This is a genomic window from Ruminococcus sp. 1001136sp1_2201st1_G3_2201SCRN_220225 (assembly GCF_040924365.1).
Taxonomy (GTDB): domain Bacteria; phylum Bacillota; class Clostridia; order Lachnospirales; family Lachnospiraceae; genus Blautia_A; species Blautia_A faecis.
The window spans coordinates 1-57,671 of sequence record NZ_JBCOME010000022.1 but is presented as its reverse complement, the minus strand read 5'-3'; the positions used below and the strand labels follow the sequence as shown (position 1 = coordinate 57,671).

Genomic DNA, 57,671 nt, shown 5'->3' with positions numbered 1-57,671 from the left:
ACATAGACAGTCTCTTGATATTTCCACGGTCCGGGAATGTCTGGATTATCCGGAATTATTCCGTTTCAAAGATGGACTTACCTTAAATCAGGACGCTAAAAATAATTATGAAATTGTTTTGGAAAATGTTTCATTTCGCTATCCAGGAGCTGAAACAGATACTTTAAAAAATATAAATCTTACCTTACATCCAGGAGAAAATCTGGCAGTTGTAGGTCTTAATGGTGCTGGAAAAACTACGTTGATCAAAATAATCTGTGGGTTTCTTGATCCTACAAAAGGACAGGTAAAATTGAATGGAACAGATATCCGAAACTATAACAGAAAAGACTATTATAAGCTGTTCTCGGCAGTGTTTCAGGATTTTTCATTGTTAGCGGGAACCATTGCAGAAAATGTGGCGCAAACAGAAAATTTCGACCTGAAACAGGTGAAAAATTGTATCAAAAAAGCCGGCTTGCTTCCAAAAATAGAAGCTCTTCCAGATAAGTATCAAACCTTTCTGAATCGTGAGGTTTACAAAAATGCAATTATGTTTTCGGGTGGAGAAACACAGCGCCTTATGCTCGCCCGCGCATTATATAAAGATGCCCCTTTTATTATATTGGACGAACCAACTGCCGCACTCGATTCCATTGCTGAAGCAGACATTTATCAGAAATATGACGAAATGACAAAAGGAAAATCCTCAGTTTATATCTCCCATCGGCTCGCTTCTACCAGATTCTGCAGCAGAATCTTAATGCTGGAGCAGGGAGAAATACAGGAAGAAGGAACTCACGAAGAGCTGTTAAGGCAAAGTGGAAAATACGCTGCTCTCTATGAGGTTCAAAGCAAATATTACAGGGAAGGAGATGAGGAAAATGAAGACAAATGAGAAAAACATATCGTTAAAAGAAGCACTGCAGCTTAATCACAGAGCATATAAGCTTTTTTACCGATATTATCCAAAATTAATTCTTTCCCAAATCAGTCTGACCATCTGGAAAGCACTGACTCCCTATATAATCATATATTTATCTGCACTTGTTATTGAAGAACTTGCAGGCGACCGAAGCCCTGACCGCATTCGTTTTCTGGTAACGATTACTTTATTATCCGGAGCAGGAATCAGCTTGATATCTGCATTTCTTAAAAAATGGAAAAGGACTTGGAGCGCAGGTCTTGGAATGAAAATCAAGCAAATTTTGTGCGAAAAACTTTTTGATATGGATTACTGTGATTTAGATGATAGCAAAACTATGGAGTTATATTCTTCCATTATTCAAAATCTCAATGGACCTGGGTGGGGACTATACAATGTTCTGTTAAATTATGAAGCTCTGTGTTCAGAAGGATTTTCGATCATTTGTGGCTTATCCATGACCATTTCCCTTTTCACCAGCCAGATTCCAAAAACAGCAGAAAAACTTGTTATTCTTAACAATCCGGTATGTGTAACAGCCATAATTTCTGTTATGGTACTGATTACCTGGTTTTCGCCTGTACTCGCTGGAAAGGCAGGAAAATACTGGGTCAGAAGTGCAGATCTGCATACCTTTTCCAATCGTTTGTTTGCATATTACGGACGTCTGGGCTATGATAGCAAAAAGGCAGCGGATATGCGGATTTACCAACAGGAAAAAATATGCGAAAAGCATAATCTGAGCAAAGAAAATCCTTTCGGTTCCAAGGGATTATTTGCCAGATATGGAAAGGGACCTGTTGGATTTTACATGGCAGCGTCTTCCGCAGTATCTGTAATTTTCACAGGGATTGCCTATGTTTTTGTATGCTTAAAAGCCTGGACAGGTGCCTTTGGAATCGGAGCGGTTACAAAATATATTTCCTCTATTACGAAAATATATTCAAGTGTATCCGGCTGTATCTCCACCATTGAAGATATGCAAAACAATGCTGTTTTTCTGAAACAGACATTTGAATTTCTGGACATTCCCAATAACATGTATCAGGAAAGCCTGACTACTGAAAAACGCAGTGACCGAAAGTATGAAATAGAATTTCGAAATGTTTCTTTCCGATATCCGGGATGTGAACAATATGCCCTTCGAAATATTAATTTGAAATTTAAAATCGGTCAGAAGCTGGCTGTCGTTGGTATGAATGGAAGTGGAAAGACTACGTTTATCAAACTCCTATGTCGCCTTTACGATCCTACAGAAGGAAAAATTCTTCTTAACGGAATCGATATCCGAAAATATAATTACAAAGAATATATGATGATTTTTTCCGTGGTATTTCAGGACTTCAAACTTTTTTCCCTAACTCTTGGAGAAAATGTAGCCGCCAAAATCAATTATGACGAAGAAGAAGTAAAAAGTGCTCTGAAGAAATCCGGATTTTACAATCGCCTTTCCACAATGCCAGAAGGTCTGAATACTTATCTCTACAAGGATTTCAATAAAAAGGGAATTATCATTTCCGGCGGAGAGGCTCAGAAAATAGCTATTGCAAGAGCTATTTATAAGAATGCCCCTTTTATTATATTGGACGAACCGACTGCAGCTCTTGATCCCATTGCGGAAGCTGAAATATATGAAAAATTTAATGAAATAACAGGCGATAAAACTGCCATTTATATCAGTCATCGTCTGTCTTCCTGCAAATTTTGCGATAAAATAGTTGTATTTCATGAAGGATCTGTGATTCAGACTGGAACTCACCAGGAGCTTGCTGCCGATAAAAGTGGAAAATATTTCCAACTATGGACGGCGCAGGCGCAATATTATAGATAAACAGCTTTTCAATTTCCCTTAATCATGTTAAACTAAGGAAAAGTAATGCTACGGAGGTTTTTTCCATGGACGTACACAGTATCAGTACCAAATGCGCCCGCACTGAATTTGTGGGAACTGCTGTTCTGGATACCATCGGACTTGTAATTTCAGGAGTTGATGATACTCTTTTAAAGGAAATGAATATAGGGACACGCTATCATACCCTTGGACTTTTCAGTTCCCGTACAGGTGCAGCAGGTCAGATCACTGCTGTCGATGATGCGGTGAAAGCCACTGGCACAGAGGTTCTTTCCATTGAATTTCCACGGGATACCAAAGGCTGGGGTGGACACGGCAACTATATTGTGATTGGCGGAAATGATGTTTCAGATGTGCGCCACGCTATTTCGCTGGCGCTGAAACTAACTAATAAGTATGCAGGAGAATTATATATCAGCGAATCCGGTCATTTGGAGTTTGCTTTTTCAGCCAATGCAGGCGGTGCTCTTGCCATGGCCTTTCACGCAGTTCCAGGGGAAGCTTTCGGATTCATGGCAGGTTCTCCGGCAGCGATTGGACTTGTAATGGCAGACACTGCAATGAAGGCTTCTGCAGTTCATATTACACGCTATATGACACCGAGTATCGGTACAAGCCATTCCAATGAAGTTATCCTTGCCCTCTCCGGAGATGCCAGTGCTGTGAAAGAGGCTGTACTCCAGGCAAGACAGATCGGCCTGGAACTGCTGATCGGAATGGGAAGCTATCCGGAAATTCCGGGAGAACCGTATTTATAACAATCCCCCCTATATATTATTGCAGACAAATGCCCTGACAGGCAGAAGATTTTAATGATCTTAATCCTGTCAGGGCGTATTCTTTTTCCTTAATTCAGTCTGTAAACCTCCGCACTCTGAAGTCCAAATGCAAGTGCCTCTGAATGGCTGTTAAAATAAATATCCACATGTCCGTAAGGTGTTCCAAGATCCTCCACTGTATACACATTTCCATTGATCAGGAGCTGAGTTCCGAATGGCACACCAGCCATGGCAACGGTTCTTCCCGCTGTAGGAACAGTTCCGCTGGCTGTCAGGTTTCCTGCTGTTCCGCAGCACTGTGCACAGTTACAGTATGCGGTGAGAGTAAAGGTTCCAAGGTAGGTTCCCTGTGAAGATGAACTACTGCCCTCGGAAGAACTGTCGGAGCTTTCACTGCTGTCCGATGACTCGGTATAAGAATCATCATAGGCACTGCTGTCATCTGCGTCCTGATTGGAATCACTTTCAGACTCGCTGTAGTCATCGTAGGATTCCTCTGTGCCATAGTTTTCCCCGTCACTTGGTGACTGGGCGGCAGCCTCAGCTTCCTGGGCTACCTGCGCCTCCTGGGCTGCTTTCTCTGCCTCTGCAGCCTGCAAAAGGCTGTAAATACTGCTGTCTGCATTACTGATCTGTGTATTTAAAGCACTGATTTCATCCTGGCTGGCACTGATCTGATAAATATAGGACTGAATGTTCTCATTTGTGCTTGCAGTAAGTGCCTGTACCTCTTGCTGTTTGGCAGATTTCTCTGCCAGAAGTTCATTAATATTCTGAGCTTCCTCTTCTGCCTGCTCTTCCTGGGCCTTGATATCTGCCTGAAGGGCTTTATATTTAGCAAGCATGTCTCTGTCATACTGGGAAATCTGGGCTATATTTTCTGCACGGTTCAGAAACTGAGCCAGATCTTCTGAGGACAAAAGCAGCTCCAGCATGGAAGCACTTCCATTCTCATACATGTATACAATACGCTTCTTCATATCCTGATACTGCTTGTCCGCTGTGGCCTTGGCTTCCTCAAGCTGGGTATTCAGAGTTTTCAGCTGCTCTTCTTTCTCCGCTGCCTGAATTCCAAGCTCAGATACACTGTTGGTAAGGTCTGTATACTGAGCATTCAGCTCTTCCAGATAGCTTTCAAGCTCCTGCTTCTTGCTCTCCAGAGATGCCATGTTGGACTGCTGCTGTGCCAGTTCTGCCTGCGCAGCTTCTTTCTGTGCCTGTACATCAGCGATCTGTTCCTCCGTAGAAGAAGCAAATACTGCCCCGTGCATAGAAACAATCATGATTCCAGTTAACAACATTGAAAAAATCTTTTTAAATCTCATCTATGTAAACACCTCGTTATTTTTTTCGTATGTCAAGTATAACATATTTCGTAATTTTTTCAACACTTTTATTTAACTTTTGTAACATTTACGTAATATTTCACAATTATCCAGAATCTGGAAAGATAATGAAATACATGGTTATAGAACAAATTCAGGCACAATATACCGTGAAATAGTTTGGGCAAATCACAGGAATGTTTTTGCAAAAAATATCCCGCATTTCATGAATCTCTCCATAAAATGCGGGATGTAAAAACCTCTCTCCTTCTTATACCGCAGCTTCTTCCTCTGCTGCAGCTTCCTGGTATTTCTCGAGAATGATCGTCTGGATCTTGTCACGAGTGGAAGAATTGATTGGATGCGCGATATCCCGATATTCTCCATCGGTTGCTTTGCGGCTTGGCATTGCGATGAAAAGACCTTTCTCTCCTTCGATCACCTTGATGTCATGTACTACAAATTCTTCATCAATGGTAATGGAGACTACAGCTTTCATCTTCCCCTCCTTTGCAACCTTTCTCACCCGTACGTCTGTAATGTTCATTTTTGCTGCCCCTTTCCTCTTAATCGCATTTACTGCGCTTTAAGTCTTATTATATTACAAGCTATATCTATCATTATTCTCCACAACGATCTCTACTTCTCCATCACCGCTGTAGTACGAATTTGCCCGGATGGTTCCCCGGCTTTCAACGATACAATTCTCGATATGTGTATTATCCCCCAGATATACATCATTCAAAATTACGGAATTTTTAATTACGCAATTATTTCCAACATAAACATCTTTAAACAGGACAGAATTCTCAACCACTCCGTTTACAATACATCCACTGGAAATCAGAGAATTCTTAACATCTGCGCCAGGATTGTATTTAGCCGGTGGAAGATCATCAATCTTGGTCTTAACTGCTGGCTCCTGTTTGAAGAAGTAGTTACGGATCTCCGGTTTCAGGAAATCCATGTTGGTCTTATAGTAAGATTCAACAGTGGAAATATTGCTCCAGTAGCTGTCGATCTTATATCCATAGATTCTCTTCAGATTCTTATAACGGATCAGAATATCTTTTACAAAGTCATTTCGACCTTCCTGTGCAGCCTTCTCAATCAGTTCGATCAGCTGTCTTCTTCGGATCACATAAATACCTGTAGAAATAGTATTATATGGGGAAACCATTGGCTTCTCCTCAAATTCCTCAATCCTGCAGTCCTCATTCATGCGAAGGACACCGAAACGCTCAACCTCGGAAGGATCCGGACATGTAGTGCATACAACGGTAATGTCAGCGCGTTTCGCAATGTGATATTCCAGAACCTTGTTATAGTCCATCTTGTACACGCAGTCACCGGATGCGATGACAACATATGGCTCATGACTGTTCTTCAGGAAATTGAGATTCTGATAAATAGCATCTGCAGTTCCCTGATACCAGAAACCGTTTTCTTTGGTGATAGTAGGAGTAAATACGAAAAGACCGCCCTGCTTTCTTCCGAAATCCCACCATTTGGAGGAGCTTAAATGCTCATTCAGGGAACGTGCATTGTACTGAGTCAGTACAGCTACTTTCTGAATGCGGGAGTTCGCCATATTACTCAGGGCAAAATCTATGCTTCTGTAGCTTCCGGCAATAGGCATTGCTGCAATTGCCCTTTTGTCTGATAATTCTCTCATGCGGTTATTGTTACCGCCGGCTAAAATAATTCCGATTGCTCTCATGCTTTGTCACCGTCCTTTGTTGCAATTACCTGTCCGCTTTCCAGAATGCCATCCGGATAATCTGCCTGGGTGGTCACACCGGAAATCGCCGTGTTCTTTCCAATCTTAACATTATCCGGAATCACGGAGCCTTCTCCTATGGTCGCAATGCCAAATGCATATACCGCAGGTTTCTTTATATTAGGTGCTTCCTCGCCGCAGCCAAGAACCACATCATTTCCTATGGTTACGTCCTCTGCCACAATTGCCTTTTCCATGTTTACATTCTCACCGATGGTTGTATTCCGCATGATAATGGAATCCCGGATCACACTGCCCTTTCCGATCACAACATTCGATCCGATTACAGAATTATGTACTTCGCCATAGATTTCAGAGCCTTCACCGATAAGACATCTGTCCAGAACGGCCTCTTCTGAAATATACTGCGGCTGGATGATATCCCCCTTGGTGTAAATCTTCCAGAATTCCTCATAAAGATTAAACTCAGGAATAATATCAATCAGTTCCATATTTGCTTCCCAGTAGGAACCAAGAGTTCCAACATCTTTCCAGTAGCCATTGTATTCATAGGCGAAAAGGCGCTGTCCTTTATCCTTGCAATATGGAAGAATATGTTTACCAAAGTCACAACTCTGCTGATCCTTCAGTGCGTAAAGCGCTTCCTTCAGAACCGGCCAGCTGAAAATATAAATTCCCATAGATGCCAGATTGCTGCTTGGATGCTCTGGTTTCTCCTCAAATTCAGTTACACGGAAAGTCTCATCCGTTACCATGATGCCGAAACGGCTGGCTTCCTCAATAGGTACAGGCATACAGGCAATGGTCACATCCGCCTTATTTGCCTTGTGGAAGTCGAGCATAACCTCGTAATCCATCTTATATATATGATCTCCTGAAAGGATAAGCACATAATCGGGATTGTACTGCTCCATATACGCCATATTCTGGAAAATGGCATTGGCTGTTCCTGTGTACCACTCGCTGTTTGTGCTCTTCTCATAAGGTGGAAGTACGGTTACACCGCCTTCAGTTCTGTCCAGGTCCCACGGAACACCGATACCGATATGGGTATTCAGTCTCAGAGGCTGATACTGTGTCAGGACTCCAACTGTATCAATTCCTGAATTAATACAGTTACTTAACGGAAAATCAATGATACGGTACTTACCTCCAAAAGCTACTGCTGGTTTGGCCACTTTTTCTGTCAGTACCCCAAGTCTGCTGCCTTGGCCGCCGGCTAAGAGCATGGCAATCATTTCTTTTTTAATCATGCTATCACCTCTTGTTGTAGTTATGATTTATCATTATACCATACTTCCCATATTTAATAAACATATTTTACAATTTATTTGTTGATATTTTACTTTTTTTATCGTTATTGTACATGTTTTTTCGACACAACCGAATCTCTGATTGTTTTTTTTATTCATTTTGTACAGTAGTATTACTGTGTTTTGCGAAGCATACTGCTGTGAAAATCGTGAACAGCGACACTGTAGGAAAGGGAAATTATTGTATTGGTTACCGACTATCCAAAGAAATACTTTGCAATTTTCACAGTTCGGGGTATAATAAATGAAAGTAATTGTAAAAATTCATAACGATTCAGGAGGCTTTTCCTTCAATGAATATTGAATCGCTTCAAAAATGATTAGCATAAGGAGATTAACATGTATCAGATAGACTTCCATAAACCGCTTCATATCCATTTTATCGGTATTGGCGGAATCAGCATGAGCGGACTTGCTGAGATCCTTCTCGGCGAGGATTTCAAGGTTTCCGGCTCTGATTCCAAAGAAAGCCCGCTTACGGATTCCCTTACCAGGAAAGGTGCACGCATCTTTTACGGACAGCGCGCTTCCAATATTACAGACGATGTAGAACTTGTAGTTTACACTGCAGCCATTCATCCGGATAACCCGGAATATGCCAGTGCAGTGGAAAAAGGCATTCCAATGCTGACCAGAGCCCAGCTTCTTGGTCAGATCATGCGCAACTACGATACCCCAATCGCAGTTTCCGGAACCCATGGCAAGACCACCACTACTTCCATGATCTCCCAGATTCTTCTGGAAGCAGATGCGGATCCGACCATCAGTGTTGGCGGCATTCTTCCTTCTATCGGGGGAAATATCCGAGTAGGTCAGTCCGAAACATTTGTCACAGAAGCCTGTGAGTATACCAACAGCTTTTTAAGCTTTTTCCCGAAGATCAGTGTGATCCTGAACATTGATGCTGACCATCTGGACTTTTTTAAGGATATTGATGATATCCGTCATTCCTTCCGCAGATTTGCCCAGCTGCTTCCCGCAGACGGAGCCCTGATCATCAATGCGGATACGCTGCATTATCAGGATATTATCAAAGACCTTTCATGTAAAATTATTACATATGGTCTGGAGCATGAAGCTCAGTATCAGGCCACAGATATCACTTATGACAAATATGGACATGCATCCTTTACCGTTCTGAAGGATGGCAGAAAGGCCGGCAGTTTCTATCTGAAAGTTCCGGGCAGCCACAATGTTTCCAATGCCCTGGCAGCAATTGCTCTGGCTCGGCTTCTTCAGATTCCGAATGATGTCATTGTCAAAGGACTTGGCAGTTTCACAGGAACAGATCGCCGTTTCCAGTATAAAGGCGAAGTAGCAGGCGTTACCATTGTTGATGATTATGCGCATCATCCAACAGAAATCCAAGCTACTTTAAACGCTGCACACAATTATCCACACAAGAAGCTGTGGTGCGTATTCCAGCCTCATACTTACACACGTACCAAGGCTCTTCTTCCGGAATTTGCACAGGCTCTTAAGCTTGCCGATCATGTGGTTCTGGCAGACATTTATGCAGCAAGAGAAACAGATAATCTTGGAATCTCTTCCAAGGATCTGCAGGCACGGATCCAGGAGCTTGGTACTCCATGCGAATATTTCCCAACCTTTGATGAGATTGAGAATTTCCTGCTGAATAATTGTGAAGCCGGAGATCTGTTGATCACAATGGGTGCCGGAGATGTTGTTAAAATCGGAGAACAGTTACTTGGAAAATAATTGATTGCAATTTCAGCGGTTGTCATGTCCTTTTAAGACCTGGCATCCGCTGTTTTTGTTTTACCATTTTTATTGTCTCTGATCTGTTTTTCCTGGCAAAACGTGCATACCTTCTCATATCCACGGTCACAGACTGTTTTTGCCAAAAATAATTATCCACATTGAAAAAAGCTTGGAAATTCAAGCAATTTAATAGTTATCCACATTATCCACAGGCTTATGCACATTTTTGCACTGGCCTGCATGTGGATTCTTATGTGTATAAAGTGCTTAACATAATACTACGACATAACTCGACAAAAATCACAGTTTTTCTTTAATTTTCCGCATTTTTCGGGTTTCCCATAAACATTATGTGCAACTTGGTTTCCACATTATCCACATTATCCACATAGTAGTCCACACACATTTTGTAAAAATCCCGGCAAAAAATCTCCTATTCTCATTTAAAAAGGGGTGTGCTATAATGCAAACACAATGAACAGTGATGATTCATATTCCCAGATAAGGAGTGTTTCCATGATCAGGTTACATAGTACAGGGCTTAATGATGCCACCATTTTATCCAATATTTTTATCGACCGTTTTATGCCAAAGGCAAATGGAGAATTTGTAAAAGTCTATATTTATCTGCTCCGTATGCTTGGCCGCCCGGAGGAAGCTTTCGGGCTTTCCCAGATGGCAGATTCCCTGTTCTGTACAGAAGGAGATATCCTCCGTGCGCTGAAATACTGGGAGTCTGAGAAGCTGATTACCCTCTTATACGAGGAAGCTGAATTGACAGGAATTACCTTACAGGCACCGTGGAATGAAGCAGATATGCTGGCTACGGTGACTCCCGCAGGTATCTGTAACGCTGGTTCGCTCGGAGATGTGCCTGATGCTTATCACATTTCTGCCCCAGAACCCACAGCCGGCATTCCCAGTGTCCCCACTGATAAACCGTTGCAGACTGATCAGGTCTCCCGCCGCAGCACCGATCTGCCTGTCCCCCCTTCTTTCTCCAAACCACTTTCCGAAACGAAAGCGCTTACCCCGGATCGGGTGAAGGAGCTGAAACAGAATGAAGATATTATCCAGCTTCTTTACATTGCCGAGCAATACCTCGGCAAAACGCTCACCCCCACAGAGACACGCAAAATCCTGTTTTTCTACGACGAGCTGCACATGTCTGTAGATTTGATCGATTATCTGATCGAATACTGTGTAGGACGTGACCACCGCAGCATCCGTTATATCGAGACGGTTGCCATGGCATGGAAGGAGGAAGGAATTACCACAGTTGAAATGGCAAAGGATTCCACCTCCCGCTACAGCAAAGAATATTTTTCTGTTCTGAAAGCGATGGGAATTGCCAACCGCAATCCTTCAGACGCGGAAATTTCGCTGATCAATACCTGGACCAGGGACTATGGTTTTGCCATGGAATTGATTCAGGAAGCCTGCTCACGGACAATTCTGCAGACTGGACAGCCAAGTTTTCCATATGCAGACAAAATTCTGCAGCGCTGGAAGGATAAAAACATCCGAACTTTAGGGGATGTCCGTCTTCAGGATGCCCAGCACCAGAAGCGCAAGCTGGAAAAAGCAGTGTCGAAGGCAGACAAGCCGAAATCCGCAGCCCCAAACCGCTTTAACAATTTCCATCAGCGTGACTACGATTTTGCTGAATATGAGAAGAAACTGCTTAACAAACCAAATTAAATCCTGGAAACAGATTTTTATTTAAAACACATACTAGAGCATGTTTGAAAAAGGCTTTCTGCAAGATGTGCGTCACAATTTGTGGGAGATTTTGTCCGGATGAGGGCGCCGTAGCGGGCTACGGCAACTGAATTCGGGCAAAATATACCGCAAAGTGGGGCGTGCAGATTGCGGGAATGATTTTTCAAACAGGCTCTAACGTCTTATAACCTGGAAGGAGAATTTACATGCCCTTACAGAATTACCAATACGATACTATAATGCGGGAATACAACCGTCGCCAGGCCAGGAACCGCCGCATACAGGAAGAGCATCTTGCTGAAGCCTATGAGAAAATTCCCCGTCTGCGTGAAATCGACGAGGAAGTAGCTACTTTAAGTGCCAGGAAGGCCCGGGCCCTGATCAGCCGCCAGGAAGTCGGCATTGAAGATCTTCGCAATGATATTGCCCTGCTTTCCCAGGAACGCACTGCATTACTGCTTTCTTCCGGCTATCCTGCTGATTATTTGGAGATGAGCTACACCTGCCCTCTTTGCCAGGATACTGGCTATATCGGCAGCCAGAAATGCTCCTGTTTCAAGAAGGCAGAGATCGAACTTCTGTATACACAGTCAAATTTAAAAGAAATTCTTGAAAAAGAGAACTTTGACCACTTTTCTTTTGACTTTTATTCTGATACAATAACAAATGATTCAACGGGACTCACCGAACGTGAGACTGCACGTCGCGCGTATAAGATGGCGAAGGAATTTGTCGCTGACTTTGATAATTCTTTCCAGAACCTGTTTTTCTACGGCGACACAGGTGTGGGCAAGACCTTTCTTTCCCACTGCATCGCTCACGATCTTCTGGACAGTGCACACTGTGTACTTTATTTTTCTTCATTCGAGCTTTTTGATTTTCTTGCAGGCTCTGCTTTTTCCAGAGGCAGCGACGCTCCCGATGATGAACCGATTTTTGACTGTGACCTGCTGATTATTGATGACCTGGGTACAGAGCTTACCAACAGCTTTGTATCTTCACAGCTTTTCCTGTGCATCAATGAGCGGATCATGCGCAAGAAATCTACGATTATTTCCACAAACCTGAAGCTGGAAGATTTCTCAGCAACTTATTCTGAGAGAACCTTTTCCCGCATCGCCAGCAACTATCAGATGACCAAGCTTGTGGGAAAAGATATCCGCATTCAGAAAATTTTTTTAGGAGGAAAGTAAAGAATGGCACAAGAAGAATTGACTACACTTCCCGTTGGAAGACTGGGATTAGTTCCTTTGGAAAGCTGCAGGAGCCTTGGACAGAAAGTCGACGAATGGCTCGTTAAGTGGCGTAAGGAGCGTGAGCATTCAGAATCAGATTCTTTCGCCTTTGAAGGATACAAAAGAGATTCCTATACAATCAAAGTTCAGAACCCTCGTTTCGGTTCCGGAGAAGGTAAATGTGTGATCACCGAGTCCGTGCGAGGAGATGATGTTTATATTCTTGTAGATGTATGTAACTACAACATCTCATATCCAATTGGCAAATACACCAACCTGATGTCCCCAGATGATCATTATCAGGATCTGAAGCGTGTAATTGCAGCTATTGGAGGAAAGGCCCGCCGCGTGAATGTAATCATGCCATACCTTTATGAGGGTCGTCAGAGCAAGCGTATTGGAAGAGAGTCTCTTGACTGTGCTACTTCCCTTCATGAACTGATAAATATGGGAGTTGAAAATATTATCACTTTCGACGCACATGACCCACAGATTCAGAATGCCACCCCACTTCATGGATTTGAGACTGTTCAGCCTTCTTATCAGTTTATCAAGGCTCTTCTGAACCATGAACAGGGACTTCATATTGACAATGAGCATTTTATGATCATCAGCCCGGATGAGGGCAGCATGAGCCGTGCGATCTATCTTGCAAACATCCTGGGTGTTGATATGGGCATGTATTACAAACGCCTTGACTACTCCAAGAATATAGGAGGAAGACATCCGATTGCAGCCTATGAGTTCCTTGGTCCAAATGTAGCAGGCAAGGATATGATCCTGATTGATGACATGATCTCTTCTGGTGACACTATCCTGAAGATTGCTTCTCTTCTTAAGGACAGGGGTGCCGGCAGAATTTACCTTTGCTCCACGTTCGGTCTGTTTACAGACAACCTTAAGAAATTCGATGAAGCACATGCTGCTGGTGTATTTGACAAGCTTCTCACTACCAATATGGTATATCAGTCTGAGGAACTTCTTGCAAAACCATATTACATTTCCTGTGATATGAGCAAATACATTGCACTGATCATTGATACACTGAATCATGATATGTCTGTAAGCCATCTGCTGAATCCAGTTGACAGGATTAAACGCTGTGTAAACAAATATATGGCACAGTATGAGAAATAAATAAAATAATTTGAGGCTGACCCTTCCAGGTGTCAGCCTCTTGTTTTGTTATCATTTATTTGTAACTGTTCAGTACTTTCACAGTTACATGCTTCGCGATCACTTAACATTCACTGTAACAGTTTTCTAAAAAATGTCAGCCATATCCTTATTATTGGTAAAAAGCAGCACCTGTCTGGGCTGTTTTTTCAGCCACCTGAAAACTGCCATAAGCTTATCCTGATTCTTCCCATGGAAAATATCATCCAAAATAACTGGAAAAACAGTTTCATTCGTGAACAACTCAGCAGCAGCCATCTGAATAGAAAAATACAGCATTTCAAGGTTTTCCTTTTCCAGATTTTCTGCCAAAACAGTTCCCTCTTCCAGACACAGTTCCAAACTCTGTCCCTCATCTCCATAGAACTCTATATATTTTCCATCTGTAAGTTCCCTGAAAATTTGGGATGCTCGTATCCGAATCTTTCTGCCTTTCTCAAGATAAATACTGCGTGACAGCTCTTTAATGGTATCCATAGCCAGGTTCAAGGACTGTGTTTCCAGATCTTCAGAAGTAGGAAGTGACATTTCCAGCTCAAATTCCTGATATTCGCTCTGCAAATTCGTAAAAGCAGTCAGTTTCTCACCGTAAATTCCATCAATATCTTCTTTACTGGATTTCAGCTTTTCCTGCTGTGACTGCAAATACACTTTTTTCTTCTTTAGCTTTACAAACTCCATACGCAGCTTTCTTCGTGCAGTAAGTGTATAAACCATTGCCACAACAGCAGCAATGATGCACACATCCATTCCTATTTTAGACATCTCATCAGTTAACTGAAATTTTCCAACAATGCCAACAATTCCCACAATAACAGCCAGAATACCTGCTATCACCATTCCCAGATTCTTTTTCTCTATAGTCTGTAGCTGTTCTTCAATCACAGTGGCTTCTTCTTTCCCTGCTGCAGAATAAATTTTTGCCTGCGCCTGAACCACCTGCCCCTTCTGGTCCCGAAGTCCATCCAGGTCATTCTGCAGGCTTTCCAGTTTCTCGCCCAGTTTTTCCTGTTCTCTCTGAACTGCTTTCCTGCCACGTTCTTTCTGGGTGAGATATCCCTTGCGCCACATCTTTAGCATCTGCTCCGTTCTTCCAAGATCTACCAGACCATCTCCGCTTTTGCTGAGAACAGACAGTTTATTCTGTAGTTTCCTTGCCATTTCCCTGGAAGAACTACCGCTAAGTGATTCTACCATAACAGTATTGTCGAACAGATTCTCACTAAATCCCCCAAGGATCCTCTCGAGGGCTCCATTTTCTCCATTTAAAATTTCTCTGGTATCTTCACAGAACAACTCACAACTATGAATTCCTTCCCCTGTTTCCCGCGTCAGGCGGTAATCTTTTCCATTGTGCTGAAACCATATAATTCCACCATATTTTTCCTGAGAAGCTTCAGTACCTGCTTTTTCATAAATTCCGTTCTTCTCCTGCATTTTTTCAGGCATTCCAAAGAACATGTTCTTCACAAAAAGAAACACAATATTCTTTTCTGTTTCATTCATTCCATAGAGCACATTTACTCCGGATATCAATTCTATGTCTTTTTCCCGAAGCCCACCAAAATTATTTATTAATATGCGTTTAAAAATCATATAACCTTATTCCCTCGCACATACATCTCACTTTTACACTGCAATACATATTTTCTGTTACTATCTGCTCTATGTCAGCTGGAATGTCTTGTCTCCAGCAGTGCCTGCAAACCATAGTACAGGGCCTTATCTTCCACTGTATTTCTGTTTTTTTCCATAAAAAAGCAGATATAATCTCCTATCAAAGTTCCGGCATATTTTTTCTGCAGTTCTTCCAAATCATAAGCAGGTCTGGTCTCATCCAGTACTTCCGTAATATTTCCAAAGGATTTCAGTTTTTCCGGAATCAGAAAAAGCTCTGGTTTTCTTTTCCCCTGAAGAATTACACGATATATATTCAGTCCGCCTTTTTTATATATCTCATCCTTCAAAGCTTCTTCAATAGATAGCTGGGTGCTTTCTTCATTTACATTGAGAAGAAGCTGACTATAGGTTCGAATAGAAAACGGAACAAATCGGGTTTTCACTTTTCCATTTTCAATTCTTCCCTCAATATAGCCATGCGCTCCCAGATCATTACTTTCAATTGGCTCAGGAGCTCCGCTGTAAGCAGCCACATCTCTTATTACGCTCTGTGGAGTATGGAAATGCCCCAATGCAATATAATCAAAACCTGCTCCTACAAGTGCAGCTATATTTAACGGGCAATGGCTTTCATCACCTCCATGAGCCATAAGAATATGCACTCCATCATTTTTCACAGGGCGTACGCCATCATACAAGGGCTGTCTGATCTGTGAATGTTCATAGCTCATTCCATAAACATATACCCCGAATTGCGTATCTTTCACACAGGTTACCTTCTCTTCCGGAAAAAAAGTCACATTCGGTGCCCAGGTGAAAGTTCTGTAAAAAGAATTTTCTTTCAGATAATCCCTTTCTCCTGCCATTAAATATACCCTTGTTTCCGGTATTCTGGAAAATAAATCGTTTACTTCTTTCAATTCATATGGAAGTGGCTGACGATGGAACAAATCTCCGGCTATAAATAACAAATCCACCGGATTTTCGCGGATACCCGCAATAACCCGGCGGAATGTTTCCCAGATTTCATTCTCCCGCTTGTCACTCCATGGGCAGCCTCTGTCGGGCACTGCACCAAGATGTACATCTGCAAGATGAATAAATCTCATTCTTTTACCTCGTTTTATAAATCGCAGTTGTTAACTGTTCTCGGGAATGGAATTACGTCACGGATATTGCCCATTCCTGTGAGATACATTACACAGCGCTCAAATCCAAGACCAAATCCTGAATGACGTGTAGAACCATATTTACGCAAATCAAGATAGAAGTCATAGTCTTCTTCCTTCAGCCCAAGCTCTTCCATACGAGCTTTCAACTTACCATAGTCGTCCTCTCTCTGGCTTCCACCGATAATCTCACCAATTCCAGGAACCAGGCAGTCCATAGCTGCAACGGTCTTTCCATCCTCGTTCGCTTTCATATAGAATGCTTTAATTTCCTTTGGATAGTCTGTAACAAAAATAGGTTTCTTAAAAATCTGTTCTGTCAGATAACGCTCATGCTCTGTCTGCAGATCACATCCCCAGGATACTTTGTAATCAAACTTGTCATTATTTTTCTCGAGAAGCTCAATTGCTTCTGTATAAGTAACACGGCCAAACTCAGAGTTTGCCACATGGTTCAATCTGTCAAGAAGTCCTTTGTCCACAAAAGAATTGAAGAAGTTCATTTCCTCCGGAGCATTCTCAAGAACATATCCGATCACATATTTCAGCATCGCTTCTGCAAGATTCATGTTGTCTTCAAGATCAGCAAATGCACACTCAGGCTCGATCATCCAGAACTCAGCTGCATGACGTGTGGTGTTGGAGTTCTCAGCACGGAAAGTTGGTCCAAATGTATATACATTACGGAATGCCTGTGCAAATGTCTCACAGTTCAGCTGGCCACTTACAGTCAGATTTGTCTCCTTGCCAAAGAAATCCTGAGAGTAATCAATATTTCCCTTATCATCTGTAGGAATGTTATTCAGATCCATGGTTGTAACCTGGAACATCTCCCCTGCACCCTCGCAGTCACTTCCTGTGATCAGCGGAGTGTGTACATAAACAAATCCTCTCTCCTGAAAGAATTTGTGTATTGCATATGCACAGAGGGAACGTACACGGAAAACAGCCTGGAAGGTATTTGTTCTGGAACGAAGATGTATGATCGTTCTTAAATACTCAAGGCTGTGACGTTTCTTCTGAAGCGGATAATCTGGTGCGGATGTTCCCTCTACAGAAATCTCTGCAGCCTGGATCTCAAATGGCTGTTTCGCCTGTGGAGTCGCTACCAGAGTTCCCTTTACAATAATCGCTGCGCCTACATTCAGTTTGGAAATCTCAGCAAAATTGTCCATTGTATCATGGTAAACGATCTGAAGGGTCTCAAAATATGTTCCATCATGGAGAACAACAAATCCAAAGGTCTTGGAATCACGAACGCTTCGTACCCAGCCGCCTACAGTGATCTCCTGATCCAGGTATTTATCCCGTTCTCTGTAAATTTCTTTTACTGTTGTAAGTTTCATAATTAGTTCCTCTTTCTCCTCATTTTTCCAAACACTCATTTCTCTATAGTATAGACTATTCCTCTTATTCGCGCAAGGATATTTTTCCAGGGAATAAAAGAAGATCCTGTCCGTTAAGCTTCGACACTTTTGGACAAAGATCTTCTCTTCTGTAAGTACTTTCCTATTGCAAAGTTGCCTCATTCTCAGTATTTCTCTGAACGTTTAATGCAATATAAGATAATCCAGACAATACTTAAAAATTCGTTTGTAGGTCTTGGTGGTGTAATGAAGTCCATCATCGTCTGGCAGATCAACTCCAGTTCCACTAATATTGGTACCATATCCATTCTCCATCAGATAAGAATACGTGTCAATATATTCAAAAGTGCTGCCAAGAGCACTGCCCACAACAGAATTGAATTTGCGGATTACTTCTTCTTTTCGGATTGCATTTTTACCAAGATATTCGATTGTCTTACTGTTCACCGGATTCACCGACATAAAGAACAGCTTGCAGTTCTTTTTCTGTAAGCTCTCAGCAATCTCCTGATAATAAGAAATATAATCATACATATTTCCAGGATCGTTTACTCCCAGATTAAAAATAACCGCAGTCGGTTTCAACACAGAATAATTCTCTTCTGCAATAGAAAGAATAGAATTCAGCCCTTGAGACTTCAGCCATTCAAGGCCCTTTCCCTCTTCGTATACAAAATCAATATCACGCAGCAGATTCGACTCATAATACCCTGAATTTAAATTTTGCAGCGTTCTCTGCATACGATTGGTCCGGGAGTCTCCTACAAAAATAATGTGATTGTAACCCCGATTGCTTCCATTTCCAATTTTCCAGCTGCTTGCGGATTGCAGAAGCTCTGAAAGAGTCAGGTCTTCCTCAGCGGAACGGTTAAACACAACTGCATATAGCTTTATGTTGCTGTTTACTGTAATAGTATCACCGGCTTCATAACGCGGTGCTGTGCTTTTTCCTAACTGGATATCCCACCCCATAAAGGTGTATCCAGATGCATTTCTTACAGATGGCAATGTATAAGAACTTCCAGATGCTACATTCTCTGTCTTGTAAACAGTTCCATTATTCTTGCACAAAGCCACTGTAAATGTTGTATCTGACTCGTAAACAGCGTATAATTTTATATTTTTTTTGATTCGAATCTTCTGACCCTCTGTATAAGACGCTTGGGACGCATTCTTTTTGGCACTCCATCCAACTGCCTTATAGCCGCTTTTTTGTGGAAGCTCTGGCAAGGTAAGATATCCGTTTTTTGTAACAGCTTTGTTTAGTTTCTTAAATACTGTACTGGTGCTTCCGGTATTATCATAGAAATAAACTTTATATATACCAACTTTTTTACGCACCGCGTACAGATTTATATTCTTTTTCAGACGTATTTTTTTCCCCGCGGCATATACCGCTTTGGTATCGTTTTTCTGAGTGGACCAGCCAAGATTTTTGTATCCGGTAATTGCAGGAACTGCCGGAAGCTTAATTTTTTTCCCGGCACTTACCTTTATACGCAGCTTGGAATAGGATGTTTTTCCACTTTGATTCCAGAATCTGACAACTACGTTCTTAGTGGCCGCCTGTACAGACTGAACACCACTAATCCCAATTTTTCCATCATTTCTAAATGAAACTCCGAACAAAATCAACATTGTGGCCAACAGAACCCGGAAAATCCTATTTTTTCTTTTTGTTTTATTTTTCATAGGCACTCCTCTGCTTTTTAATGTCTCTCCTGCTTTCATCATCTGCACAGAAAATAAATAGTTCTTATTTCATCTTCTGTGCTGTCTTCAGTATAATCAAACGGACACATTCTTTCAACCCCAAAAGATTGTCTTTATGATTTGGTTACAAATTTTCAATAAAACGCATAAATGCAGCTCTGCCCTCTCCTGTACATTTGTAAACACCAGCATCTTCCAGCACGTGAACAAACACATTTCCAACTTCTTTATGAAGAACCTCTTCAATATTGTCTTTATCAAGATGATCGTACTTCGGAAGGAATTCTTTTACCCACTGCTCATGTTTTTCAATCTTCTCATTAGAAGCAACATCCTTGCCATCCAGAATATATTCTTCCAAAAGCTCCAGTTCTTCTTTTAGTCGCGCAGGGAGAACTGCCAAGCCCATAACCTCGATCAGACCGATATTCTCCTTCTTAATATGATGGTACTGTGCATGCGGATGATATACGCCAAGAGGATTTTCTTCTGTGGTAATATTGTTTCGTAGAGTCAGATCCAACTCATACATATCACCTTTTTTACGTGCGATCGGAGTGATCGTATTATGAGGTTCACCATCCGTTTCTGCAAAAATGAATGCAGCCTCATCTGTATAGCCTCTCCAAACCTCCAGCACATGAGTTGCCAGATCAATCAGGCGCTTCTCATCTTTATGACGGATACGAAGTACAGACAGCGGCCATTTTACAATACCAGCCTCCACATCCTCATAGCCCGGAATAGTTACATATTTCTCAATTTCAGCCTTTGCCATAGCAAACGTATAATGGCCGCCCTGGAAATGATCGTGACTGAGAATAGAACCTCCCACAATCGGTAAGTCTGCATTTGACCCCAGAAAATAATGTGGAAACAGCTTCACGAAATCAAACAGCTTGATAAATGTGTTTCTCTCGATTTTCATAGGTGTGTGCTGGAAATTAAATACAATACAATGCTCATTATAATAAACATAAGGAGAGTACTGCATTCCCCACGGACTGTCATTGATTGTGATCGGAATGATTCTGTGATTCTCTCTTGCAGGATGATTTGCGCGGCCTGCATATCCCTCATTTTCCGGACAAAGCAGACATTTGGGATAGCTGCTTGATTTGATAAGCTTTGCCGCAGCAATAGCTTTCGGATCTTTCTCTGGCTTAGAAAGGTTGATTGTAATATCAATTGCTCCATAAGGAGAATCCACAGTCCATTTCTGGTCTTTCTTTACACGATAACGACGAATATAATCACTGTCCTGGCTTAATTTATAGAAATAATCTGTTGCTTCTTCCGGAGATTTCTCATATTTTTCCCAGAAAGACTTCTGTACCTGAGCCGGGCGGGGCATAAGACAGTTCATTAATCTTGTATCAAACAGATCTCTGTAAACCACACTGTCCTGAATCAGACCACGTTCTACAGCTTCGTCTAACAGTTCTTTCAGAACTTCTTCCAGATTAATATCAGAATATTCCTCTGCCGGTTCTGTGTATTCATCTTCTTTAAAAACATCAAGAAGAAGATTTGTTGTATAGTTTTTCTCACAGGCAGGAGTCAGCCCTGTCTCAATTCCATACTGTACCAGTTTTTTAATACTTTCGCTTAGCATTTTTCTGTCCTTTCCTGTTGCTTTATTTTTAACAGTCTGTCCTCCACCACAGACAGACTGTTAACCACCACTTTGCTGCATCTTTCACATCTAGCATTTTTTGCATACATGTTCAATATCGGACTGTACCGGCTTTCCCAACAGCCACTTTAAAGCTTCAGTTTCTCAACATAACTTATAAAAATATTGCCGGCCTTTTCAAACAGCTCCGTACTGTCATTCATACCGTAAGGATAAGTTTCCCCTTTCTGCGGATCGTACAGATATGTGTTATATTCATCATATCCTATGATCACAACACTGGTATTATCCCCGGTCTTGGCAATTACCGGACGCTGGGCGCTGACCTCATATAAGACACTGTCTAATGTACAACCAGACAAATCAATGATAGTACCCTCATCCCCAAGAGCCTCCTGCAGTGCTGTAACATCCAGGGATGCACTCTTCATTGCTTCCGGCACATCCTCCAGATTAAGAGTCAGCTTTGTCTTCTTATTTCCACGCTCCCATACATACTGCTGAGCACGATTCAGCACAACACCAGTCTGATCATCTGCTCTTTGAAGCGCAAGTGCAGGATCTGTGAATGTACTGTCCAATCCTCCTTTTGCATAAACATAGTAAATATCTTCCTCAGGAATCTGCGTATCCAGAATAATACGGTCATCACCTATATTTTTCATTTTTGCATAAACGACTAACGGTTCCTGAATTTCAGGCGTTTCAGTGAGAGCCAGTCGTATCTGAGTTCCGGTTCTGGAATTTGTCACAAGTTCCACGGATACAGTATTGGTCGAGGCTTTGGAATTATTCAGAATATTATCCTTGCTTACTGCTTTGTATCCTTTTTTTGTCTTCTTGGACAACTGAAATTCCATCATAGTGTTTCCCATGGTAATATCAGTTACATACAATCCATCCTGATGATATTCTTTTTTCAAAGTTCCATCAAATCCTTCAATACGGACCGTATGAATCCCCGTAGTCTCATGACCATTATCGTCTGCGATCACATCTCCATCAACTACGATTCCATAAACAAGATCTTCATTCATAAATCCATTCAGCACTAAAGACTGTCCTGAAGATGGTGCAAGACTCCTGGTTTCTAATGTTTCAAAATCTATTTCTTTTATATTTCCGGCGCTTTCACCTTCCTGAATGATCCATGCAGCATGTGCACCTGTATCCGAAACAGCAAAGTCATCTTTTTTAATTCCTTCCTCAAGAACCTCACTGGTACCATCTGAAATGTTTATCTTATAAAGCTTATTTGCAAATAAAAGGTAAAGAGCATTTTCTGTACTGACATAGGATAATGTTCCAAGATCTTCTTTCAGGAATTCGTAGGATTCTGTAGACGGAATAAATACTTTTTCTTCCACCACATTCTGATCATTGCTGTAATGATATACACAAACGCCACAGTATCCTTCCCGAACGCCTCTGTTCATATATCCATAAAGAACAAAGTCCACATCTCCGTTATCTTCCACACGGATGATCTTTATATTATGCTGGTATCTGGAATCCCTGAAATCTCCATCCGTTTCTTTGCGGAAACTGAAAATTCTGGAAAATTTTCCATCATCAGGAGAATAAGACCATAAATCTCCTTCCTGAACAAACGCAAGCACTCCTGCTTTTTCATTCATCATGTATTCTACATTTTTGTCTCTGACACCAAGCAAAAGCCCCTTGTCGGAAATGCTGATGGAGCTTTCCTCAAACACCTGTGATGCGCTTCGTTTAAAATCCAGAAGCATGATTCTGGTTTCAGTATAACGCATCCGGTAAAATTCTGTCACATCATAGATTTCCTGGTTTCCATCTTCATCCAGTGCCGCAATCTGATATTCAACAGAAAGACTGGCTGTGGTTTCATTAATATCCTTCACTACAGGAATTCCCTTTCTGTAAATCTGAGGGTTCAGATTGCCCCAGCTGATCTGGGCAAATGTAGAATTGATATTAATGTCTGTATAGTTGGTAGATGTACTGGATGTGTCTGATTCCAGGTAAGCAGTCAGATCCTCGGCGGACGCTTTATCCAGACATTTTTCATAAAAGCTCGCAACAAACTTCACGTACTGAGCAGCATTCACATTGGATCTGGAAACTACTCTTGTATAGTAATAAGCTGTTCCCTTATTTGTCTCAAGAGATAATTGCAAAGAATACTCCTGGTTCATCAGAAGATCACTGCTCAGCTTAATCGTTGTTGTCAGATAGCTGTCCTGTTTATCCAAACTTTTAATCTTACGATTTTCCAGTACCTTACTGCCATCAGAGGTACGTATCTCATAGGAAAGGCTTTTCACCTTTGTATCATAGGCATTTATAACAAAGGACAGTTCCTTGGATGTATCAATAGGCGTCACACTGTCCCTGGTAAAATCAGACTGCATAGGCTGTGCATAACCATACATCCTGTTTGCATAATTTCCATCAAAATCAACCATTACCTCCGGAAAAACCGGATCATTCATATCAGAGCGGTCATCCGTAGTCTCACTATTCAGCAGGAACGAACTTCCTGCCACGCCGAGAACAAAAACAAACAGGAGAATCACTGCTCTGCGTAAAAATTTAATCATTCTTTCTCCTCTTAACTCTCTGATTGTACCTCCCCTTCACGGTACAGAAGTCTTTCCAGTGTAGGATTTATATGCAGTTCCTTCATAAGCTGCACTGTACTCTTCATATCTTTTGGTTTGCCTGTCTTTACAGCACGGATCAGCAAATTCTTGGGTGTATGCTCCATATCAATAAATTCCAGAATCTGAGTTTCGTACCCCATACTTTCCAGCAGATTGGCTCGAATTCCATCTGTCATCAAAGCAGCCATTCTCTCCTTAAGAATGCCATATTTCAGTACAGGCTCCAACACTTCATTTTTTATCTGTCTATTTACCTCATGCTGACAGCAGGGTACAGACAAAATAACTTTCGCTCCCCATTCCACAGCCTTCGCAAGAGCATAATCTGTAGCTGTGTCACAGGCATGCAAGGTTACTACCATATCAACAGAAGAAACACCTTCATAATCAGCAATATCTCCCTGATAAAAATGCAGTTTTTCATATCCATACTTTACTGCAAGATGATTACATTTTTCTATTACATCTGTTTTCAGATCCAGACCAATAATATTTACATCATAACCTTTCAGTTCTCTCAGATAGTAATACATGGCAAATGTAAGATAGGACTTTCCGCATCCAAAATCAAGAATGGTCACTTCCCGCTGTTGATCCAGTCTTGGAAGAATGTCCTGAATAAATTCCAGAAATCGATTGATCTGTCGGAACTTATCGTATTTTTGGGTAATAATCCTGCCTTCCTTATTCATAACACCAAGATCAACAAGAAAGGGGACTGGAATATTTTCCTTAAGTATGTACTGCTTTACACGATTGTGGGCCAATATCTGCGTGCCCTTGCTGAAGGTCTTGTCCTTTCCGAAAGCCAGACCTTTTCCATTTTCGGGATGACGTCTGGTCTTTATGGTCATCTTTCCTTTTTTGCTTACCAGAATAGTTCCATCCAGCGCCATCCCACTTGCCTGAAGCTGAGAAAAATCATGCTGCAGCCCCGCTTTTAAATATGAAATCAGTTCCTCTCTGGAATAATTTTTATGGAGCACCTTCGTCCCTACAGTTTCAGAAGCCTGATAAACCACCTTCCCCCGGATTTCTACCGGGCGTATTTTTACTTTGGATGGTCCGTCCCCTCTGCTGCCGCTTAGGATAGCTTGACACAGCTGTTCATTTATCTGTTCCTCTAAATATTCATCTATTGTTTTCATTTTTATTATAATTATTTTCTTTTATATTCTGTAATCGTTACTGTTCACTCCGCTCACAGCAACCTCTAATTGTCATTTTGATGCGTCTTATCTGTAAAAATCTCCCCTGCATCTTCTTCGTCGGCATCTTCTTCGTGATATTTCATGAAAAAGAAGCACTTCTACCAGATCACCAAGAAGTCCATCAGACATTGCTTCCATATCAGCCTCTGATTTTACTTCATCCACGATCTTCCTTCCAAGGTGATACAACATAAACCTGTCAGGATATTCATCGTAAAGCCGGCTGCCTTCATAATCCTGAAGATCACATTCTTCTTCCACTTTTTCCTGTATCTTTCTGGCAGTGTCCGGATAGTAGGATTTCATCAGAAAAAATTCCTCTTCTTGTTCCTTTTCTCCCCGGTAGAGCAAGGGATTTGCATAGCTTGTGTAAAATGGATAAAAATCTTTATATATCATATCAGCAATTTCGATTCCTTTTCCATTTCACTCTCATTATATGCAAGCTTCCGTTTTTCGGTCAATTGCACCATTTTTCAAATACGCGCCAAAGCGTGTTTGAAAAAGGCTTTCTGCAAGATGTACGTCACAATTTGTGGAAGATTTTGCCCGGATGATGGCGCCGTAGCGGGCTACGGCAACTGAATTCGGGAAAAATATACCGCAAAGTGGGGCGTGCAGATTGCGGGAATGATTTTTCAAATACGCGCCAGCATATTTAAAGTAAGCCTCACACTATGGTCAACAGCTGCTTTCTCAAATTCGCTGTAATCCATCTGCGCACTTCCATCAGCCTTATCAGAAATAGCACGGACAACCAGAAACGGAATTTCATTTAAGTATGCTGCCTGTCCAATGGCTGCACCTTCCATTTCAGTCGCATATGCTGAAAACTCTGATACAATTCGATTCTTAACATCCTGATCGCAGACAAACTGGTCTCCAGAAGCAATTCTTCCTTCAAATACCTGAATATCCGGATTTACTTCCTTACATACTTCTGCAGCAAGTCTGCGGAGATTATCATCTGCATTAAAGAAAAATACAGGCATTTGCGGAATCTGTCCCTTGCGGTATCCAAATCCGGTAGCATCCATATCATGCTGTACAACATCTGTGGAAAGAACAATATCACCGATATTAATATTTTTATTTAAGCTTCCTGCAATTCCTGTATTAATGATCGCATCTACTGAAAATACATCTGCCAGAATCTGAGCACAGATACCAGCATTTACCTTGCCAATTCCGGAACGCACTACAACAACCTTTTTCCCAGCAAGTATTCCCTCATAAAAATCCATGGAAGCTTTTTTTATAATTCGTACATCTTCCATTTTTTCTTTTAAAATCGCAACTTCAACTTCCATTGCGCCAATAATACCAATTGTTTTCATTTAGCATTCTCCTCTGTTTTTGAAAGTTAACTGCTTCTTCATCTGACATTATACCAAAACTTCTTGCTATATCCAACTTAAATTTGGCATGGAAACTTATAATATCTTCTGCTATAATGAGAGAAGGTGCAAAGCTATTGCTGTTCATAACCTGACCAGCGTTCCTGAGCTCCTGATTTTACATAACGATTGGAGGAAAAAACAATGGAATATAAAACAAAAGGTGTTTGTTCTATGGCAATTCAATATGATATTGATGATGAACAGAAAGTTCACAATGTGAAATTTATTGGTGGATGTTCTGGAAATACACAGGGAGTTGCCAAACTTGTAGAAGGTATGCCGGCGAAAGAAGTAATTGCACGCCTGGAGGGAATCCAGTGTGGACGCAGACCTACTTCATGCCCAGACCAGCTTGCCACTGCTTTAAAAGAAGCGATTTCATAATTACTTCCCCGGGATTTTTGTCCCGGGGATTTCTTTTCAGACTGTAACACTTACCCATCAGTTCTGTCCCATTTATCACATAAAGATTGGACATCCCTTGAAAACTTCTCCAGATCTTTGTTTGCACAGCCCTCGTTTTTGCGTATGACGGAAAGCAGTCTGTATCCAAGCGCAAGCAACTTTTCGTATACCTTTGCAGCCTTAGATGCTTTTTGTAACGCAGCAGGCTTCTGTATCTTAACGCCCTCTGCCTCGTACAGAAATTCGCCTTCAGCCAGATCAAATTCTGTTCCACTGAATGGCGCATATGCATCATAGTTCATCTCATCACGCAGTCTTGCAGCAAACAGTTCTGTCACAGTATCCTCGCCATGAGTAACAAACACTTTCTGAGGCTTTACTTCAAATGCTTTTATCCAGTCAACCAGACCATTTACATCTGCATGGCCACTGATTCCCGGCATACGGCAGATTTTTGCTGCAACGTGCACCGGTTCACCAAAGAGTTTTATTTCCTGAGTTCCTTCCAAAAGGGCGCGTCCCGGAGTTCCAACAGCCTGATAGCCCACAAAAAGAATGGTGCTGTCCTCCCGCCACAGATTATGTTTCAGGTGATGTTTAATTCTTCCTGCATCACACATTCCACTGGCAGAAATAATCACCTTACAGTCATCATCGAAATTGATTGCTTTTGAGTCTTCACTTGTTACGGATATCTTCAAACCAGGAAAGCTAAGAGGATTGATTCCTTTTCGAATAAGTTCCAGAGCCTCGTCATCAAAACAATCATATTTATGAATACCGAAAATATTTGTTGCTTCATTTGCAAGAGGGCTATCTACAAACACTTTAAAATTATCATGCCCGTGAATAAGGCCTTCTGCTTTTATCTGTCTGATAAAATACAGCATCTCCTGCGTTCTTCCCACTGCAAAAGAGGGAATTACCACATTACCGCCCCGGTCAAAGGTCTCCTGAATGACATCTGCCAGAAGGCGCACATAATCTGGTCTCTCTCCGTGGCTCCGGTCTCCGTATGTAGATTCCATTACCACGTAGTCTGCTTTTCTAAAATAGGCAGGGTCTTTTATAAGCGGCTGATTTTTGTTTCCTATATCTCCCGAAAATACAATTGTTTTTTCAACTCCAGCTTCACAGATATTCACCTCAATACTGCTTGATCCAAGAAGGTGACCTGCATCAATAAACTTTACTCTCAGCCCCTCGCCAAGAATTATTCCAGTCTCATATGGACAGCCTACAAAATTACGAATAACCCCTAATGCATCCTCCATGGTATAAGCTGGAACAAATTCAGGCTTCCCCTGACGTTTTGCCTTGCGGTTACGCCATTCTGCCTCAAACATCTGGATATGGGCACTGTCACGGAGCATAATATCGCAAAGATTACAGGTTGCCTCTGTGGCATATACAGGTCCTTTAAAGCCTTTTGCGTAAATAGCAGGAAGATTTCCGGAATGATCCATGTGTGCATGTGTTAAAAGCACAAAATCTAATTCTCCCGGAGGCACAGGAATATCTTTATTTTCATAATAATCAGGTCCCTGTTCCATTCCACAGTCTACAAGAAACTTTTTTCCTGCTGCTTCCAGATAATAGCAGCTCCCGGTAACTTCATGTGTTGCTCCAATAAAAGTGATCTTCATACAGATTCCCCCTTTTACCCGAACTCTTACTTATATTACATATATTTTTCTGTTTTTATGGCATAACATCTTCACTATTTATAATATGCTGAACAGAGCTGACAAATTTCGCTGAATCAGCCTGGCTTGCCATACTTCCGGCAAGAATACCGATTGCAGCAAGAACTGCAATCCCTGCTGCCTTTCCATATTTGTACCAGGGTTTATTTTCTTCTTTTTCAAACTGACGTAGCTTATCAGAAAATCCTGCAATAAAATCAATTTCCTCAGCTGAACTTTCTGTTGATTGAGCATCTTTTAAATTTTCCTCTTTGGACGCCTCGTTCCGGAATCCTGGAAACTTCACTATTTCAGCAGTCTTTGTATCATTATTCATAGCTTTTGCAGAATTGGCCTCATTTATTTTATCTTCATCCAGTTTGCCTTCTGCTTTCATTTTCTTTAAAAACTGCTGATACGCCTCATCCAGTTCCTCATCCGAAATCTCAAAATCATTTGCAGCATTTCCAAGAAGACTTTCTTCTATCATTTTTGCTTCTTTGATCATTTCAGCTTCTAACAGACTGTCGGTTTTCTCTCCTATCTTTTTTTTGTTCATTTTTTTCTCCCAGATTTTTTTCTTTTCTTGACAATTCCCTTTTAGGGGTTCATATTTATTAAATAGGTCGCTATTCACAAAGTGAACTGTAACTATTAAACACTTATTCAGGAGGATCCTATGAAGCATATTATCCTTACCGGCGGTGGTACTGCCGGACATGTTACCCCGAATATTGCTCTGATTCCCGCTTTACAGGAAAAAAGTTATAAAATTTCTTACATCGGCTCCTACAATGGTATTGAAAAACAGCTTATTGAGGAGCTTGGTATTCCTTACTATGGAATTGCTTCCGGTAAATTAAGACGATATTTTGATTTGAAAAACTTTTCAGATCCATTTCGCGTTATAAAAGGCTATTTTCAGGCTAAAAGTCTTATGAAAAAATTAAAGCCTGATGTAGTATTTTCCAAAGGTGGCTTCGTAACAGTACCAGTGGTAATTGCCGCAGGCAAACGCCACATTCCGGCAATCATTCATGAATCTGATATGACTCCGGGACTTGCTAATAAGCTTTGCCTTTCTTCCGCCACAAAAGTCTGCTGTAACTTTCCAGAAACTGTAAATAATCTTCCAAAAGATAAGGCAGTTCTTACAGGTACTCCTATTCGTCAGGAGCTTCTCCATGGTAATAAAGAACACGCTCGCGCATATTGTGGTTTTACTTCAGATAAACCAGTTCTTTTGGTAATTGGCGGCAGTCTGGGTGCTGCTTCTGTAAACGAAAATGTACGAAAAATTCTTCCTGAACTGCTGAAAGAATTCCAGGTTATTCATATTTGCGGCAAGGGAAAAACGGATGAAAGTATCCAGCTGACAGGTTATGTCCAATATGAATATGTTCAGGAACAGCTTCCTGACATGTTTGCATTGGCAGATGTAGTAATCTCCCGTGCAGGAGCTAATGCTATCTGTGAACTTGCCGCACTTTCAAAGCCAAATCTCTTAATTCCATTGTCCGCAAAGGCAAGCCGCGGTGATCAGATTCTCAATGCCCGCTCCTTCGAGCGCCAGGGTTACAGTATGGTACTGGAGGAGGAAGAGATTACAGAAGCGTCTCTCTTAGAGGCAATCCGCAAACTCTATCAGGAACGTAATAAATATATTGCGGCTATGTCTGCAGGCAAAAACTTAAATTCTATTCAGCATATTGTGAATCTCATTGAAGAATGTATTCATTCCTGATTTTACACTGCATACCTCTGTTATTTAACAGAGGTATGCTTTTTAATTTTACTCTTTTTCCAGTCTTAAAATTTCTGCTAAAAGCCATTTTCTGGCTCTAAGTACTCTGTTATTTACATTATTTCTTGTATAGCCAAATTCGCGCGCTACTTCTTCAGTAGATACACCTTCCATTACAACTCGCATAAAAATCATATAGTTAATTAAATTTTTCCGTCGCAGGCCTTCAAATGCCATTGATAAATATTTCTGTTTTTCCAGCCCCAGTAATGCCGCTTCTGCGCTTTCTGTAGTACGATACTGCAATTCAGCCACATCATTGTCAAACATTACTTCCCGCTTTACATATGATTTTCTCAGGTAGTCCCTTCCTTTATTGGTTGTTTTCCATACCACCAATGCGTGAAGCTTTTCTTCGCTGGAAGCATCCAGTCTCTCTTTTATTTCGTAAAAGTATGAAAATACCTCCTGTGTAACATCCTCGGCTGTAAAACGGCTTTGTACAATTCCATTTGCGATTTTAACAGAGACTTTATAATACCGTCTGTAAAATGTGTTAAATTCTTCGCTATTCATCTTGTGTACCCCGTTTTCTAGCAGCTTTTCAATTTCTCCAGGATTTCATTTTTCACCTCGTCTGTTAAAGTTCCAGGTTTCCAGGTAATTCCCACCTGATCTCCTTCATATCTCGGAATCAGATGCATATGAAAATGAAAAACAGTCTGTCCTGCCGGTTCGCCATTATTTTGTACAATGTTAAAACCATCGCACTTTAACGCCTCGGTCATTTTTGTGGCCATTTTCTTTGCCAGAATCATTGCTTTCGCAGCCATATCATCTGATATCTCATAGATATTAGCCGCATGCGCTTTCGGCAAGATCAAGGCATGTCCTTTACTTGCAGGACCCAGATCCAGAATTACTCTGAAGTCTTCATCTTCATACAATGTTGCTGATGGAATCTCTCCGTTTGCAATTTTGCAAAAAATACAATCACTCATAGTCTTATCCTCCCAAATAGAATATATAAATTATACGTCTGATAATAGCGAAAATCACATTTTTTTCCAAAATTTTTTAAAAAATTTTTGGAACAGTATTTTTTATTTCTGTCGAATAATCTCGATTTTTTAAGTACGATTTTATTTGTCATTTGTCCACTTCAATGATACACTTCACTTGAGGTGAGCTTATGAAAAATAATTTAATCTTAAACAAAAAACAGGATGAATTTCATCTGATACTATCACGATTTTCCCATGAGATACGCAATCCCATAGCACTTATTAACAGTGAGATTCAGATGATTGAAGACACACATCCTGAAGTTGTCTCATTTGATTACTGGAATGATATTACAGCTAATCTGGAGTATACCAAAGAATTGTTAAATAATCTTTCGGATTACAATAATGCCCATAAACTTGAACGGAAAAGAACTGCTTTTACTGCCTATCTTAAGGAAATTATTTCCAGTATCCAGCCCACTTACCAGTACCTGGGCATTACCTTAAAAACTGATATTTCGCCCTCACTGCCTGCCCTCTTTATTGATCCCGTTAAATTAAAGCAGGCTTTACTGAATCTGCTCAGAAATGCAGCAGAAGCAATTTCCAGTGCTGATGGAAAAGTAAAATTATGTGCTTTTTCCAGTGACCAAAGGGTACATATTGTCATAACTGACAATGGATGCGGCATACCGGAATCACAGCTGAATGAAATTTTTACTCCATTTGTAACATTCAAAGAGGGTGGAACCGGACTGGGGCTGGCAATCACCAGAGAGATCATCCAGGCTCACAGCGGAAACATTTATGCAGAAATTGAATCCGATGGGGAAACATCCTTCCACATTGTTCTGCCAGAAAAATTTCCCGGATGATAAAGAACTGCCGCCAGGATAAATCCACAAACCATGCCGCCAACATGGGCTGCATTATCTACACCAGTACTTGTAAAACCGAAATACAATGAGAATCCGGCCATGATCATCATCTGTCGTACGGAAATATCCTGAATTCTTCCATGATTTCGAATAACTACATAGAGCATTGCTCCCATTACTGCAAAAACGGCACCAGAGGCACCAGCTGACACTGCATAATCCGCTGATTTCATTTCCATAATAAAAGAAAAAATATTTCCACCAAGACCGCCAAGAAGGTAAATTAAAATAAATTTAATCTTCCCTACAACCGGTTCCAGGCGCTGTCCCAGTACAAAAAGGACAAGCATATTATTGGCAATATGATAAATTCCAAAATGCAGAAACATACAGGTAAATAACCTGTATATCTCTCCATTTTCAAGAATCAGCGGTGGATAGGCGGCTCCACACTCAATCATGTGAGCAGTATTTTCTGATCCGCCGGTAAAATCAACAACAAGAAATATCAATATATTCAGAAGTATAAAAAGAACCGTTATTGGTTCTTTTTTTATTTCTTCCACGCCATCACCTCGATATTTTCAGTCTACTTTCAACACTGTTTTCGTTACTTTCTGATAATAGAATAAGTATAGCACAATTTCTCTGATACCTCAACAGATCAAACCCGGTAAATTTTTAAAATCTGTTATTTTATTTCAGAAACACATACCTGGCCTGCGCAAAGTCTATCTGATCCTGATCCTGAAGGCAATATTCCTCATCCCCTTTTAAAATTTTGCCATTTACAGATGTTCCATTGCGTGAATTCAAATCCGTAAGATAATATTCTCCCTCCCGTTTCCGTATCTTCGCGTGTATCCGGCTTACTGTAGGAAGTTCGATCACCGCATCCGCTGCATTCTCCATTTTTCCAATTACCGTAAGTTCATTCTGAAGATAAATCGTAGCAAGTTCACCAGGTTCACGGCTTACAAGAGTTGCCGGTCCAGTAACAATATTCGCAGATAACACCACTGTTTCGCCGCAATTTTTTTGTGATATTGATATTTTTTCTTTTTGGTGCAATACTTCTGCTGTATTTTGCATTGAAGTCGTGTTTCTTTCAATGCTATCTTTAAAGTTCACCTTATCTTTTCCTGAGTCTTCACTCACTTTTTTATTTTCTCTTTTATTCTGTATTTCCAGATGTCCCTTTTTCTCATGTCTGATGCAATTCTTATTCTTTATAACGGACACACCCCAGGTACACAACATTCCAATTACCATAATCCCAGCTGCCACTCCCAGAATAACCTGCATAGATACCCTCGGCAGATACCCCAGTGTTTCTGCGGCCACAACCACCAGTGCAAAAAATCCAGCTGCTACACACCAAATCAAAAATCCTTTAGACGTACCCCCAACATCTTTTTTCTTTTTTTCAGATAATTCTTCCTCCCAAAGCAACTCTTCCAGATGTTCTTCCTGAGGCTTTTCCTCTTTTGACTCCCCATAATTTTCAAACAGATCAATTTTCTCACTGCCATCTGAATTACACCTTTTCTCTGTCATAGTGCCTGATTCCTGCAAAATTGAGGAACCAACTGTTTTTTCTATTTCCTCTCTATCCTGATAAAGTTCCTTTTTTATATATTCCAAATGAAAACTGTCTTCCAAAGCTCTTCTGTATATTCCATACCCAAGCATTACAGCCTTTGAGTCTTCATGATCCAGAATCGGAAGAATATACTCTGTCAGTTCCTGAAATTTCTGTCTCACATCTTCATCATATCCAGGAAGATAACAAAAATAGATCTGTCTCTTTTCCACATCTACATACATATACTCTGGCTTCAATACTAACCTGCATGGATTCAGCAAATATTCTGACATATCTTCCATCACCTGCACAAATCCACCCAGGATCATCTGAAGATCTTCGTAACCCATTTTCTTTTCTTCATAAAGAGAAAGCAAAGACTGTTTGGAGGTAATGTCATAACACACCATAAACTGTCCATCAACTCCCTGCACTCTGCATTTAAGAATAGATGGAATCGAATTGCCAACCAGCATTCTCATCTGATAAGAAGAAGTATCTGGTTCTTCATTTTCATACAGCACAAGATAATTTCCATTTATATCTCTTTTATATTCTGATTTCATTTTTTACCCCTTCAGCTTATTTGACACCTCAGAAAGTCCCTTTACTTTTCGGATCCAGGTTACCGGTTTTATTACTTTTACACTTCCCTTTACCTGCAAATGACTGTTAAATCCTCCATATAAGGAAAACATATCAAGATCATACGTTACCTGCACTTTTTTTCCTTCGCTGACCTGAAGTTTCAGGTTTTTGCTTTCATAAAATCCAGAGTTTCCAAGTTCTTTTCCTTTTTTTAATGCTTTATCACGGCTTTTCCCTTCTGGCCGTGCCGTTTCCAGACTGCCGTCAAGAGCTGCTTCGTAAGCCGCGGCTGTGAGCCAGACCTTATTATGTACGTAAAAAAACAAATACAAAGTTATCGTCACAACCAACAAAAGCAGCGGCATTAAAAGTGCTGCTTCTATTGTCATGCTTCCCCTTTTCATTCTCTTTTTCAATAAATCAAACCTCCAATATATCCCAACATAAGAAATGGAACGAAAGGCATCTCAGTCTTTTTCCCTTTTCCTGACAGAAATAACACCACAATTCCCCAAAAACAGCAGCAAAAAAGTCCCAATAAAAATGCTGACAAAAGTTCCTCAAAAGACAGTACTGTTCCAAGCGACAGAAATAAAAGACCATCTCCCATCCCAACAGCGCCTTTCGAGATAATACTGAGCATGATCACAGCGGCCCCCATACAGACATTCCATACCAAATCCACACTCACAGTTCCAAGAAAGCAGGCTCTTATCATTCCCACAATTCCAAATACAACAATTGACAAAAGTGAAACTTCTCTTGTACGTATATCTTTCCAACTGTTAATTCCAAGAAATGCAAGAATGCAAATTCGTTCCATTATTTTATTCCCCTTCCATTTCTTCTTATTAACCACATCGTTTACATGCATGCAGATTACCAGCTTCCGACTCTTTTACCAGACGTACGGACCTTTTCAAGCCGCTGCAATTTTTGTCATTATGATAACGGTTTCCAGATTTTGTGATATAAACTGTACTTCCTGGAGCTTGCCCTCTACTGCAGCTTTCACATGCATGATATTTCTCTCCATTTTCATTTCGTCTGGAAGAAACACTTCCACCCGACACTTTAGTAACCGACAGATTGAGGTGACTGCAATTCAGCTTTTTGTGATACACCGAACCTGAAACCGTTACATACACCATATTTTCCGGTTTTTCATTCTCTTCACTATTCCCATTTCCTCTGTCCACGCCAGTCCAGGCATGAACCCTCACCTTGTTATACTGCCATTTAACCGGAAGCGGTATCAATCCGCCAATTGGCTTGTATTTGTAAACATCAGGAAGCGTAATTTCTTCTACTCCGTCGCCTCCCACCACATACGCATACATTCCGGCTTCCTTTGCACTCTGACACAGTTTGCTCAAGTGTTCCGTCTGAATTCTGTATACATCCATAAAATGTATCATTGTCACCATTCCAAAGAAAAAGAGTGGAAGGGCAAAGGCCGCTTCTATCGTAAGACTGGCTTTTTTTACCTGCTCTTTTATTTCTTTTCCAAAGGCGCACAAAGACACTTTTCCGAAAAGATTTCTGACAGAAAGCGGGGACTTTCTGACAGACCGGATTCCCAGAGAACTCTTCCTTCTTGTTCTGCTCCTTAGAGCCTGTATATCTTTTCTCTTTTTTCTTTTAATCAATTTTCCATCTCCTTTCCGGGAAAGCATCCTTCTGCGCCTTTCTTATATAGTAATATGGCAAAAGACAATCTATTTTCCAGCTAAATATAGTGATATTCCCGCGTTACGGTAAACACTTTTCTTTTATTTGCCTTTACATCCACAGAAGCCTCCAGTGCAGTAATGCAATGATCCAGACAAAATTCATTCCAGTCTTCCATCTCCCGAAACGAACTTTCAATCATATCCATACCCCCTTTAACTTTTTGCGCCTTTGAAGTTGTCAATAAAAATATCTGCAAATAATCCTCATAGGATAACCCGTTTACATCGTTTTGCCTGTCCGTATCCAACTTATCTACCAATGCCGGCAGCCCCTGCAGCGACAGCTGCCAGTTAGAGGCATTCTTAGTTAAAGGCACTTTTCCGCCGGCAAATAGCTCTCTTACATCCAGAATGCTTTCAGCAAAAGCCCAGCATAGGATCAGCGCACCTTCAATCACCACAACTGCCGGTGGAATAAGAAATGCGGCTGCAATTGCCGCTGCCATGGCATGAATCTGTCCCATCATAAGCGCATCTGAAACCAGATATGCAACATTAAGTCCTTCCCGAACCATCAAAAGTTTTTTCGCTACATCTTTCAAATTTGCCTCATCACTGTTTTTCTTTCCAATAATGTACTCAATCTGATAGCGCAAGCCGCTCTTTCCTGGTTCTATATAGTTTCCCAGTTTTTCCATGAGATATTGCTGATACAAAACCTGGGAGAGCATACTTCCATCTGCTTTTACGGAATCCTCCATTGCCAATCCTGTTTCAAGTTTTCTTCCTGAAACCAATTCTTTAGTTTTTACCTTTTTGTCAGAAACTTCTTTTCCAAAAGGGAGAACCAGATCCAGAAGTCCCATTTTTCGTACTTTTCGAATTACTGGAATAGGATTTTCAACTTTTGCAGGAGGATTCTTTTCTGTCACAGACGGAAGCATTTTCCCATCTGTAAACCCATCCTGCCCATTCTGCTGTTCCTGTTTCTTTTTTTCTTCCAGCAAAGCCTGACTTTTTTGTTGTGCAGTATCCATTTCACTTTCATAATTTTCAATGGTTCCTTTACTTTCTATCTCATTGCCTTGTCGCTCCGCTTCAATTGTCTTTTTCTGCATATCTTGAATTTTGTTTAAAAGGAGCTTTGCCCCATGGCTTCCAAGAGTTTCTTTCATGTATTGGACTGCCTGCTGATAAAAGACTTCACCTTCTGAATCTGTCATCAGAAGATAACCGGAAATGCCACCCTGCTGTACTGACAATTTCTGACTATTTTGCTTCATCACAGGCTTCATATAAGATTCCAGATTATCATATATAGAGGCCAGATTCATTTCCTTTCCCCCACAGGCTCCGTCAACAGCGAACAAGTCAAAACCCTTTAAAAGGGACTTGTCATATTGTCCAAATAAAGAATACAGTCCAATATCCATCCCATTCAAAATCTGAGTTCTGGCCGCAGCCATTCTTGCTGACTCGAGTCCTGAGCTCAGCAGGGACAGAATAAGTCCAAGGGTTAAGGCCAGAAAAACAGTAATACTTCCTCTTTTTACCATGGCGCACCTCTCCTTTTCAAATCATTTTGTTAGTTGGAAATCATTTAAATAGAATTACTTTGCTTTGTGATCTTTGACAGAATATTCTTCACAAGACTGGTCAACTGGTCTTTAAAAATCATGACCAGTGCAATAAGAACTACAAGGATCAGAATAATTTCCACAACGCCTACAGCATCTTCTTCCCACAAAAATTCTCTCATCAGTCTGCGCAGTTCGCTCATATTTCTCACCTCCCTCAGCCTGAAAAATTTCCTTTGGCACTTTTCTTTTTAAATATGAAAATCGGCCTCCGGATTGGATTTATCCATAAAAGGACAGACAGGCCGGCAGCATAACAATAGCCATTACAACGCCCAGCATCAGTATCATTGGAAATAACAATTTGGTAGTTGCCGCTTCTCCTTGAACTTTTGCTTTTCTTTTCCTGTCATCCCAGGCTTCCACAGATTCTTTTTCCAGCATTTCTCCCATATGACGGCTGCCCTTCTGAAGATTCTGGATCAATAATGTTGCAAATGTTTTATACTTTACATGTCCGCACCTTTCACCAAAGCGGCGATAGGCTTCCATTTCTGAAATTCCACTCTCCATTTCATGGCAGGCAGTAACAAGCTCTTCATATGCAATACGTTTTTCATTTTTGTTTTTATAATCCGAAGCCATCTTCCTAAACGTATTTCGAACAGTCATTCCAGCCTGCACCAACAAGGTAAACTTCATAATCAGTCCCGGATAGTCCATCATCAGTTCTTCATATCTTTTCGTTCTGGCTTTCTGCTCTTCTCGCGCAATTATAACAATCATGACAAATGCTGCTGCAAGGAAAATTGCTGCCAACATGTTTCCGGTAGTATCATAAGGTATTTTCCACTCCAGTTTTCTTCCTTCCCAGTCAGATGGAAGATAATAATACTCAGAGTCTTCCAGTTCGCTGTTATAATTTGCTACAAATTCCAAAAGCTTCTGTTCTTCGTCTTCCTCTTTCGTCAACACTTCCGGCTGCCCGGTATCTTCCTTTTCCAGTTCTTTTTCCGGGATCTGTACATAGACACTGCCTGTTTCTTCTCCTTCCACGGATACCATAAATTTTTCTTCATAAGCATTTTCCTCCTTTTTCAACTCATAACCGTCTTCAAATACCTGTCCGCCACCTTTTGTCCAAGTCAGCAGTCCTCCTGTTATATTTCCTGCCAGAGCAACCACAAGAAACATCTTTCTGCCTTTTACCGTACCAATGTTTTCTACATGGATCCAACCTAAAGTACTGCATACGGTCAAAAGCAATAATATAACAAAAATGACAATATGGAGCCACATCAACTACACCTCGATTTCCACAATTCTTTTCCCCATCCAGTAAGCAGCTCCATATACTGTAAGACAGACTGTCATTGCACAGATTCCAAATGGATTTCCGTAGAGAATATCCAGAAATCCCGGTGATGCCAGCTGCAGATAAAGAATAATTCCTGCCGGCATAAGACTCATGATCATCTGTTCCGACTTCTTCGCAGCCAGAGTCGCTTCAATTTCTTTTTTTACATCAATCTTATCGCCCAGCATTCGAGCCACTTTCTGAATTACATTTCCAAGATCACCACCGCTTCTTTTTGCTGTATACAAAACTGAAGCAAAGTTTTCAATATCCTCAACCTTACAGCGCTGCCCAAGATCCAGAAATAATTCTTCTACCGGCACACTCACTCTCTGTTGTGTCTCTATATAACGAAATTCAGCTACAATATCTTCATTCTTCGGATATAGCTGCTCTAGATCACGCACACAGGCAGAAACTGCATTTTCCACAGAATATCCAGCCTGTACCGCCACACTCATAGAATTCAATGCATCCCGAAACTGATAATTAAGGCGCCGTTTTCTTTCTCTGATCATCTGTTTCTTCTTCCACTTCAGAAAGAACACAGAAACCGGAACCACAAGTAACATTACCCAAGGTGTTTGATAGAACAAATAATCTACAGCACCACACAATGCTGCACTTTCTCCTATATATTTTAAAATTTCTTTCTGAGAATATCTGTATTTTCCATAATCAACTTTCTGCCTGATCATAATTTCACCCCCGCCCGTTCCAGTTTTTCTCTGTGCAGGAGAGGCTCCACAGGCACCAGACCACACCCATCCTGCCATTGATACAATGGTTGTATCCTGATTTCACCATCCGCATACGCACATACTTCTGAAACTTCCAGAAGTTTTCTTGATTTATCGCGCATACGTCCCAGATGCACCAGAATATCCACGCCAGAGGCGATCTGCCTTCTTACCGCCTGAAGCGGCAGATCCAGTTCCGCCATCAATGTCATTATTTCCAGTCTGGCCAGCATATCACGGCAACTGTTTGCATGAGCTGTTCCAAGACTGCCTTCATGCCCGGTGTTCAGTGCCTTTATATGGACTCCCTATGTTCCCATCATGCAGAAATACAATATCTGTACTTAATATACACTGTATATAACGTTATTATCTTGCCATTCCACAGTTGCAAAAAGAAAAGAGAGCCTTTCACAGCCCTCTTTCATATTGACTTTCTCATTCATTTGTCATACTTAACAGTTTGGCAACCAATGTCTCTAAACTTTTTCCCAAAAATGGGACAAAGTCTGGTATTGCACCAAATGCCATCCCAATTATTATCATTCGCCCACATTCTCTTGCAGATTCCAATGCAAATCCATAACTCAAAACACCTGTCAGAATAAATATAATTGATAAAAAGTAAAGCAAAATATTTCCCAACATCATCGGAATTTTTAATAACCAGCGAATCAATGTCATTACTGCAAGAATTAAATATAAAAACACTTTTATTATGTACTTAACCAACATTTTTAATCCCTCACTTTTTTGTCTTTCCGGACAGCAAGAATCTTGCCATCCGGACTTCCTTTTTTTTGCTATCCGGACTTCCACTTTTTTGCTATCCGGGCTGCAAAATTCTTGCTATCCAATGCAGTTCATTATCCTTTTGTATATATCATTTCCGTCAAAATCATCTCTTCTGCATCATGACAAATGGCATTCATCCTCCTTGTCCATTCCATGTTGTCCTGCCTTTTTAATTTCTCTGTAATTCCTTGTTTCTCCATCATCTGTTTTACTAATTGTTCTTCCCTATCCCTTGCTTCTGCATCAATCTGATTCAAATGCTCGACAAGTTTTCCTTGTAACAACAATATTTGATATTTTGCCTTTCTGTGTTCCTGTAAATAGCTTTTACGAAGCATCCCATATTTCCCATAAGTTGGTTCGATATCTGTAAGTGCCAATTTTGGCAAATAATAATCACCACATAACATATAAGTAAGTCCATTTTTCTCATCATAAATTTCGTTCTGCATAAAATATTCTCCTTTTCTTCCTATAATTGGTCGTACATCTTCAACAGTGTTCCCTTTTTCATTTGACTATATTTCACCTGTAATTCTTCATATTTTTTCTGAAGACTTTCATATTCGTTTTTCGGAACACTATCGGATAATTTCTGTTCTAAACTCTTAATCCGTGCTTCCTGTGCTTTTGCAATAGCATCACTTTTAGGATTTCGCAATATCATTCCCTGTTGTTTTTCCTTCAATTCCATCATGACCTGTTTCACATTCGGATTATTATAGAAAAAACCTCTGGAAAGTCCTGTTAGTTTTGTAAGTTCAGCAACTGAAATTTTTATATTTTTTCTATACATTGTTTCAATAGCTGTTATTGCTGTTTCCGTCATTTCCGCACTTTTTTCTTTTGCCAGTGCTACCATTTTATCGTGTTTCTGCATTTTCCTTTTCCCTCCTGTATTGTGCTAATAATTCATTCATTTCATCTCGTACAGTCTTTGTATCCTCCGCTAATGCTTCGTTTCTTAACCGCCGATAATGTGGTATGGTTCGTGTATCCTTATGCCCCAACAGCCTTGCAATGCTATCATCATCTAATTTCATTTCTGTAAGTTTTACTCCAAAAGTATGTCTAAAACGATGTGTACGAAACTCAAAATAATTTCCATTATCATCCCTGATATCATTTTCATAAATCATGATATTTACATGATATTTCAGCATTGAATCTGTATACAATTTTCCATTATCTTGCAGAAAAATATATTCTGAATCTGGATGCTCCTTTTCTGAAACTTCTATTGCTTTTCTAATCAATTCTGCCAGCTGATTGCTAACTGGTCTTTTATATTTCCTTGTTTTCTGCTGGATAATAGTTATAAAATAATGTCCAGATTTCTCAGATAAGCAATCCCTTCGCAAAGTCAACGTATCCTCTATTCTTGTACCGAGCATCTGATGTATTATTAAACATCTGCCTAACTGGGGCTTTAATTTTGTTAATGCACAATTAAATCTTCTGATTTCTGCATCTGAATACGCTTCTGGTAAAGCGTTGTCATATGCTCTGCAATCACTGGACAGAAAAAGGTTGCATATATTTCCTATTTCCAGTTCACGCCCTATTTCATCCAACAGATTATCCAAAACCGACAGCTCTGTCGTGTAACTGACTGATGTAAGACCAGTATCCGTTTTTATATAAACCAGATAATCTTCTATCATATCCCTGCTAATTTCTGTAAAGTGCTTTACTTCTGGGAATCGATCATACATGAAACTAGCAAACCGACGGAATCCACGCAATTCACCTTTTATACTACCCATTGCTTTTGTCTGGCAGTGGCTATACAATATTTTCTTTATTATCTCTTTAAATTCTTTCTGCCTGATCTCACGAAAATCTAATCTATATCTTCCACGAATCGGATTACTCCTTGGCACAATATCCAACTTTCTCATATCCCATACATCTTTTTCATTTTCTGGAATATCTGCTGTTTTACACTTCACAACATACTCATAATACATTTTCAGAAAAGAAATCTGAGCGCTACTTTGTTGCTCAACATTCCGCCTATCCGGTCTATTTCTTCTAACATACAGCGCCAATCCTTTTTTATATAAAAATGCTTTATAACTTCTCTCCAGTTCTTCCCATTTTTTATCAGTGATGCTACTACAACTTGTACACTTCTCATTCAGAAATTCTTTCAACAGATCAAATCTGTAAATATCATTTACTACTGTTGATAATGACAAACGTCTACATCTATCATCGATATACCCATAAATCTCATCCTGCATCTTTTCATTATGAATCTCTGATATGTAGTACACCCTGTTTTCCTTCCATTTCAGTCCTGCCAACTGTTTTTCTGTAGCTTGTTGATAACAGTCATACGAAATCAAATTAATATTACCTTTCATCATCTTCTGCTCCTTTCAATTTAAATGACTGATTTTTAGAGAAATATTTATCTTCAGCCGATACAATACGTTCCGGCATGAAATCAATGTACTGTTTTGTCATATTCTCACTTGAATGTCCTAGATAATCTCGTACCCCTTGTATAGAAACCCCATTTCCGTACATTGAAGTTGCAAGGTTATGTCTGTAATCGTGTGCTCTAAAGATATAATCTCCGCAGGCAATCCCACGAACCTTACACTCCCGAATCATCTGATTTGAAAATGTCTGTCCATTAAATGCACCACCCTTTTTATTTTTGAATAAATACTCCCCATTTTTTATTCCGTACTTTTTTTCATAATCATTCACCAGTCCAACCAATAAACTGGGAACAGGAATGACTTTTTCTCTCCGCATTTTGCTTTGATATATGCGCATCCAATTCTCATTGCCTTGTGAATAAAAGGCTCCCGATTTTATTGTACAAACCTCGCTTTTCCTAATTCCTGTGCAAAACAAAATCAAATACATCAACTGTAAATGCTCTGGGAATGCCGGCAGCTCCTTAATCAGATGAGCAATTGTTTTTTCTGGAACACTTCTTTCATTGTGTTCTGAAAACCCTTTTTTTAAAAATCGTTCCGGATAAAACTTCAACACTTCAATATTTTTCATTTTCAAAAACTGTAGAAATGTATGCATATGTGTGATATATCGGTTAAAAGTAGAATACTTAATATCGGACTTATCCAAAACAGACACATAACCCTCTATATCTTGTATCTCCAGTTCAGTTACTTTCTTACTCTGTCCATCCAGATATTTTAAAAATTGTGAAATAAAACTTATTGTATTTCGGATATTTGATAAAGACAGATCCGATATCCCGACCAAATATTTTGCGTATAATTGTAAATACCAACGATTTTCTTTTTCGTAAATATTAATAAATGAAAGGCTTTTAACAGGTGAACTAGCATTGATTCTCGATTTATCAAACTGAAACCTATCCATATACCAGATACACGCTCGCCAATTTGTCTCTGAATCTGTCAGAAATAACGTTCTTCTCGCAAACTCAACAATCTTAGAAGCCTGTTTTTTTATAATTTCCGACTCCTTGTTTAAATACAGATAAAATCTGTTTTCGTCTGCCTGTTCCATTTCTTCAATATCATCTATTCCGTACTTATCGCAAAACCGTATAAGTGCTTTTAATGGTTCTAAAAAATATCTTCGATGTCTTTGTACCTTATCCATATTCAGAATTTCACACAGCAATATTTTTGTCTGTCGCACCAACTGTGATGAATGTATCCTCGTTAAGTCCCATAACAAATCATTCTTATCAACCACCTGACGGAAAGATTGTGCTTTCTTCTTATTGGGGACATACAGCAAAAACAATTTGTCTTGCTTAAAAAACTCCTGTTCTACAGAGAAGGGCTTTCCTTGTGAATAGACATCCGGCATATTTTCTATTTTTAAACGATCAAATAAGCTCAGTAATTCCGCTTTATATTTTTCTGAAATATCCTCTTTTTCAAGAGAGTCCATATACATTTTTCTCGTTTCATAGTTAATATCTGCAGTACACTGTATATCTGTATACTGAAAAAATTTGTATAACCGGTTATAGTATTTTGCTTCTCCAGTCGTAACTAAAGATATTTCTTCCTTTAATTTCTCAGGTATTTTTTCCTGATATAACTTCGGAACAATTTTTAATACTGCCAAGGTAATCCCTCCTTCCTTTTACAGAAAATCTGCAATTTGGTATAAATTTTCATTATTTGAGTAGTATTGATCTGTCGCTTCTACCAATCGTTCATTATTTTCACCCAAGTATTTAATGGTAGTTTCAACTTTCTTATGCCCCAGGGCAAAACGAATGTCATTCAAATCCCATCCTTCTTTTCTTCTTTCCTCCGCAAAATAGTGTCGGAGCTGATGCGGATGGGAATTGATATCCGTTTTTTTGGATAGCCTTTTCAACATGCTATACACAGAATCCGCATCTAATGGCTCTCCTTTGTTTTTTCCAGTTAATTTTGTAAATAGATACTCCGAGTTCATCAGACTTTTTCGGTTATCAGAAATGTACTTAACCAAGAACTCAAAAGTTGTATTACTTAACAAAGCCATTCTATATTCTGCATTTTTTGCTCTTGCCAAGTTGGTATTGGATTCACGATACCTTACCCGAACCGTCCTTCTTTCAAAATCAATATCTTCGGTATAATGGATTCCTAGAATTTCCCCTAATCTAAGACCGGTTTCTGCCATCATTGCTATCAGCAATCGATCTCTATCATTCGTACAGGCATTTATCAGCTCCTGTATTTCTTCGGATGTTATTTCTTCCAGATTAGGTTCTTCTTCTTTGAAGAAACCTTTAAACGAATTCACTGCATTTTGATGATTTACTCCCATACTGTCAAAATATGATACTTTTTTTACTCGTAAGACTTTAAGCATTGGCAAAACATCTTCCAGTGCCAAAAACTGGTAGTATCTGAAGACTGCACCAAGATACATATTGCAGGTCTTATTGCTCGTCTGTGTATTATGCTCAGTATGCTTTCCACTCTTAACCCAATACAAGAAATCAATAAAATGTTTATTCTGCTCTGAATAGGATAGCAATGTAATCTCATCCAATCCTATCGTTTGCTCCTGCAGATAATTGTAATAATATGAAAGTGCGAAGGCTGCGGATTTTACAGTATTCGGAGAAGTATTAATCTGATCCAGATGCTTCAAATACTTTGATGGAAGGATTTCAATTTCTTCAATATCAGAAATAATCAAAAAACGTGGTCTATTATCTTTCAAAACCGAAACAACCCTATATTTCAATCCACAGCCCTCCTTCCTTTCGTTTTGATTTGTTTGACTTCTTTGACTTCTTAATTCTACATTATACACAAAGAAGTCAAAATGTCAATTGCGTTTTTGATTTCTTTGACTTTTGCAAGAATATCAATAAAGCATTTTTTGATTTCTTTATGTTTTAAATTGATTTTTAGAGATATAATTGATAAGATAAAATACAAGAAGTCAATTTATACAAAGTCAAAGAAGTCAAGAGGAGATTTGCATGAACGAATTTATATCAAATTCAGGCACACTAATAAATCCTGACAGCGTTTACGATCAGGAAAGATTCATCAATATACTTCAAATCATTTTACAGAAAAAAACACAAAAAGAATTATCTGAACAAACAGGCTTAAATAATGCAACCATTTCACGAATGCTCAACGGTGCCCGATCTGGAAGACCATATAAAAGCACTATTGATAAAATTGCAAAAGCCATTGATGATCCAGAACTTATCCAAGAATTATATGATGCAACGGGATATTCTTCTAAGAAAATACAGGAACGGAAAAAGATAATTGCAGACAATGGATTTTCTCTGGATCTCTCTACTGTTCAGGTGCATGAAAAATTTTTTTCTACCTTAATGCGTGGACTTTCCATGATGACAAGTCTGCATAAAGTTGAATGGACAATAAAATCCGGAACACCCAGATCATACGATTATTTAATTGAATTAAAAGAGGGAACTATAGATTATTGGTATATTAGATATGTAGATAGAATTACTTCTGATGAAGAAAGAAAAAAAGCCTTAACTGCCATTTATGGAGAATTTGCAAAATTGAAATTGGACGGAAAAATCAAAGTTTCTTGCGCCACTCCTTCTTATGAAGATTATGATTATTTTGTTACAATTCCACCATACCAATTAAATACAAATGCTTCAATTATATATTTTGATTCTGAACTCGAAAGATTTGCAGACGAAACCTTTTTAGAGACAGCTTTACCACTTAAAGAAAATATTCCTGTTAAGGATTTTTGTAATCTTACCGAATCACTGATACTATAACTATTTGATTTTATCACAGAGAGAGTTGCTTATGGCTCTCTCTTTTTTAACGCTTCCTCCTATGTTCTAATTCATTATGGCAAATCATTTTCTAAAGCAAGATCCACCTGTGTTTAACAATATTGTCTTTCCGACAAATGTTCTTTCATCAGGTTTTTATCTTGCTGGGGATTCCCCAAACCCATTCTTTCTATTTATGCCGAGGTTACTGTACACATTAGAGCAAGATCCACCCCGGTAATACCATATCGCTATTTTAGCAATACGGCATTTTCCGGATGTTGAAATCTTGCTGAGGATTGTGCTCCCCAGTACCTCACATTCAGCATAAATATATAATTGGTTCCTCGAATTTCTTCGGTCACAGCACAGGGAGAAAAAATAGGCTAAACAGCCCTATATCCCTGTGAAATCACCATGTGATTAAAAAATAGCAAGGACAGGAAGTGTGGATACACTTCCGCAAAATTGCCAATTTCGGAGCCATATCCAAAATTGAAAAATACATAAAAATCAAAAATCCGAAACCTTACTTGATATCCAAATTTATAATTTTTACAGATTACAAAAAAACCAATATGAAAATTTTACAAATTTTGTACCACCTGTAAAATTCCCATATTGGTTTTCATTCAGCTTTTATGGATTTGGAATATTCTATGTTTTCAAATATTTTACTTTGAGCAAAAAACAGCTCTATAAACTTTTATCATTGCATTTTCTGGTATAATTTCATCAACTCTCCCACACAATCTGCTTCCGTCATTTTTGTACTAAAGCCATACGCAGCCATAACAGCTTTATCATTTGCAGTATGTGCTCGCCGTAACTCGGCTGGCATTGTTAAAGGATCATATAAAGCCGCAAGATTACTATTAGGATATAATGTTCTTGCTTTCAAAATTTCCTGTGCCGATTTTTCAATTTGTTCCCGATTCTTCTCCGTTACTACAGGCCACGGGAAATTGTTATACACTATTGTGTTTGAATAACTATAATCACTTTTTAATCTTCCACACACTGCTCGCATCCATGCCATATGAACATTCGACATCAATACACCAAATTCATAAAATGATGCATTTGGCATAGTGAATAATTTGTCTCCCGGAATAATTTCACCATCTAAATAATCCATTGGAATATATCTACGATTCTGAGAAGAAACTTTGGGAATCGCAATATATTGATTTTTATGTTCAAGTATTGATGCAAATAAAGTTGGATTCTCAGCCGCTTTTTTTGTGTTCGCTCTTGTACTACTAAGTCTAAATTCACGTACTTTATTCACCCGTTCTAATATCATCGGACATTTTTTCAATAATCCAGGATCAGCTCCAACAAGCCAAATACAATATCTCGGCTTTCGATCAATAAAATCTTTTCCCATCATATAATGTCTAAAAAACGGAGAAGCCTGTGGTTCTTTTTCCAAAAACTCTTCCTTTTCCTCTTCCGTCAATATTAAAAATCCACCATCAATTGCTTGCCCACCTAATGCTATTTCAGGAACATTACACAATGGTTTCATTCTTTTTTCAATGAATATATTTTCTGCATCAAGCAAATATCCATTAATATTATTCGCCGGAATTGCGTTCTCACCTGAATAAATTATTTTCTGCTTATTATTTACAGCTCTGCTAAAGCCAACAATTACACAATGAACATGCGCTTTTATTGACGCTTCACTATCCCATATAAATGTTCTGTATGCAAAATCAATATGTACACCTGATTCAAAAAGCGGTTTCCAGAGAATCGAAACACTTTCTCCCTGTGTAATTGAATTAGTTGATACCAATGCTGCTCTGATATTATAATTTCCCATATAGTCAGCTGCTTTTTTATACCAGCAACTAACATAATCAAGATTTCCTATACTCTTCCATCCTTCAAATATCTTCTCAACATCTTCCTTCTGCTCCGACGCCATCCAACGTGCTCCTACAAATGGCGGATTTCCCATTATAAACGATAATTTTTCTGCAGGAATTACATCATTCCAATCAATTCTTAATGCATTTCCTTCTGTGATATTTACATATGTCTTTAAAGGAAGAAAATCATCATTAAATCCATACACAATATTTTTCGTTTCTTCCAACATTTGAGATTCTGCAATCCATAAAGCCGTTTTTGCAACTGTAACTGCAAAATCGTTAATCTCTATTCCATAAAATTGCTGAATAGAAACTCTAATTGGATTATTTACCTCTACCAATGTCATTTGTCCGCCAACTTTTTCCTTTATCACCTCATTCTCCAAACGACGAAGCGACAAGTATGTTTCTGTAAGGAAATTTCCAGAACCACACGCAGGATCAAAAAATGTAAGTGATGCCAATTTATTTTGGAATTCTTCCAATTTTTTATCTCTGGTACGCTTCACTTGAATTGCTCTAATACTATCAAATTCCTTTTGCAAATCTTCCAAAAAAAGCGGACTAATAACTTTATGTATATTTTCAATAGATGTATAATGCATTCCTCCTGAACGTCTGGTCTCAGGATTTAATGTAGATTCAAATACCGCTCCAAATATAGTTGGAGAAATATCACTCCAATCAAAATCTTCTGACGCTTTTGTAAGAAGTAATTCTTTAATTTCCTCTGTAAAAGGTGGTATCTCAATAGTTTCATCAGCAAATAACCCACCATTTACATACGGGAACTGAGCAAGTTCTTCCTCCAAATACTCGTCTCGCTCTGATACAGGTGTATCCAATATCTTAAATAATTCTAATAAAGCTCTCCGGCAATCCTTTACTTCATATGTTTCCAAATAATCATGGAACATATTTCTCTTTCCGAAAATACCAGCATCTTCTGCATACAAGCAAAAAACAATTCGCACACATAAAGCATTCAGGCTCTTTAGTTTATGCTCTCTTTTTTCTTTCTGCTCAAATGTTTCATCCTTTTCCTTAATATCTGGTATACGATATTGTTTTAAAAACGCATCATAAATAAGCCCAACAATACCTCCTGCTTTTATTGATACTTCCATTTCATGCGATATTGTCTTTACTTCCTTTTTCACCAAGAAGTCCAACAATGGATATTTGCTTTGTAATTCATCTAAAGCAATCTTTGTCGGTTCTGGCTGTTTCTGGTTCATATCATAAATCCAAATTTCAGCAAAATTTGACGTAACAATCCACCGAGCTCTTTCATCAAAAGTCAGCTTCCCATTATATCTGTCTGCCTGTTCAAATGGAGTAAGATCAACATCTCCTGAATTCCTGATTTTCTGATCCAATGCTTTTCCAAGACTCTTCTGTTCAATAATTACTCGTGTTTCAGGAATATATACATCAATACGTTTTGTATTTCCATCAATTACAACTTTCTTTTCAAAGTTCAAACGTTCTGTCACATTATCCATTCCCAAAACATTCGTCAATAAATCAATCCAATAAGAACGTCCATCTTCATCTTCTTTCCCTTTTCCCATCCATCGGTTTACAAATTGACGGGCAGCCTCTCTTTGTTCTGCATCTGTCATGCTTTTTCCTCCTAAATAATCGTACATTCACAAATCTTTCTCCGACTATTTTTACATATCATATCCACAGTATATCATAAAATTATTACAGAACAGCATTCATATATCATTATTTGTATTTTGTCTACACACAAGGAACTTCTACCGCCAAATCATAATAATATTGATACATGACCATGTTATCTTTTGCTTCTATATACACTCTCTGAGCTTCTTTCATCAAGTTATTCCAAATTTCTTTCCATTCACTAGGAGCCGAATCTAAAAACCACATATTATTAAATGACATTTCTATCGTCCCCCATAAATCATCTTCTTTACGCTCAGTTTTTATATTCATCTGCATATTTCGTGCAATTTCCAATGCATCTTTTTGTAAAAAAGTGAATTTCACTACTTTTTGAGGATCTGGAACTTTCTTAAAACAACGCATATGAGCTTCTGCCTTTTTTATAATTGTTTCCAATTGTTCATCATGCCATTTTTTATCCTCTAGTATCTCTTCTTCTGACATTTGCGCTTTTTCTGCATTAATTTCTCTTTGCATTTCTTCCAATTCACGCTGTGCAATATCATAATATTTCTTTTCAATCACCATAATCTCCCAACTCCATAAAAAAAGAAACAGTCAACATTTTCGTTACAACTGTTTCCTTTATTTTTGAAGTCCCCGGAGCATTTGTATCACTACATTCTGTTCTTTTTCATCAAGATTATTCCAAATATTCAAAACCTCTTGTTGTGATTCTGATAAGCTTACTGGAACATCCATTCCGGCAAAGAATTGTGCCATTGTTACTCCCAGTGCATCACATATCTTTTCTACAGTAGGCATAGTGGGTAAACTTTCTTCAGCAATAATTTTTCCAATCGAAGATTGAGATATACCAGTCAATTGTGACAGCCGATATTTACTCATATCACGTTTTTTACATAAAGCTATAATATTGTCCGCAATATAATCCTCTGTACGCAAGTAAATACACCTCTTTCCGATAGTAGTTACCTTAATTGTAACTAGAAATCCGAAAAAATATTAGAGATGTATCTTGCAAGTATTTACTAAGGGAAACAGTAGTATTAAAACAAAAAAAATAGAACTATATAAAGTTGTATTCCATTAATGTCAGCTTATTATCTAAATGCTCATATTCTCTTTGTATTTCTTCAATTTTATCATATAGTTTCAGCACTGTCGAACCCTTTATCATTTTATTTTCTTGGCACATCTGCCGGAATTTTTCTTTGTACTCCCGCAGTATTCTTCCTTTTTCCTCTAATTCCTCCAGTGTTTTAATTTCCTCTTTATCTGCCATGTATTTTCCTCTCAGACATAATTTTTAATACATAAATAATAACCTTTTTTTCGCTGTTGTTCAATTACAACTTATCGCCTTTTTCTCCCATCAATCGACAATCTTCTTTTTGCTATATACATATGATATACTTCTTTTTATACAACCAATTACTATTGTATAACTCACCATTTTTTCTATCTACAACACAAAAAAGTCAAGTTGTGATGGAAAGGAGGTGAGGACATGGAAATAAATTATGCACTTATAGGCAAACGTATAAGAGAAACCCGCAAACAACGAGGATTATCTGCCGAGGAGCTGGCTGAAATCGCTGATCTTTCTACTGTTTATATAAGCTATATAGAAAATGCCAAGCGTAAACCCAGTTTAGAATCTTTAATCAAAATTAGCAATGCCCTTGAAATTACTATTGATGAATTACTCTATGGAAACTTGTTATACAATCCTACGGAATATCAAACTGATATTGATTTATTAATGGCAGATTGTACCAGCACTGAAAAACGTTACATATTCGAGGTTCTTTCAGCCATAAAGAATATTTTACGAATCAATGATTGGCATCTATCCTCAAAACACAATTACGATGCTGATAACCCGAATGATTATTAAATCATTCAATAACAATCAAATATCTATTTCTACATAAACCATCTGTTAATCACTTAACTGATGGTTTATGTCTTTTTCAATCCAAAAATTCTATGATAGTTATATCAACTATAAAGGATGTCGCTATTGATGAAAGAAAGTGAAGAACGAAGCAGTAATATTGATGAACAGAAAGCCAGAATCCGGCAAAGATACAAAGGTATTGATCCAGAAGAACTGGAAGTAATTCCGGCACTTCCACCAGAGGATATTTTTAAAACAGAAAAAAAACTACGAGTAGCTGTATATGCAAGGGTATCTACGGATGATCCACGCCAAACATCCTCATATGAATTACAGAAAAATCATTATCAGGATGTAGTAAATAAAAATCCGAATTGGATGCTTGTCGAAATATATGCCGACGAAGGCATTTCAGGCACTTCGCTTCAACATAGAGATGCATTCAAAAAAATGATTGAAGATTGTGAAGCCGGAAAAATTGATTTAATCATAACAAAAAGTGTATCCCGATTTGCAAGAAACGTTGTTGACTGTATCCGATATGTACGAGAGCTTTCTTCACTCCGTCCACCCGTCGGTGTATTTTTTGAAACAGAGCATTTAAATACTCTTGATCCCAAAAGCGAAATGATTCTGTCATTCATGTCAACACTTGCACAGGAAGAAAGTCATACCAAAAGTGAAATTATGAATTCTTCCATTGAAATGCGTTTTCGTCGGGGAATATTCCTTACACCTCCTCTGCTCGGATATGACCAAGACGAAAATGGAGATCTTGTAATCAATCCACATGAAGCTAAAATTGTGCAGCTTATTTTTTATATGTATCTGAATGGAAGCAGTACTCAACAAATTGCTGATTCTTTGACAGAACTCGGTTGTAAAACAAAAAAGAATAATGATGTCTGGTCATCCAGTACCATACTACAAATCCTTCAAAATGAACGCCATTGTGGGGATGTTCTGGCGAGAAAAACATGGACTCCTAATTATCTTGACCATAAATCAAGGAAAAACAATCAAGACCGTAATCAATACAGAAAAGTCGGACATCACGAAGCTATTATCTCCCGAGATGATTTCATAGCTGTTCAAAAATTAATTACAAATGCGAAATATGGAAATAAAGAGATTTTACCAGAATTACATGTGATACAAGAAGGCTCTCTAAGTGGATTTATAAGCATTAATCCAAGATGGTCTGGATTTAAAGCTAGAGACTACTTTGAAGCATCTCAAAGCGTCCTTAAACCGGCAAATATGAATGTACCTGATACAATTACTGCTTCCGCCGGTTCCTTCGATTTAAGAGACTATGAAGTTGCCAGAGGACAATTTTTCTCCTCTGTTGGTCGGATTTCTGTTTCTTTTTCATATAAACAGATCTCTTTTAACAAAGATGCTATACGGAAATTTCCAAACATAAAATTTGTCGAACTGCTAATACACCCAAGCTCAAAACTACTTGCTATCCGACCATGTTCCTCTGAAACAAAAAATAAAGTGCAGTGGTCACGTCTCAAAGATGGTCAACTTATTCCAAAACCAATTTCCGGCGCTGCATTTTTGCCAACATTATACGAGATATTTAAATGGGACAAAAAATGCAAATATAGAATATTAGGAGTTGCCCACCAAAAAGGCAATGAAAATGTCCTTATTTTCAACATGGACGATACAGAAATACGAATACCGACAAGTACCAACGACGTATCCGCCCCCAATAACAACATGCCTGATACAATATCTGATTCTAAGAGTGTGTTAGCTTATCCTGCCGACTGGATGAATAGCTTCGGTAATAATTACTATACTCAGTCTCAAGCGCCAGAATTAACAGAATTTACAGCAGACAAAAACTGGCAGACTGCTTCAGAAAGTAAACCTTATAAAGAACCCGAGCTACAAACCACTCCCAAAGAAACCATTATACAAAATATAAAGAATATTATTACAGAAATTAAAGGAGACACCCAATGAGCGAGCAACCTATAAATCAATGGAATATGACTACAGAACCTTCTGATATGATGAAAATCAACACACCTATGCCAATAACAGTCGCGCCCAGCCCCTCAAATCAAATGGAAGTCATTGACGATGATTCTTTCAGCTATGACGGTTATCAAGTTGTACGTGGCGAATTCTTCGCTCATATTTACGAACCTTCGTTTACGTTTAATAACTACAAGGTATCTGTAAATACCGCCTGCATAAAAAAACTACCCGATGTCGAATATGTGCAAATATTAGTCAATCCCATTGAAAAAAAGCTGGCTGTCCGTCCCTGTCGAGAAGAAGAAAAAGACTCTTTTCGTTGGTGTTCCTCTGGAAAAAAGCGTTCGCCAAAACAAATCACCTGTCGAATTTTCTTTGCTAAAGTGATATCTCTCATGGACTGGAATCCTAATTATCGGTACAAGATTCTCGGCAAACTAATTCGTTCTGGCAATGAAATACTGTTCATTTTCGATTTAACTTCACCTGAAATATTTCCTCGTACTCTAAAAGACAATGGAACTGTAACCACTGCTAGGACACCTTCTTATCCTGAAGAATGGAAGAATCAGTTCGGTATTCCAGTGGAAGAACATCAAAAATCAATGCAAGTCAATATATTTGAAGGCTACGCAGTATTTGACATACAAGAAAAGAAGAAGGCAACTGATAAATCCATAGAAAAAGCAAAAGAACCATCAACAGCAGAAAGTGAGGAAAAATCCTATGAACAACAAACACTCTTCCCATCCACTAATATGTATTGACTTTAAAAAGAATCGTATACGAATCCACCGCAATACACTCCGTCAAATTGGTAACCCAGAATATATTCAACTTCTTGTTAATCCTGATCAAAAAATGATAGGTATAAAGGCTAGTTGTGCGGAGGATAAATTGGCACATAAAGTTAAGGATTATTTTGTCATCAATGGTAACAGTTATGAATTGTACAGCCGAGAATTACTATATTCACTTTCCCAACTTAACCTTTCTTGGGAGAAATTTAACATTTTTCGTTTAGAAGGCAATATTTACCCAGATAAAAAAATAGCTCTATTTTCCATGGATAACATCATCACAAAACTGCCACAAACAGAATTCAAATCAGAAATAATGGGAGATGAGTATGCGCAATTATAGTATATATACATTAAAAACAAAACTAGAATTCACCAATTTGTATCAATATCTCAGTGAAAAAGATTATAAACAACTTGAACAACAGATATTATGTCATTCCTATCACACCCCCATCTGCACATGGAATGGTATTGTCATTAATGGTATAGAAGCATATGAATTATTTCGTAAACACAGTATTCCTTTCCGAATAAAAAGACTCCATTTTTCCAGTAAAGAAGATGTAATTTCATGGATATGTACTGACCAACTTAAACGAGAGGATTTAACCAATATCAATAAAAAATACCTGATTGGGAAAAAATATGATGCTGAAAAAATTATAGTTTCAAGACAACTTTCATCTACGAATAAATCTCATATTTCCGGTGCAAGCATCGCAGCAAAAAAAATATCCGAAGAATGTAATGTAGCAATGGCTACCGTTTACAAATATTCTGCTTACAGTAGTGCACTAGATATAATTGATGAAAAAGTTCCGGATTTTGTCAAACGAGTTCGTTCTGGTCAACTCTGGATTTCCCAAGCTAATATTATTGAGCTTTCAGGATTACCAAAAGAGCAACTTTTAAGTCTAAATAACTACCTTCTTGCCGAAAAGATAGAACATCTCAGTTATCATGATATGAAAAGGGAATTACTATGGAATAATTACGCCAAACCGATGTTAAGGAAAGAATCTTCCGTTTCTATTCCTTCAATACGCAACCTGCCACAATTTGATCCAGATGCGGAAATTGCAAGTCTTACATTGACGATTCCCTCGTGGAACAGTTCTATCGAAAGAGTATTAAAAGTTTCAGATTTTAAAATTGCATCTGATACAGCAAAATATAAGCTTAAATATCAGCTTATGTGTCTAATATCAACCACAAATAATATTTTAAAAAAATTGGAGGAAATATAATTATGGATGGAAATACCGAAGATTTACAAAAGTTTGTTCCCCAAGTGCATTTTGAGCAAATACCTATTAAAAATTTATGTTCAAATCAAGATTATCAACGTAATCTTTCCATCAAACACGTTCAGCGTGCTGCAGCTAATTTTGACCTTTATCAGATAAACCCTGTAAAAGTAAGTAGACGTGATGGGATAAATTATGTGTTCAACGGACAACACACTATAGAGATTGTTGCTCTCGTCTCTGGATCAAGAGAAACTCCTGTCTGGTGTATGGTTTATGATGATCTTGTTTACACCCAAGAAGCAGATATTTTTGCAAATCAGATGAAATATGTCAAATCGTTATTACCTTATGAAATATTCATGGCTAATATTGAAGCTGGTAATGATAGAGAACTTATTATTCGTGACCTTGTTGAATCATATGATCTCACTATTACTTCTTCCTCTCGCCCCGGAGGTATATGTGCTGTATCCACTTTAATTAATATCTATGAAAAATATGGTTTTCACACTCTTGATCGTGTTTTACGCCTTTGTGTTGCCACATGGGAAGGTGCGCCTATGTCCTTTAGTTCCAATATGCTTAATGCTATTGCCCGTCTGGATAATGCTTATGGAGAAACAATGAAAGATGACACCTTCAAAGAAAAAGTTGGGCGTGTCTCTGTCAGAGAAATCAGTCGTACTGCCAGAGAACGTCGTGCCGGTTCATTAGGATTCGCAGAAGCTCTTTTACTAGAATACAATAAAAAATCCAAGTATTCACTTCCTTTTGAGAAATTATACACTCATAAAACACCCAAAAAAAGAGAACCATCAACTGAAGATGAATCCGGTCAAAGTTCCACTCCAGAAGGTCAGTTAGATTTATTTTCTACGGATCAAGAGAATACTCAGGCTCTGCCAAACGAATAGCGCAGAGCCTTCAGCCTTTAATTCTATCCATACTTTCAAAAGAACACCCTGCTTTAAGGCTCTCTTTCATGCAATCACTATTTTATCTTATCCCAAATTCATCAACCGCTCCATCCGCCACCTTATATATGAATACCCATTCCAAATATTTGCTTTTACCGGATACTCTTTCCTGTAAACAAATACAGTGTGATATTTAACAAAATGTATTCTACACCAATTATGTATATCTTTCATATATATGTTATTTATACCATTCATCCACTGTTCTAAAGCCCATATGTCTTTATCTGACACTAACTCCATTATGAACAGTACATTATAATATTGAATGACACCTACTCTCTTCCTTTCCTCTATTAACCTTTTACACAATTGGTGCTAGAATATAAATAGTACAAGCCAAAATGAGAAATTCCAAATACACATAAGCATGATACAATAGAGACATGC

The 57,671-nt window shown here is 39.1% G+C and carries 54 protein-coding genes and 4 pseudogenes (1 of these 58 running past the window's edge); 19 read left to right on the top strand and 39 right to left on the bottom strand.

The window, feature by feature from the left end; all coding sequences use genetic code 11:
• The 3 genes from AB5642_RS09070 to pduB all read left to right on the top strand — a co-directional run.
• Positions 1–877, top strand: the 3' portion of a protein-coding gene (locus AB5642_RS09070) for an ABC transporter ATP-binding protein (RefSeq protein WP_173719062.1). Its footprint begins 953 nt before the window's first position; 877 of the gene's 1,830 nt are visible here — the last part of the coding sequence; the start codon falls outside the window, past its left edge; the stop codon is at positions 875–877.
• Positions 864–2,735 (top strand): ABC transporter ATP-binding protein, encoded by a 1,872-nt coding sequence (locus tag AB5642_RS09065; RefSeq protein WP_173719061.1) that lies wholly within the window; start codon positions 864–866, stop codon positions 2,733–2,735. The genes AB5642_RS09070 and AB5642_RS09065 overlap by 14 nt, the downstream gene beginning before the upstream one ends.
• Positions 2,736–2,800: 65 nt before the next feature.
• A complete protein-coding gene (gene pduB, locus AB5642_RS09060; RefSeq protein WP_118577981.1) occupies positions 2,801–3,514 on the top strand; it encodes a microcompartment protein PduB in 714 nt (237 codons plus the stop codon).
• Positions 3,515–3,603: 89 nt separating this feature from the next.
• On the opposite strand, the gene AB5642_RS09055 is transcribed toward pduB, so the two are convergent.
• The 4 genes from AB5642_RS09055 to AB5642_RS09040 all read right to left on the bottom strand — a co-directional run bounded on the left by AB5642_RS09055 (position 3,604) and on the right by AB5642_RS09040 (position 7,854).
• Positions 3,604–4,860: a hypothetical protein gene (locus AB5642_RS09055; RefSeq protein ID WP_148463564.1), complete on the bottom strand. Its 1,257-nt coding sequence runs from the start codon at positions 4,858–4,860 to the stop codon at positions 3,604–3,606.
• Positions 4,861–5,131: 271 nt separating this feature from the next.
• Positions 5,132–5,407: a septation regulator SpoVG gene (spoVG, locus tag AB5642_RS09050; RefSeq protein ID WP_118577982.1), complete on the bottom strand. Its 276-nt coding sequence runs from the start codon at positions 5,405–5,407 to the stop codon at positions 5,132–5,134.
• Positions 5,408–5,461: 54 nt separating this feature from the next.
• A complete protein-coding gene (glgD, locus tag AB5642_RS09045) occupies positions 5,462–6,580 on the bottom strand; it encodes a glucose-1-phosphate adenylyltransferase subunit GlgD (protein ID WP_118577983.1) in 1,119 nt (372 codons plus the stop codon).
• Positions 6,577–7,854, bottom strand: coding sequence for a glucose-1-phosphate adenylyltransferase (locus tag AB5642_RS09040; protein WP_118577984.1), 1,278 nt, complete (start codon positions 7,852–7,854; stop codon positions 6,577–6,579). The genes glgD and AB5642_RS09040 overlap by 4 nt, the downstream gene beginning before the upstream one ends.
• A 399-nt stretch (positions 7,855–8,253) precedes the next feature.
• Between AB5642_RS09040 and murC the strand changes: the two genes are divergently transcribed.
• Positions 8,254–9,633, top strand: coding sequence for a UDP-N-acetylmuramate--L-alanine ligase (gene murC / locus AB5642_RS09035; RefSeq protein WP_173719060.1), 1,380 nt, complete (start codon positions 8,254–8,256; stop codon positions 9,631–9,633).
• A 519-nt stretch (positions 9,634–10,152) separates the two neighbouring features.
• On the top strand, positions 10,153–11,337 hold the full coding sequence (locus tag AB5642_RS09030; RefSeq protein WP_227200611.1) for a DnaD domain protein: 1,185 nt from the start codon (positions 10,153–10,155) through the stop codon (positions 11,335–11,337).
• Between the two features lie 17 nt (positions 11,338–11,354).
• Here AB5642_RS09030 and AB5642_RS09025 read toward each other — a convergent pair.
• Positions 11,355–11,465 (bottom strand): annotated as a pseudogene (locus tag AB5642_RS09025) (DUF6783 domain-containing protein); the annotation flags it as partial.
• Here AB5642_RS09025 and AB5642_RS09020 point away from each other — a divergent pair.
• The 3 genes and pseudogenes from AB5642_RS09020 (at position 11,415) to AB5642_RS09010 (ending at position 13,730) form a co-directional block, all read left to right on the top strand.
• Positions 11,415–11,546, top strand: a pseudogene (locus tag AB5642_RS09020) (DUF6783 domain-containing protein). The pseudogenes AB5642_RS09025 and AB5642_RS09020 overlap by 51 nt on opposite strands.
• A gap of 18 nt (positions 11,547–11,564) precedes the next feature.
• The gene (locus tag AB5642_RS09015; RefSeq protein ID WP_148462214.1) at positions 11,565–12,551 is read left to right on the top strand and encodes an ATP-binding protein; all 987 of its coding nucleotides are present in this window, start codon (positions 11,565–11,567) and stop codon (positions 12,549–12,551) included.
• A 3-nt stretch (positions 12,552–12,554) separates the two neighbouring features.
• Positions 12,555–13,730 carry a ribose-phosphate pyrophosphokinase gene (locus AB5642_RS09010; protein ID WP_148462213.1) on the top strand — a complete coding sequence of 392 codons (1,176 nt, stop codon included), beginning with the start codon at positions 12,555–12,557 and terminating at the stop codon, positions 13,728–13,730.
• A 126-nt stretch (positions 13,731–13,856) separates the two neighbouring features.
• Here AB5642_RS09010 and AB5642_RS09005 read toward each other — a convergent pair whose 3' ends face one another.
• The 9 genes and pseudogenes from AB5642_RS09005 to AB5642_RS08965 all read right to left on the bottom strand — a co-directional run.
• On the bottom strand, positions 13,857–15,365 hold the full coding sequence (locus AB5642_RS09005; RefSeq protein WP_173719059.1) for an AAA family ATPase: 1,509 nt from the start codon (positions 15,363–15,365) through the stop codon (positions 13,857–13,859).
• Positions 15,366–15,439: 74 nt separating this feature from the next.
• Positions 15,440–16,498: a DNA repair exonuclease gene (locus tag AB5642_RS09000; protein ID WP_173719058.1), complete on the bottom strand. Its 1,059-nt coding sequence runs from the start codon at positions 16,496–16,498 to the stop codon at positions 15,440–15,442.
• 14 nt (positions 16,499–16,512) lie between these two features.
• Positions 16,513–17,904: an asparagine--tRNA ligase gene (asnS, locus tag AB5642_RS08995; RefSeq protein WP_173719057.1), complete on the bottom strand. Its 1,392-nt coding sequence runs from the start codon at positions 17,902–17,904 to the stop codon at positions 16,513–16,515.
• A gap of 204 nt (positions 17,905–18,108) precedes the next feature.
• Positions 18,109–19,617, bottom strand: coding sequence for an InlB B-repeat-containing protein (locus AB5642_RS08990; protein WP_173719056.1), 1,509 nt, complete (start codon positions 19,615–19,617; stop codon positions 18,109–18,111).
• 145 nt (positions 19,618–19,762) lie between these two features.
• A complete protein-coding gene (gene galT, locus AB5642_RS08985) occupies positions 19,763–21,253 on the bottom strand; it encodes a UDP-glucose--hexose-1-phosphate uridylyltransferase (protein ID WP_173719055.1) in 1,491 nt (496 codons plus the stop codon).
• A 149-nt stretch (positions 21,254–21,402) separates the two neighbouring features.
• Positions 21,403–23,853 carry a hypothetical protein gene (locus AB5642_RS08980; RefSeq protein ID WP_173719054.1) on the bottom strand — a complete coding sequence of 817 codons (2,451 nt, stop codon included), beginning with the start codon at positions 23,851–23,853 and terminating at the stop codon, positions 21,403–21,405.
• Between the two features lie 11 nt (positions 23,854–23,864).
• Positions 23,865–25,064, bottom strand: a complete 1,200-nt coding sequence (locus tag AB5642_RS08975; protein WP_173715847.1) for a methyltransferase — start codon at positions 25,062–25,064, stop codon at positions 23,865–23,867.
• A gap of 87 nt (positions 25,065–25,151) precedes the next feature.
• Positions 25,152–25,526: a hypothetical protein gene (locus AB5642_RS08970; RefSeq protein WP_173719053.1), complete on the bottom strand. Its 375-nt coding sequence runs from the start codon at positions 25,524–25,526 to the stop codon at positions 25,152–25,154.
• Between the two features lie 36 nt (positions 25,527–25,562).
• Positions 25,563–25,709 (bottom strand): annotated as a pseudogene (locus AB5642_RS08965) (DUF6783 domain-containing protein); the annotation flags it as partial.
• Between AB5642_RS08965 and AB5642_RS08960 the strand changes: the two are divergent.
• A pseudogene (locus AB5642_RS08960) lies at positions 25,647–25,838 on the top strand (DUF6783 domain-containing protein). The pseudogenes AB5642_RS08965 and AB5642_RS08960 overlap by 63 nt on opposite strands.
• Here AB5642_RS08960 and AB5642_RS08955 read toward each other — a convergent pair.
• Positions 25,766–26,464 (bottom strand): 5'-methylthioadenosine/adenosylhomocysteine nucleosidase, encoded by a 699-nt coding sequence (locus tag AB5642_RS08955; protein ID WP_118577995.1) that lies wholly within the window; start codon positions 26,462–26,464, stop codon positions 25,766–25,768. The pseudogene AB5642_RS08960 and the gene AB5642_RS08955 sit on opposite strands and share 73 nt — an antisense overlap.
• Before the next feature lie 204 nt (positions 26,465–26,668).
• Here AB5642_RS08955 and AB5642_RS08950 point away from each other — a divergent pair, with 204 nt between their 5' ends.
• Positions 26,669–26,911, top strand: coding sequence for a TIGR03905 family TSCPD domain-containing protein (locus AB5642_RS08950; protein WP_118577996.1), 243 nt, complete (start codon positions 26,669–26,671; stop codon positions 26,909–26,911).
• Positions 26,912–26,961: 50 nt separating this feature from the next.
• Here AB5642_RS08950 and AB5642_RS08945 read toward each other — a convergent pair whose 3' ends face one another.
• Both AB5642_RS08945 and AB5642_RS08940 read right to left on the bottom strand, forming a co-directional pair.
• Entirely contained in the window at positions 26,962–28,578 is a 1,617-nt protein-coding gene (locus tag AB5642_RS08945; protein ID WP_118577997.1) for an MBL fold metallo-hydrolase RNA specificity domain-containing protein, read from the bottom strand.
• 55 nt (positions 28,579–28,633) lie between these two features.
• Positions 28,634–29,176 carry a hypothetical protein gene (locus AB5642_RS08940; RefSeq protein ID WP_173719052.1) on the bottom strand — a complete coding sequence of 181 codons (543 nt, stop codon included), beginning with the start codon at positions 29,174–29,176 and terminating at the stop codon, positions 28,634–28,636.
• A 120-nt stretch (positions 29,177–29,296) separates the two neighbouring features.
• On the opposite strand from AB5642_RS08940, the gene AB5642_RS08935 reads away from it, so the two are divergent.
• Complete coding sequence (locus AB5642_RS08935) at positions 29,297–30,361, top strand: undecaprenyldiphospho-muramoylpentapeptide beta-N-acetylglucosaminyltransferase (RefSeq protein ID WP_173719051.1); 1,065 nt, start codon at positions 29,297–29,299, stop codon at positions 30,359–30,361.
• 48 nt (positions 30,362–30,409) lie between these two features.
• Here the strand turns inward: AB5642_RS08935 and AB5642_RS08930 are convergent, their stop codons facing one another.
• Together AB5642_RS08930 and AB5642_RS08925 are read right to left on the bottom strand one after the other, a co-directional pair.
• Positions 30,410–30,937, bottom strand: coding sequence for an RNA polymerase sigma factor (locus AB5642_RS08930; RefSeq protein ID WP_118578000.1), 528 nt, complete (start codon positions 30,935–30,937; stop codon positions 30,410–30,412).
• Between the two features lie 17 nt (positions 30,938–30,954).
• Complete coding sequence (locus AB5642_RS08925; RefSeq protein ID WP_118578001.1) at positions 30,955–31,362, bottom strand: HIT family protein; 408 nt, start codon at positions 31,360–31,362, stop codon at positions 30,955–30,957.
• Positions 31,363–31,553: 191 nt separating this feature from the next.
• Between AB5642_RS08925 and AB5642_RS08920 the strand changes: the two genes are divergently transcribed.
• On the top strand, positions 31,554–32,243 hold the full coding sequence (locus AB5642_RS08920) for a HAMP domain-containing sensor histidine kinase (protein ID WP_148462200.1): 690 nt from the start codon (positions 31,554–31,556) through the stop codon (positions 32,241–32,243).
• Here the strand turns inward: AB5642_RS08920 and AB5642_RS08915 are convergent.
• The 16 genes from AB5642_RS08915 to AB5642_RS08840 form a co-directional block, all read right to left on the bottom strand.
• The gene (locus tag AB5642_RS08915; RefSeq protein WP_226855113.1) at positions 32,174–32,812 is read right to left on the bottom strand and encodes a rhomboid family intramembrane serine protease; all 639 of its coding nucleotides are present in this window, start codon (positions 32,810–32,812) and stop codon (positions 32,174–32,176) included. The genes AB5642_RS08920 and AB5642_RS08915 overlap by 70 nt on opposite strands.
• A 130-nt stretch (positions 32,813–32,942) precedes the next feature.
• Positions 32,943–34,397: a DUF6382 domain-containing protein gene (locus AB5642_RS08910; RefSeq protein WP_118578003.1), complete on the bottom strand. Its 1,455-nt coding sequence runs from the start codon at positions 34,395–34,397 to the stop codon at positions 32,943–32,945.
• Between the two features lie 3 nt (positions 34,398–34,400).
• A complete protein-coding gene (locus AB5642_RS08905) occupies positions 34,401–34,835 on the bottom strand; it encodes a TadE/TadG family type IV pilus assembly protein (protein WP_227200609.1) in 435 nt (144 codons plus the stop codon).
• The gene (locus AB5642_RS08900; RefSeq protein ID WP_173719050.1) at positions 34,832–35,242 is read right to left on the bottom strand and encodes a prepilin peptidase; all 411 of its coding nucleotides are present in this window, start codon (positions 35,240–35,242) and stop codon (positions 34,832–34,834) included. Before AB5642_RS08900 ends, AB5642_RS08905 begins: the two co-directional genes overlap by 4 nt.
• Positions 35,243–35,270: 28 nt before the next feature.
• The gene (locus AB5642_RS08895) at positions 35,271–36,068 is read right to left on the bottom strand and encodes a hypothetical protein (RefSeq protein WP_173719049.1); all 798 of its coding nucleotides are present in this window, start codon (positions 36,066–36,068) and stop codon (positions 35,271–35,273) included.
• 80 nt (positions 36,069–36,148) lie between these two features.
• Positions 36,149–37,648 carry a DUF5702 domain-containing protein gene (locus tag AB5642_RS08890; RefSeq protein ID WP_368371551.1) on the bottom strand — a complete coding sequence of 500 codons (1,500 nt, stop codon included), beginning with the start codon at positions 37,646–37,648 and terminating at the stop codon, positions 36,149–36,151.
• 44 nt (positions 37,649–37,692) lie between these two features.
• Entirely contained in the window at positions 37,693–37,872 is a 180-nt protein-coding gene (locus AB5642_RS08885; protein ID WP_118578007.1) for a Flp1 family type IVb pilin, read from the bottom strand.
• A 79-nt stretch (positions 37,873–37,951) separates the two neighbouring features.
• Positions 37,952–38,863, bottom strand: coding sequence for a type II secretion system F family protein (locus AB5642_RS08880; protein WP_294423374.1), 912 nt, complete (start codon positions 38,861–38,863; stop codon positions 37,952–37,954).
• A gap of 108 nt (positions 38,864–38,971) precedes the next feature.
• Positions 38,972–39,724, bottom strand: a complete 753-nt coding sequence (locus AB5642_RS08875) for a type II secretion system F family protein (RefSeq protein WP_173719046.1) — start codon at positions 39,722–39,724, stop codon at positions 38,972–38,974.
• A complete protein-coding gene (locus tag AB5642_RS08870) occupies positions 39,721–40,056 on the bottom strand; it encodes an ATPase, T2SS/T4P/T4SS family (protein WP_179962517.1) in 336 nt (111 codons plus the stop codon). The genes AB5642_RS08875 and AB5642_RS08870 overlap by 4 nt, the downstream gene beginning before the upstream one ends.
• Positions 40,057–40,204: 148 nt before the next feature.
• Positions 40,205–40,501 carry a hypothetical protein gene (locus AB5642_RS08865; RefSeq protein WP_015525616.1) on the bottom strand — a complete coding sequence of 99 codons (297 nt, stop codon included), beginning with the start codon at positions 40,499–40,501 and terminating at the stop codon, positions 40,205–40,207.
• Positions 40,502–40,632: 131 nt separating this feature from the next.
• The gene (locus AB5642_RS08860; protein ID WP_008374212.1) at positions 40,633–41,013 is read right to left on the bottom strand and encodes a TnpV protein; all 381 of its coding nucleotides are present in this window, start codon (positions 41,011–41,013) and stop codon (positions 40,633–40,635) included.
• A gap of 20 nt (positions 41,014–41,033) precedes the next feature.
• A complete protein-coding gene (locus AB5642_RS08855) occupies positions 41,034–41,441 on the bottom strand; it encodes a DUF6262 family protein (protein WP_008374214.1) in 408 nt (135 codons plus the stop codon).
• Entirely contained in the window at positions 41,425–42,933 is a 1,509-nt protein-coding gene (locus AB5642_RS08850; protein WP_368371550.1) for a tyrosine-type recombinase/integrase, read from the bottom strand. The genes AB5642_RS08855 and AB5642_RS08850 overlap by 17 nt, the downstream gene beginning before the upstream one ends.
• Entirely contained in the window at positions 42,920–44,650 is a 1,731-nt protein-coding gene (locus tag AB5642_RS08845; protein WP_055164289.1) for a tyrosine-type recombinase/integrase, read from the bottom strand. The genes AB5642_RS08850 and AB5642_RS08845 overlap by 14 nt, the downstream gene beginning before the upstream one ends.
• Positions 44,651–44,668: 18 nt before the next feature.
• Positions 44,669–45,772, bottom strand: a complete 1,104-nt coding sequence (locus AB5642_RS08840; protein ID WP_055164292.1) for a tyrosine-type recombinase/integrase — start codon at positions 45,770–45,772, stop codon at positions 44,669–44,671.
• Between the two features lie 241 nt (positions 45,773–46,013).
• Between AB5642_RS08840 and AB5642_RS08835 the strand changes: the two genes are divergently transcribed.
• A complete protein-coding gene (locus tag AB5642_RS08835) occupies positions 46,014–46,811 on the top strand; it encodes a helix-turn-helix transcriptional regulator (RefSeq protein WP_055171284.1) in 798 nt (265 codons plus the stop codon).
• A 709-nt stretch (positions 46,812–47,520) separates the two neighbouring features.
• On the opposite strand, the gene AB5642_RS08830 is transcribed toward AB5642_RS08835, so the two are convergent.
• The 4 genes from AB5642_RS08830 to AB5642_RS08815 all read right to left on the bottom strand — a co-directional run bounded on the left by AB5642_RS08830 (position 47,521) and on the right by AB5642_RS08815 (position 51,635).
• Complete coding sequence (locus tag AB5642_RS08830; RefSeq protein WP_055164298.1) at positions 47,521–50,319, bottom strand: DNA methyltransferase; 2,799 nt, start codon at positions 50,317–50,319, stop codon at positions 47,521–47,523.
• Between the two features lie 124 nt (positions 50,320–50,443).
• A complete protein-coding gene (locus tag AB5642_RS08825; protein WP_129900264.1) occupies positions 50,444–50,917 on the bottom strand; it encodes a chemotaxis protein CheY in 474 nt (157 codons plus the stop codon).
• A gap of 57 nt (positions 50,918–50,974) precedes the next feature.
• Positions 50,975–51,295 (bottom strand): helix-turn-helix domain-containing protein, encoded by a 321-nt coding sequence (locus AB5642_RS08820; RefSeq protein ID WP_368371549.1) that lies wholly within the window; start codon positions 51,293–51,295, stop codon positions 50,975–50,977.
• Positions 51,296–51,419: 124 nt separating this feature from the next.
• Positions 51,420–51,635 carry a hypothetical protein gene (locus AB5642_RS08815; RefSeq protein WP_015525605.1) on the bottom strand — a complete coding sequence of 72 codons (216 nt, stop codon included), beginning with the start codon at positions 51,633–51,635 and terminating at the stop codon, positions 51,420–51,422.
• Positions 51,636–51,860: 225 nt separating this feature from the next.
• Here AB5642_RS08815 and AB5642_RS08810 point away from each other — a divergent pair, with 225 nt between their 5' ends.
• The 6 genes from AB5642_RS08810 (at position 51,861) to AB5642_RS08785 (ending at position 57,218) form a co-directional block, all read left to right on the top strand.
• Positions 51,861–52,250: a helix-turn-helix domain-containing protein gene (locus AB5642_RS08810; RefSeq protein WP_008374249.1), complete on the top strand. Its 390-nt coding sequence runs from the start codon at positions 51,861–51,863 to the stop codon at positions 52,248–52,250.
• A gap of 129 nt (positions 52,251–52,379) precedes the next feature.
• Positions 52,380–54,233: a recombinase family protein gene (locus tag AB5642_RS08805; RefSeq protein WP_055145187.1), complete on the top strand. Its 1,854-nt coding sequence runs from the start codon at positions 52,380–52,382 to the stop codon at positions 54,231–54,233.
• The gene (locus AB5642_RS08800; protein WP_055145192.1) at positions 54,230–55,018 is read left to right on the top strand and encodes a hypothetical protein; all 789 of its coding nucleotides are present in this window, start codon (positions 54,230–54,232) and stop codon (positions 55,016–55,018) included. The genes AB5642_RS08805 and AB5642_RS08800 overlap by 4 nt, the downstream gene beginning before the upstream one ends.
• The gene (locus AB5642_RS08795; RefSeq protein WP_044999283.1) at positions 54,978–55,394 is read left to right on the top strand and encodes a hypothetical protein; all 417 of its coding nucleotides are present in this window, start codon (positions 54,978–54,980) and stop codon (positions 55,392–55,394) included. The genes AB5642_RS08800 and AB5642_RS08795 overlap by 41 nt, the downstream gene beginning before the upstream one ends.
• The gene (locus AB5642_RS08790) at positions 55,381–56,301 is read left to right on the top strand and encodes a hypothetical protein (RefSeq protein WP_055145197.1); all 921 of its coding nucleotides are present in this window, start codon (positions 55,381–55,383) and stop codon (positions 56,299–56,301) included. The genes AB5642_RS08795 and AB5642_RS08790 overlap by 14 nt, the downstream gene beginning before the upstream one ends.
• A gap of 2 nt (positions 56,302–56,303) precedes the next feature.
• On the top strand, positions 56,304–57,218 hold the full coding sequence (locus AB5642_RS08785) for a DUF6551 family protein (protein ID WP_055155695.1): 915 nt from the start codon (positions 56,304–56,306) through the stop codon (positions 57,216–57,218).
• The last annotated feature ends 453 nt before the right edge of the window (positions 57,219–57,671 follow it).

Bases quoted from the DNA above. Each gene is read 5' to 3' on its own strand.
- AB5642_RS08860 (WP_008374212.1), bottom strand. From the start codon at position 41,013: ATGCAGAACGAAATTTATGATGAGAAAAATGGACTTACTTATATGTTA.
- AB5642_RS08970 (WP_173719053.1), bottom strand. From the start codon at position 25,526: ATGATATATAAAGATTTTTATCCATTTTACACAAGCTATGCAAATCCC.
- glgD (WP_118577983.1), bottom strand. From the start codon at position 6,580: ATGAGAGCAATCGGAATTATTTTAGCCGGCGGTAACAATAACCGCATG.
- AB5642_RS08945 (WP_118577997.1), bottom strand. From the start codon at position 28,578: ATGAAGATCACTTTTATTGGAGCAACACATGAAGTTACCGGGAGCTGC.
- AB5642_RS08830 (WP_055164298.1), bottom strand. From the start codon at position 50,319: ATGACAGATGCAGAACAAAGAGAGGCTGCCCGTCAATTTGTAAACCGA.
- pduB (WP_118577981.1), top strand. From the start codon at position 2,801: ATGGACGTACACAGTATCAGTACCAAATGCGCCCGCACTGAATTTGTG.
- AB5642_RS08885 (WP_118578007.1), bottom strand. From the start codon at position 37,872: ATGAGCGAACTGCGCAGACTGATGAGAGAATTTTTGTGGGAAGAAGAT.
- spoVG (WP_118577982.1), bottom strand. From the start codon at position 5,407: ATGAACATTACAGACGTACGGGTGAGAAAGGTTGCAAAGGAGGGGAAG.
- AB5642_RS08990 (WP_173719056.1), bottom strand. From the start codon at position 19,617: ATGAAAAATAAAACAAAAAGAAAAAATAGGATTTTCCGGGTTCTGTTG.
- AB5642_RS09005 (WP_173719059.1), bottom strand. From the start codon at position 15,365: ATGATTTTTAAACGCATATTAATAAATAATTTTGGTGGGCTTCGGGAA.
- AB5642_RS08815 (WP_015525605.1), bottom strand. From the start codon at position 51,635: ATGGCAGATAAAGAGGAAATTAAAACACTGGAGGAATTAGAGGAAAAA.
- AB5642_RS08850 (WP_368371550.1), bottom strand. From the start codon at position 42,933: ATGATGAAAGGTAATATTAATTTGATTTCGTATGACTGTTATCAACAA.
- AB5642_RS08950 (WP_118577996.1), top strand. From the start codon at position 26,669: ATGGAATATAAAACAAAAGGTGTTTGTTCTATGGCAATTCAATATGAT.
- galT (WP_173719055.1), bottom strand. From the start codon at position 21,253: ATGCTAAGCGAAAGTATTAAAAAACTGGTACAGTATGGAATTGAGACA.
- AB5642_RS08920 (WP_148462200.1), top strand. From the start codon at position 31,554: ATGAAAAATAATTTAATCTTAAACAAAAAACAGGATGAATTTCATCTG.
- AB5642_RS09015 (WP_148462214.1), top strand. From the start codon at position 11,565: ATGCCCTTACAGAATTACCAATACGATACTATAATGCGGGAATACAAC.
- AB5642_RS08910 (WP_118578003.1), bottom strand. From the start codon at position 34,397: ATGAAATCAGAATATAAAAGAGATATAAATGGAAATTATCTTGTGCTG.
- AB5642_RS08900 (WP_173719050.1), bottom strand. From the start codon at position 35,242: ATGGAACGAATTTGCATTCTTGCATTTCTTGGAATTAACAGTTGGAAA.
- AB5642_RS08795 (WP_044999283.1), top strand. From the start codon at position 54,978: ATGAACAACAAACACTCTTCCCATCCACTAATATGTATTGACTTTAAA.
- AB5642_RS08980 (WP_173719054.1), bottom strand. From the start codon at position 23,853: ATGATTAAATTTTTACGCAGAGCAGTGATTCTCCTGTTTGTTTTTGTT.
- AB5642_RS09040 (WP_118577984.1), bottom strand. From the start codon at position 7,854: ATGATTAAAAAAGAAATGATTGCCATGCTCTTAGCCGGCGGCCAAGGC.
- AB5642_RS08865 (WP_015525616.1), bottom strand. From the start codon at position 40,501: ATGTTGGTTAAGTACATAATAAAAGTGTTTTTATATTTAATTCTTGCA.
- AB5642_RS08800 (WP_055145192.1), top strand. From the start codon at position 54,230: ATGAGCGAGCAACCTATAAATCAATGGAATATGACTACAGAACCTTCT.
- AB5642_RS08925 (WP_118578001.1), bottom strand. From the start codon at position 31,362: ATGAGTGATTGTATTTTTTGCAAAATTGCAAACGGAGAGATTCCATCA.
- AB5642_RS08890 (WP_368371551.1), bottom strand. From the start codon at position 37,648: ATGGTAAAAAGAGGAAGTATTACTGTTTTTCTGGCCTTAACCCTTGGA.
- AB5642_RS09010 (WP_148462213.1), top strand. From the start codon at position 12,555: ATGGCACAAGAAGAATTGACTACACTTCCCGTTGGAAGACTGGGATTA.
- AB5642_RS08825 (WP_129900264.1), bottom strand. From the start codon at position 50,917: ATGGTGATTGAAAAGAAATATTATGATATTGCACAGCGTGAATTGGAA.
- AB5642_RS08975 (WP_173715847.1), bottom strand. From the start codon at position 25,064: ATGAAAACAATAGATGAATATTTAGAGGAACAGATAAATGAACAGCTG.
- AB5642_RS09030 (WP_227200611.1), top strand. From the start codon at position 10,153: ATGATCAGGTTACATAGTACAGGGCTTAATGATGCCACCATTTTATCC.
- AB5642_RS08930 (WP_118578000.1), bottom strand. From the start codon at position 30,937: ATGAATAGCGAAGAATTTAACACATTTTACAGACGGTATTATAAAGTC.
- AB5642_RS08790 (WP_055145197.1), top strand. From the start codon at position 55,381: ATGCGCAATTATAGTATATATACATTAAAAACAAAACTAGAATTCACC.
- AB5642_RS08940 (WP_173719052.1), bottom strand. From the start codon at position 29,176: ATGAACAAAAAAAAGATAGGAGAGAAAACCGACAGTCTGTTAGAAGCT.
- AB5642_RS08875 (WP_173719046.1), bottom strand. From the start codon at position 39,724: ATGATCAGGCAGAAAGTTGATTATGGAAAATACAGATATTCTCAGAAA.
- AB5642_RS08805 (WP_055145187.1), top strand. From the start codon at position 52,380: ATGAAAGAAAGTGAAGAACGAAGCAGTAATATTGATGAACAGAAAGCC.
- asnS (WP_173719057.1), bottom strand. From the start codon at position 17,904: ATGAAACTTACAACAGTAAAAGAAATTTACAGAGAACGGGATAAATAC.
- AB5642_RS09065 (WP_173719061.1), top strand. From the start codon at position 864: ATGAAGACAAATGAGAAAAACATATCGTTAAAAGAAGCACTGCAGCTT.
- AB5642_RS09000 (WP_173719058.1), bottom strand. From the start codon at position 16,498: ATGAGATTTATTCATCTTGCAGATGTACATCTTGGTGCAGTGCCCGAC.
- AB5642_RS08810 (WP_008374249.1), top strand. From the start codon at position 51,861: ATGGAAATAAATTATGCACTTATAGGCAAACGTATAAGAGAAACCCGC.
- AB5642_RS08835 (WP_055171284.1), top strand. From the start codon at position 46,014: ATGAACGAATTTATATCAAATTCAGGCACACTAATAAATCCTGACAGC.
- murC (WP_173719060.1), top strand. From the start codon at position 8,254: ATGTATCAGATAGACTTCCATAAACCGCTTCATATCCATTTTATCGGT.
- AB5642_RS08880 (WP_294423374.1), bottom strand. From the start codon at position 38,863: ATGTTTCTTGTGGTTGCTCTGGCAGGAAATATAACAGGAGGACTGCTG.
- AB5642_RS08855 (WP_008374214.1), bottom strand. From the start codon at position 41,441: ATGCAGAAACACGATAAAATGGTAGCACTGGCAAAAGAAAAAAGTGCG.
- AB5642_RS08935 (WP_173719051.1), top strand. From the start codon at position 29,297: ATGAAGCATATTATCCTTACCGGCGGTGGTACTGCCGGACATGTTACC.
- AB5642_RS08955 (WP_118577995.1), bottom strand. From the start codon at position 26,464: ATGAAAACAATTGGTATTATTGGCGCAATGGAAGTTGAAGTTGCGATT.
- AB5642_RS09055 (WP_148463564.1), bottom strand. From the start codon at position 4,860: ATGAGATTTAAAAAGATTTTTTCAATGTTGTTAACTGGAATCATGATT.
- AB5642_RS08785 (WP_055155695.1), top strand. From the start codon at position 56,304: ATGGATGGAAATACCGAAGATTTACAAAAGTTTGTTCCCCAAGTGCAT.